The sequence below is a fragment of the Nonomuraea sediminis genome, from assembly GCF_018531495.1.
Taxonomy (GTDB): domain Bacteria; phylum Actinomycetota; class Actinomycetes; order Streptosporangiales; family Streptosporangiaceae; genus Nonomuraea; species Nonomuraea sediminis.
In genome coordinates this window covers 344,770-400,506 of the sequence record NZ_JAHDTI010000003.1, presented here as the reverse complement: position 1 = coordinate 400,506, position 55,737 = coordinate 344,770, and the positions used below count along the sequence as shown (strand labels likewise).

56 protein-coding genes (1 of these 56 only partly in view) are annotated in these 55,737 nt (G+C 69.9%); 41 read left to right on the top strand and 15 right to left on the bottom strand.

Annotation, left to right across the window (positions count from 1 at the left end):
• Positions 1-26: 26 nt before the first annotated feature.
• The 3 genes from KIK09_RS15950 to KIK09_RS15940 all read left to right on the top strand — a co-directional run bounded on the left by KIK09_RS15950 (position 27) and on the right by KIK09_RS15940 (position 3,910).
• Positions 27-281, top strand: a complete 255-nt coding sequence (locus KIK09_RS15950) for a hypothetical protein (RefSeq protein WP_214319987.1) — start codon at positions 27-29, stop codon at positions 279-281.
• A gap of 148 nt (positions 282-429) precedes the next feature.
• Positions 430-1,077 (top strand): hypothetical protein, encoded by a 648-nt coding sequence (locus tag KIK09_RS15945; RefSeq protein WP_214319986.1) that lies wholly within the window; start codon positions 430-432, stop codon positions 1,075-1,077.
• Between the two features lie 10 nt (positions 1,078-1,087).
• Entirely contained in the window at positions 1,088-3,910 is a 2,823-nt protein-coding gene (locus KIK09_RS15940; RefSeq protein WP_214319985.1) for an AAA family ATPase, read from the top strand.
• Here the strand turns inward: KIK09_RS15940 and KIK09_RS15935 are convergent.
• Entirely contained in the window at positions 3,907-5,373 is a 1,467-nt protein-coding gene (locus KIK09_RS15935) for an LLM class flavin-dependent oxidoreductase (protein WP_214319984.1), read from the bottom strand. The two genes, KIK09_RS15940 and KIK09_RS15935, sit on opposite strands and share 4 nt — an antisense overlap.
• Positions 5,374-5,416: 43 nt before the next feature.
• On the opposite strand from KIK09_RS15935, the gene KIK09_RS15930 reads away from it, so the two are divergent.
• From KIK09_RS15930 to KIK09_RS15905, 6 genes are all read left to right on the top strand, one after another.
• Positions 5,417-5,887, top strand: a complete 471-nt coding sequence (locus tag KIK09_RS15930) for a hypothetical protein (RefSeq protein ID WP_214319983.1) — start codon at positions 5,417-5,419, stop codon at positions 5,885-5,887.
• A gap of 7 nt (positions 5,888-5,894) precedes the next feature.
• Positions 5,895-6,611, top strand: coding sequence for a GntR family transcriptional regulator (locus KIK09_RS15925; RefSeq protein WP_214319982.1), 717 nt, complete (start codon positions 5,895-5,897; stop codon positions 6,609-6,611).
• A gap of 31 nt (positions 6,612-6,642) precedes the next feature.
• The gene (locus tag KIK09_RS15920) at positions 6,643-8,010 is read left to right on the top strand and encodes a cytochrome P450 (protein ID WP_214319981.1); all 1,368 of its coding nucleotides are present in this window, start codon (positions 6,643-6,645) and stop codon (positions 8,008-8,010) included.
• Between the two features lie 122 nt (positions 8,011-8,132).
• Entirely contained in the window at positions 8,133-9,143 is a 1,011-nt protein-coding gene (locus KIK09_RS15915) for an N-acetylglucosamine kinase (RefSeq protein WP_214319980.1), read from the top strand.
• A 106-nt stretch (positions 9,144-9,249) separates the two neighbouring features.
• On the top strand, positions 9,250-9,906 hold the full coding sequence (locus KIK09_RS15910) for a sugar isomerase domain-containing protein (RefSeq protein WP_214319979.1): 657 nt from the start codon (positions 9,250-9,252) through the stop codon (positions 9,904-9,906).
• Positions 9,907-9,919: 13 nt separating this feature from the next.
• Positions 9,920-11,404, top strand: a complete 1,485-nt coding sequence (locus KIK09_RS15905; protein WP_214319978.1) for a hypothetical protein — start codon at positions 9,920-9,922, stop codon at positions 11,402-11,404.
• A gap of 624 nt (positions 11,405-12,028) precedes the next feature.
• On the opposite strand, the gene KIK09_RS15900 is transcribed toward KIK09_RS15905, so the two are convergent.
• The 3 genes from KIK09_RS15900 to KIK09_RS15890 all read right to left on the bottom strand — a co-directional run bounded on the left by KIK09_RS15900 (position 12,029) and on the right by KIK09_RS15890 (position 14,261).
• A complete protein-coding gene (locus KIK09_RS15900) occupies positions 12,029-12,505 on the bottom strand; it encodes an NUDIX domain-containing protein (RefSeq protein WP_214319977.1) in 477 nt (158 codons plus the stop codon).
• Between the two features lie 9 nt (positions 12,506-12,514).
• A complete protein-coding gene (hemC, locus tag KIK09_RS15895; RefSeq protein ID WP_214319976.1) occupies positions 12,515-13,513 on the bottom strand; it encodes a hydroxymethylbilane synthase in 999 nt (332 codons plus the stop codon).
• Between the two features lie 253 nt (positions 13,514-13,766).
• The gene (locus KIK09_RS15890) at positions 13,767-14,261 is read right to left on the bottom strand and encodes an ATP-binding protein (protein ID WP_214319975.1); all 495 of its coding nucleotides are present in this window, start codon (positions 14,259-14,261) and stop codon (positions 13,767-13,769) included.
• A 242-nt stretch (positions 14,262-14,503) separates the two neighbouring features.
• Between KIK09_RS15890 and KIK09_RS15885 the strand changes: the two genes are divergently transcribed.
• From KIK09_RS15885 to KIK09_RS15860, 6 genes are all read left to right on the top strand, one after another.
• Positions 14,504-15,319 carry a helix-turn-helix domain-containing protein gene (locus KIK09_RS15885; RefSeq protein ID WP_214319974.1) on the top strand — a complete coding sequence of 272 codons (816 nt, stop codon included), beginning with the start codon at positions 14,504-14,506 and terminating at the stop codon, positions 15,317-15,319.
• The gene (locus KIK09_RS15880; protein WP_214319973.1) at positions 15,307-15,513 is read left to right on the top strand and encodes a DUF397 domain-containing protein; all 207 of its coding nucleotides are present in this window, start codon (positions 15,307-15,309) and stop codon (positions 15,511-15,513) included. Before KIK09_RS15885 ends, KIK09_RS15880 begins: the two co-directional genes overlap by 13 nt.
• Before the next feature lie 126 nt (positions 15,514-15,639).
• Positions 15,640-16,071 carry a transposase gene (locus KIK09_RS59155; protein WP_275956146.1) on the top strand — a complete coding sequence of 144 codons (432 nt, stop codon included), beginning with the start codon at positions 15,640-15,642 and terminating at the stop codon, positions 16,069-16,071.
• A gap of 196 nt (positions 16,072-16,267) precedes the next feature.
• On the top strand, positions 16,268-16,828 hold the full coding sequence (locus KIK09_RS15870) for a GNAT family N-acetyltransferase (protein WP_214319971.1): 561 nt from the start codon (positions 16,268-16,270) through the stop codon (positions 16,826-16,828).
• Between the two features lie 676 nt (positions 16,829-17,504).
• The gene (locus tag KIK09_RS15865; RefSeq protein ID WP_214319970.1) at positions 17,505-18,125 is read left to right on the top strand and encodes a hypothetical protein; all 621 of its coding nucleotides are present in this window, start codon (positions 17,505-17,507) and stop codon (positions 18,123-18,125) included.
• Positions 18,126-18,368: 243 nt separating this feature from the next.
• A complete protein-coding gene (locus KIK09_RS15860) occupies positions 18,369-19,139 on the top strand; it encodes a site-specific integrase (protein WP_214319969.1) in 771 nt (256 codons plus the stop codon).
• A 126-nt stretch (positions 19,140-19,265) separates the two neighbouring features.
• Here KIK09_RS15860 and KIK09_RS15855 read toward each other — a convergent pair whose 3' ends face one another.
• Positions 19,266-19,562 (bottom strand): putative quinol monooxygenase, encoded by a 297-nt coding sequence (locus tag KIK09_RS15855; RefSeq protein ID WP_214319968.1) that lies wholly within the window; start codon positions 19,560-19,562, stop codon positions 19,266-19,268.
• A gap of 182 nt (positions 19,563-19,744) precedes the next feature.
• Here KIK09_RS15855 and KIK09_RS15850 point away from each other — a divergent pair, with 182 nt between their 5' ends.
• The 16 genes from KIK09_RS15850 to glnII all read left to right on the top strand — a co-directional run bounded on the left by KIK09_RS15850 (position 19,745) and on the right by glnII (position 33,622).
• Positions 19,745-20,122 (top strand): DUF2089 domain-containing protein, encoded by a 378-nt coding sequence (locus tag KIK09_RS15850; RefSeq protein WP_214319967.1) that lies wholly within the window; start codon positions 19,745-19,747, stop codon positions 20,120-20,122.
• A 68-nt stretch (positions 20,123-20,190) separates the two neighbouring features.
• Entirely contained in the window at positions 20,191-20,379 is a 189-nt protein-coding gene (locus KIK09_RS15845) for a hypothetical protein (protein ID WP_214319966.1), read from the top strand.
• Between the two features lie 11 nt (positions 20,380-20,390).
• The gene (locus KIK09_RS15840; protein ID WP_214319965.1) at positions 20,391-20,813 is read left to right on the top strand and encodes an SHOCT-like domain-containing protein; all 423 of its coding nucleotides are present in this window, start codon (positions 20,391-20,393) and stop codon (positions 20,811-20,813) included.
• A 636-nt stretch (positions 20,814-21,449) separates the two neighbouring features.
• Positions 21,450-21,779 (top strand): PadR family transcriptional regulator, encoded by a 330-nt coding sequence (locus tag KIK09_RS15835; RefSeq protein WP_214319964.1) that lies wholly within the window; start codon positions 21,450-21,452, stop codon positions 21,777-21,779.
• A gap of 2 nt (positions 21,780-21,781) precedes the next feature.
• Entirely contained in the window at positions 21,782-22,174 is a 393-nt protein-coding gene (locus KIK09_RS15830; protein WP_214319963.1) for a DUF1048 domain-containing protein, read from the top strand.
• 23 nt (positions 22,175-22,197) lie between these two features.
• On the top strand, positions 22,198-23,004 hold the full coding sequence (locus KIK09_RS15825) for an ABC transporter ATP-binding protein (RefSeq protein WP_250573201.1): 807 nt from the start codon (positions 22,198-22,200) through the stop codon (positions 23,002-23,004).
• 9 nt (positions 23,005-23,013) lie between these two features.
• Positions 23,014-23,775 carry an ABC transporter permease gene (locus KIK09_RS15820; protein WP_214319962.1) on the top strand — a complete coding sequence of 254 codons (762 nt, stop codon included), beginning with the start codon at positions 23,014-23,016 and terminating at the stop codon, positions 23,773-23,775.
• A gap of 111 nt (positions 23,776-23,886) precedes the next feature.
• A complete protein-coding gene (locus KIK09_RS15815) occupies positions 23,887-25,095 on the top strand; it encodes a cytochrome P450 (protein WP_214319961.1) in 1,209 nt (402 codons plus the stop codon).
• 398 nt (positions 25,096-25,493) lie between these two features.
• Entirely contained in the window at positions 25,494-27,386 is a 1,893-nt protein-coding gene (locus KIK09_RS15810) for a CocE/NonD family hydrolase (protein WP_214319960.1), read from the top strand.
• A gap of 147 nt (positions 27,387-27,533) precedes the next feature.
• Positions 27,534-27,875: a hypothetical protein gene (locus KIK09_RS15805; RefSeq protein ID WP_214319959.1), complete on the top strand. Its 342-nt coding sequence runs from the start codon at positions 27,534-27,536 to the stop codon at positions 27,873-27,875.
• Positions 27,876-27,882: 7 nt separating this feature from the next.
• A complete protein-coding gene (locus KIK09_RS15800; protein WP_214319958.1) occupies positions 27,883-28,929 on the top strand; it encodes a helix-turn-helix domain-containing protein in 1,047 nt (348 codons plus the stop codon).
• Positions 28,930-29,183: 254 nt separating this feature from the next.
• On the top strand, positions 29,184-30,200 hold the full coding sequence (locus KIK09_RS15795; protein WP_308164118.1) for a sigma-70 family RNA polymerase sigma factor: 1,017 nt from the start codon (positions 29,184-29,186) through the stop codon (positions 30,198-30,200).
• A 6-nt stretch (positions 30,201-30,206) separates the two neighbouring features.
• Entirely contained in the window at positions 30,207-30,746 is a 540-nt protein-coding gene (locus KIK09_RS15790) for a dihydrofolate reductase family protein (RefSeq protein WP_214319956.1), read from the top strand.
• 68 nt (positions 30,747-30,814) lie between these two features.
• Positions 30,815-31,291, top strand: a complete 477-nt coding sequence (locus KIK09_RS15785) for a TetR/AcrR family transcriptional regulator (protein ID WP_214319955.1) — start codon at positions 30,815-30,817, stop codon at positions 31,289-31,291.
• 3 nt (positions 31,292-31,294) lie between these two features.
• Complete coding sequence (locus KIK09_RS15780; protein ID WP_214319954.1) at positions 31,295-32,518, top strand: FAD-dependent oxidoreductase; 1,224 nt, start codon at positions 31,295-31,297, stop codon at positions 32,516-32,518.
• An 84-nt stretch (positions 32,519-32,602) separates the two neighbouring features.
• On the top strand, positions 32,603-33,622 hold the full coding sequence (gene glnII, locus KIK09_RS15775) for a glutamine synthetase (protein WP_214319953.1): 1,020 nt from the start codon (positions 32,603-32,605) through the stop codon (positions 33,620-33,622).
• Between the two features lie 54 nt (positions 33,623-33,676).
• Here glnII and KIK09_RS15770 read toward each other — a convergent pair whose 3' ends face one another.
• Both KIK09_RS15770 and KIK09_RS15765 read right to left on the bottom strand, forming a co-directional pair.
• Complete coding sequence (locus KIK09_RS15770; RefSeq protein ID WP_214319952.1) at positions 33,677-34,963, bottom strand: CehA/McbA family metallohydrolase; 1,287 nt, start codon at positions 34,961-34,963, stop codon at positions 33,677-33,679.
• 108 nt (positions 34,964-35,071) lie between these two features.
• Entirely contained in the window at positions 35,072-36,607 is a 1,536-nt protein-coding gene (locus KIK09_RS15765; RefSeq protein ID WP_214319951.1) for an aldehyde dehydrogenase family protein, read from the bottom strand.
• A gap of 197 nt (positions 36,608-36,804) precedes the next feature.
• Between KIK09_RS15765 and KIK09_RS15760 the strand changes: the two genes are divergently transcribed.
• Positions 36,805-37,041, top strand: a complete 237-nt coding sequence (locus KIK09_RS15760; protein ID WP_214319950.1) for a hypothetical protein — start codon at positions 36,805-36,807, stop codon at positions 37,039-37,041.
• On the opposite strand, the gene KIK09_RS15755 is transcribed toward KIK09_RS15760, so the two are convergent.
• Positions 37,025-38,029 (bottom strand): hypothetical protein, encoded by a 1,005-nt coding sequence (locus tag KIK09_RS15755; protein ID WP_214319949.1) that lies wholly within the window; start codon positions 38,027-38,029, stop codon positions 37,025-37,027. The two genes, KIK09_RS15760 and KIK09_RS15755, sit on opposite strands and share 17 nt — an antisense overlap.
• A gap of 157 nt (positions 38,030-38,186) precedes the next feature.
• Between KIK09_RS15755 and KIK09_RS15750 the strand changes: the two genes are divergently transcribed.
• Positions 38,187-39,401: a right-handed parallel beta-helix repeat-containing protein gene (locus tag KIK09_RS15750; RefSeq protein WP_214319948.1), complete on the top strand. Its 1,215-nt coding sequence runs from the start codon at positions 38,187-38,189 to the stop codon at positions 39,399-39,401.
• Here KIK09_RS15750 and KIK09_RS15745 read toward each other — a convergent pair whose 3' ends face one another.
• On the bottom strand, positions 39,402-39,944 hold the full coding sequence (locus KIK09_RS15745) for an NADPH-dependent F420 reductase (protein WP_214319947.1): 543 nt from the start codon (positions 39,942-39,944) through the stop codon (positions 39,402-39,404). It lies immediately after the preceding gene.
• Positions 39,941-40,597 carry a TetR/AcrR family transcriptional regulator C-terminal domain-containing protein gene (locus KIK09_RS15740; protein WP_214319946.1) on the bottom strand — a complete coding sequence of 219 codons (657 nt, stop codon included), beginning with the start codon at positions 40,595-40,597 and terminating at the stop codon, positions 39,941-39,943. Before KIK09_RS15740 ends, KIK09_RS15745 begins: the two co-directional genes overlap by 4 nt.
• Before the next feature lie 58 nt (positions 40,598-40,655).
• On the opposite strand from KIK09_RS15740, the gene KIK09_RS15735 reads away from it, so the two are divergent.
• Positions 40,656-42,065 carry an FAD-dependent monooxygenase gene (locus KIK09_RS15735; protein WP_214319945.1) on the top strand — a complete coding sequence of 470 codons (1,410 nt, stop codon included), beginning with the start codon at positions 40,656-40,658 and terminating at the stop codon, positions 42,063-42,065.
• On the opposite strand, the gene KIK09_RS15730 is transcribed toward KIK09_RS15735, so the two are convergent.
• From KIK09_RS15730 to KIK09_RS60015, 4 genes are read right to left on the bottom strand one after another with little or no spacing between them, the layout of a single operon-like run.
• Positions 42,027-42,434, bottom strand: a complete 408-nt coding sequence (locus tag KIK09_RS15730) for a cupin domain-containing protein (protein ID WP_214319944.1) — start codon at positions 42,432-42,434, stop codon at positions 42,027-42,029. The two genes, KIK09_RS15735 and KIK09_RS15730, sit on opposite strands and share 39 nt — an antisense overlap.
• Positions 42,435-42,447: 13 nt before the next feature.
• The gene (locus KIK09_RS15725; protein ID WP_214319943.1) at positions 42,448-43,257 is read right to left on the bottom strand and encodes a carbohydrate ABC transporter permease; all 810 of its coding nucleotides are present in this window, start codon (positions 43,255-43,257) and stop codon (positions 42,448-42,450) included.
• Entirely contained in the window at positions 43,254-44,126 is an 873-nt protein-coding gene (locus tag KIK09_RS15720) for a carbohydrate ABC transporter permease (RefSeq protein WP_214319942.1), read from the bottom strand. Before KIK09_RS15720 ends, KIK09_RS15725 begins: the two co-directional genes overlap by 4 nt.
• Positions 44,123-45,421, bottom strand: a complete 1,299-nt coding sequence (locus tag KIK09_RS60015) for an ABC transporter substrate-binding protein (RefSeq protein ID WP_214319941.1) — start codon at positions 45,419-45,421, stop codon at positions 44,123-44,125. Before KIK09_RS60015 ends, KIK09_RS15720 begins: the two co-directional genes overlap by 4 nt.
• A gap of 117 nt (positions 45,422-45,538) precedes the next feature.
• Here KIK09_RS60015 and KIK09_RS60010 point away from each other — a divergent pair, with 117 nt between their 5' ends.
• The 5 genes from KIK09_RS60010 to KIK09_RS15690 are packed head-to-tail and all read left to right on the top strand — an operon-like array spanning position 45,539 to position 52,110.
• Complete coding sequence (locus tag KIK09_RS60010; protein WP_214319940.1) at positions 45,539-46,447, top strand: SWIM zinc finger family protein; 909 nt, start codon at positions 45,539-45,541, stop codon at positions 46,445-46,447.
• On the top strand, positions 46,444-47,781 hold the full coding sequence (locus KIK09_RS15705; protein ID WP_308164117.1) for a DUF5691 domain-containing protein: 1,338 nt from the start codon (positions 46,444-46,446) through the stop codon (positions 47,779-47,781). The genes KIK09_RS60010 and KIK09_RS15705 overlap by 4 nt, the downstream gene beginning before the upstream one ends.
• On the top strand, positions 47,778-48,842 hold the full coding sequence (locus KIK09_RS15700; RefSeq protein WP_214319939.1) for an ATP-binding protein: 1,065 nt from the start codon (positions 47,778-47,780) through the stop codon (positions 48,840-48,842). The genes KIK09_RS15705 and KIK09_RS15700 overlap by 4 nt, the downstream gene beginning before the upstream one ends.
• Positions 48,839-50,983, top strand: coding sequence for a DUF5682 family protein (locus KIK09_RS15695; RefSeq protein WP_214320693.1), 2,145 nt, complete (start codon positions 48,839-48,841; stop codon positions 50,981-50,983). The genes KIK09_RS15700 and KIK09_RS15695 overlap by 4 nt, the downstream gene beginning before the upstream one ends.
• Entirely contained in the window at positions 50,980-52,110 is a 1,131-nt protein-coding gene (locus KIK09_RS15690) for a VWA domain-containing protein (protein WP_308164116.1), read from the top strand. Before KIK09_RS15695 ends, KIK09_RS15690 begins: the two co-directional genes overlap by 4 nt.
• Before the next feature lie 284 nt (positions 52,111-52,394).
• On the opposite strand, the gene KIK09_RS15685 is transcribed toward KIK09_RS15690, so the two are convergent.
• Positions 52,395-53,834: an MFS transporter gene (locus tag KIK09_RS15685; RefSeq protein ID WP_214319938.1), complete on the bottom strand. Its 1,440-nt coding sequence runs from the start codon at positions 53,832-53,834 to the stop codon at positions 52,395-52,397.
• A gap of 101 nt (positions 53,835-53,935) precedes the next feature.
• Between KIK09_RS15685 and KIK09_RS15680 the strand changes: the two genes are divergently transcribed.
• Together KIK09_RS15680 and KIK09_RS15675 are read left to right on the top strand one after the other, a co-directional pair.
• Positions 53,936-54,643, top strand: coding sequence for a TetR/AcrR family transcriptional regulator C-terminal domain-containing protein (locus KIK09_RS15680; RefSeq protein ID WP_214319937.1), 708 nt, complete (start codon positions 53,936-53,938; stop codon positions 54,641-54,643).
• A gap of 63 nt (positions 54,644-54,706) precedes the next feature.
• A protein-coding gene (locus KIK09_RS15675) for an MFS transporter (protein WP_250573197.1) crosses the window boundary here: on the top strand, positions 54,707-55,737 show its 5' portion. It continues 343 nt past the right edge of the window; 1,031 of the gene's 1,374 nt are visible here — the first part of the coding sequence; the start codon lies at positions 54,707-54,709; its stop codon lies beyond the right edge, outside the window.

Below are 55,737 nucleotides of genomic sequence, written 5' to 3'. Positions count from 1 at the left end.
CGTTGTACGAGGGCGAACGTGTGGGTATGCGCGCGTTCGCGATCACCTTGGCGGCACTGCTCCTCGTGACCGCGTGCGGGGCGGACCGCGGTGAGGCTCCCGGCGCGGCGATCCCCCGCAACGAGGGCGGCAACGCCGATCTGCACGGCGTCTACATCCGCAACGCCTACGTGGCCGAAGGCGCGCTCTTCGCGGTGCTGATCAACGGCGGGCCCCAGCCCGACCAGCTTCGGCGCGACCTTGCAGATTCCGGTAAAGCCCCCGGCAAAGCTGATCTGTAACAACTAAGGCCAATGAATGGCCAAGATTTGGTCAAGATTTATCACCCGGCATCGGGCTCATTCTGCCTGAAAGCGGGCACAACAACTGCATTGGTCCGTATCGCGGAGGTAAGCCCTGGTGATAAAGACACGGGCTTGTGCTGCCGTCTTGGCGGCATTCTTTGCGCTGTCCGCATGCGGGCAGCCCAACTACACCTATGTCAAGGACAACGGCGGGACCACGTACTTCAAGGTCCCCTCCTCCTACACCCAGCTGGACGCCGATCCGCTGGAAGCCCTGCTGAGCGGCAACAACCCCGGATCCGCGGCGGCGGCGGAGCGTAAACAGCGGGTCTGGTCGACGGCGTTCGACCAGTCGACGCAGCCGCAGGTGCTGCACCTGTTCGGCTCCAACGACGCGTTCGTCTACGCGGCCGTGCACAAGCTGACGGACGAGGAGCGCGACTCCATGTCCCTCAACCAGATGCGCGACTTCATCCTGCCGGTGACGGAGCAGACGCGCTCGATGTACCTGAGCCAGTTCACCGGGACCGGGCGCCAGCCGCTGTTCACGAATTTCGAGTCCCTCGGCGACAAGGTGATCCAGCTCGACAAGGGCGCCCGGGGAGTGCGGACGCGCTTCAACTACGAGATCGGCGGTCAGGTCCAGACCTTCGACCAGACGGCCATCCTCGACGAGAAGGGCGCCACCGTCTCGATCCTGCTCTTCCGCTGCCAGTCGCAGTGCTTCCAGGCACGGGGCGGGGAGTTCGAAAAAATCATCGAATCCTTCAAGCTGCTCCGGCTGCCCGGATGAGGGGGCACCTTTGACCACCAACGTTCACCACGAGGGGCTGCGAGCCCCCGGCAGCGGGCCCTCTGATCCCGATGCCGTCACCAGGAAGAAGATGCAGCTCTGGGATCGCAGCAAGTTCCTGCTGGCGATCGTGCTGGCCTTCTTCGTGCTGACCTGGAAGGTGATGGCCGACTTCGCGGGGGTCGTCGGCTTCCCCGAGGCCATGCAGGCCATCGCGCGTGCCTACCCGTGGATCTTCTGGCTGCTCGGCGCGGAACTCGTACGGCAGTTGCACTTCTTCATCAGCGAGCGCTGGTCCGGCTACCACCGGTTCTGGAGCCAGAAGGTCTTCGGCGGGTTCGAGCGCTGGACGCACCGCAGGTTCGACGACTGGACCAGATACCGCATCTCGCGGGCCGTGAAGGTACTGTTCTTCGTCACGCTGCTGGCGCTGGTGCTGGGCGCGGTCAGCGGGGACAACCCGTTCGTGGCGCTGTTCACGGTGCCCTCGCTGGTCGTCCAGGCGCTGCCGTTCCTGGTGCAGATCGTCTTCCTGTTCTTCGTGGTCATCATCCAGTTCGTCGGCCTGTTCTGGTTCCTGTCCAGGGGCGGCGTGGAGACGTACTTCCCCGACGACATCAAGACCCGCTTCGCCGACGTGTGGGGACAGGACCACGTGGTCGAGCGCGTCAGGGAGAACATCGTCTTCCTGGAGCGGCCGGGCGAGATCGAGCAGCGCGGCGGCTACGTCCCCAGCGGCCTGCTGCTGTGGGGACCGCCCGGCACGGGCAAGACGCTGATGGCCGAGGCCGTGGCCGGTGAGACCGGCAAGCCGTACGTGTTCGTCGACCCTGGCGCGTTCACGAACATGTTCATGGGCGTCGGCATCATGAAGGTGAAGGCGCTGTTCAGGAAGCTGCGCAAGCTGGCGCTGCGCTACGGCGGCGTGATCGTCTTCTTCGACGAGGCCGACTCGCTCGGCAAGCGCGGCCGCCTGGCCCAGCAGGGCCCGCCCGGGCAGGGCGGCGGCTTCTCCGGCTGCCACGGGATGAGCTACCTGACGGAGGAGACCCGATCCCTGATCGCCTACAAGGCGCGACCACCGGTCGAGGAACCCGCCTCCAACCGGTTCTTCATGGGCGGCGGGATGAACGGCAGCGGCGACCCCGGCACGCTGCAGGCGCTGCTGACCGAGCTGTCCGGGTTGAAGAAGCCGCGCGGGTTCTTCAACCGGCTGGTGCGCAGGCTGCTCGGCATGCGGCCCAAGCCACCGCCCAAGTACCGCATCCTCGTCATGATGGCCACCAACCGGCCCGACGCGCTGGACGAGGCGCTGCTGCGGCCGGGCCGCATCGACCGCATCTACAAGGTCGGCTACCCGTCCAAGGCCGGCCGGATGCGCACCTACCAGGGCTACTTCGACAAGGTCGAGCACGAGCTGACCCTGGATCAGCTCGACCGCCTGGCCACGATCACCCCCTACGCCACGGGCGCCACGATCAAGGACCTGGTCAACGAGTCGCTGATCACCGCGATCCGCGACGGGCGCGAGGTCATCACCTGGTCCGACGTGCTGCGGGCCAAGCGGCTCAAGCAGCTGGGCCCGTCGGAGGACGTGGAGTACATCGAGCGGGAACGGCACGCGGTGGCCGTCCACGAGGCCTGCCACGCCGTGGTGGCCTACCGGACCCGCTTCCACCTGGAGATCGACATCGCCACGATCGAGAAGGGCGCCGACTACCTGGGCATGGTCGCCTCGATCAAGCCCGAGGACCAGTTCACCATGTGGAAGTCGGAGCACGAGGCCGACATCATGGTCTCGCTCGCCTCGCTGGCGGGGGAGCGGATGTTCTTCGGCGACGACAACTCCTCGGGCGTCTCCGGCGACCTGCACTCGGCCACCTACCTGACGGCCCTGATGGAGGCCTACTGGGGCATGGGCTCGGGCGTCACCTCGCTGCCCGCGCTGCAGGAGCTGGAGATCATGGGCGGCAAGTCGCTGCCCAAGCCGGGCGAGGAGCAGGGCAAGGACAAGCCGCGCGCCGGCCTGACGCCGCACGTGCTGGGCGAGCGCATCGAGTTCAACCTGGTGCGGCTGCTGGAGAAGACCGGCAAGCTGCTCGAGGAGTACCGCAGGGACGTGCTGTGCGTGGCGCACGCCCTGGAGACGCACAAGACGCTGAACGGCGACGACGTCGTGGCGATCATCGAGCAGACCCAGGGGCCCATGATCGACGGCACGGTCTACGCCTCCGAGGAGTTCTACCAGGAGCTGGAGGACTATCACACCGAGGCGGTGCGCGCGCACAACGAGCACAGCCGGGTCGAGCGCGATCTGCCCGGCGTGGTGATCGAGCCGGAGATCGTCGAGGCGGAGATCGCCGAGCCGGAGCCCAGCGTGCCCGCCGTGGTGAGCAACGGCAACGGCAGCGGCGGCAAGCCGGAGTTCGTCCCGTGGGCGCCGGAGCCGCTGTCCGTGCAGCTGCCGCCGCCGCCGCAGGCGGTCGCGCAGGAGAGGAAGAAGGGGCGCGGCGTCTGGGTGGTGCTGGGCAGCCTGCTCGGCCTGGTCGCGCTGGCCGCGGTGGCCGGGCTGTTCGTGTCCGGCATCGCCACGGTGCCGAACGTGGCCTCGCCCGGCTGGCTGCTGGTGCTGTTCGTGATCGTGGTCGCGGTGGTCGTGGGCACCGGGCTCGCGATCGTGGCCGTCAAGGGGGTCAGGGCCGCGCAGGTCAAGGCGGAACACGAACGCGACCAGGCCCACGCCCGCGCCCAGTTGCTGGCTGCGGCGATGGACCCGGACACGGCGATGCGCCTGCTCGGTTACGACGGCAACGGGAAGGACCCGAGGGCCTAGATCTCGACGTCCAACCGGCTGATCGGCTCGACGAGTTCCTCCTCCTCGTAGGCGAAGTGCGAGGACAGGGTCTCCGAGAGCCGGTCGACCTGGGCGCGGACCCGGTCGAGGTGGGCGGGGTCGCGGATCAGGTCGACGCAGGCCTCGTCCAGGCGGGTCAGCAGCTCGGCGATGACCTCGTGCTCCTGCTCCAGCTTCTTGATCACCGGCGCCAGCTCGCCGTCGCGCTGGAGCAGCGCGGGGAACATCGCCTCGTCCTCGATCGTGTGGTGCACGGTCACCAGCCGGCAGAACGTCGCGCAGAACGTGCCCAGCGTCCAGTAGTTCTGCCGCATGGTCAGCCGGTTGATCAGCGACCGCAGCGCGCTGCCGTCGAGCGCCCCGGCCGCGACCTGGTCGACCGCGTCGCGCACCTGCCGCAGCTCCTGCCGGTAGCCGTTGTGCACGTCCACCAGGTGCTGCCCGGCCTGCCGCTGCGCCGGGCTGAGCTCGGCCGGGTCGTGCTTGGGCGCGTGCGGCCGCGCGCCCTCGTCCAGATCGGTCACCCGTACGGCCGGCCGCTCGGGCCCCGCGGGCGCGGCGGTGCCACGCTCGGCCGCCACGGCCCGCCGTACCTCGGGGGCCACCTCCTCGGCGAAGACCCGCAGATCGCGCTCGGCGTCGAGGCCGGGAGCGAGGACGAAACCGCTCATGCCGACCGTGAGGACCAGCTCGGTCAGCTGCTCGGCCCACAGGCTCGGCGGCCCGTCCAGGAACCCGCCGCCGGCCAGCGGGGAGAAGCTGCCGCCGATGTTGTAGACCTTGCGGATCTCCGCGGGGTCGCGCCCGAGGTCGGCCGCGGCGGCGTCGATCACCTTGGCCTGGCGGGCGACCGCCTCGGGCGGGCTGTAGGCCGAGGAGGGCAGCCAGCCGTCGGCCATCCTGCCGGTCAGCTCCAGCATCCTGCGTTTGAGCGCGCCCACCCAGATCCCGATCCGGTGCGGCGGGAACGGCCCCGGCTGCGCGGCCTCCAGGCGGTGGTGGGTGCCGCGGAACGTCACGGGGTCACCAGGCGTCCACAGCTCGCGCAGCACCGTGATGGCCTCGGCCAGCGCGTTCACCGCCTCGCCGGGCGACAGCCGCGGCCCGCCCATCGAGGCGACCCCGTCCCAGAACGCGCCCGCGCCCACGCCGAGCTCGACCCGGCCGCCGCTGAGGATGTCCAGCGTGGCCGCGGCGCGCGCCAGCACGGCGGGCGGGCGCAGCGGCAGGTTGATCACATCGGGGACGAGCCGGATCCGCTCGGTGCGCTGCGCGATGGCCGACAGCAGCGTCCAGGTGTCCAGGAACGCCGGCTGGTAGGGGTGGTCCTGGATGCCGACCAGGTCGAGCCCGAGCTGCTCGGCCAGCGTGACGTGCCGCATCAGCCGTTCCCGGGCCGCAGCCTCGGGCGTCAGGAACGCCCCGAACCAAAGATCGTCCATTCCAGCAGGATCGCAGACAGCCTTTCGCGACGTCCAAGCAGGTATGCACCGTCTTGTGGTGATCGTCGCCCTCGCCGCCCTGCTGACCGGCTGCGCGCAGGAACGCGCGTGTACGGATATCGGCGCGTTCGCCGGTGTCGGGGTGACCCTGCAGCCCCCGCTCGCGGCCGGCGTGAGCAGGGCGGAGCTGGAGGTGTGCTGGGACGGCCGCTGCCGGCGCCCGGTGCTCGAACTCTTCCCCGCGCAGGCCGCAGGACAGCAGACCTGCACCGGCTCCGAGTGCTCGGCGAAGTCGACCCCGACCGGCGGCAAGTACGGCATGGCCGAGGTCCCCGGCCTGCCCAAGCGTCGCGTCCAGGTGACCCTGGCCCTGTTCGACGAGGCGAGCACGAAGCTGCTCGACAGGACGGTGGAGATCACGCCGGAAGGCCTCTTCCCGAACGGGCCCGAGTGCGGAGAGCTCGGGCCGCAGGGCAAGCTCGTGGTCGACGGTGTCGGGAATATCACGTCATAGTGGGTCCGTGTATGCCTCGCTGCCCGGGAAGGTGGCCGAGATCCGGGCGTTGCTGCTCAACCTGATCGACTCGCTCCCCGAGGGCGCGGCGCTGCCGTCGGAGCGGCGGCTGGCCGAGCGCTGGCACGTGGCCAGGATGACGCTGCGCAGGGCCGTCGACGAGCTCGTGCTGGAGGACCTGCTGGTGCGCAGGCGCGGCAGCGGCACCTACACCACCAGCCCGAAGCTGGCCAAGCGCCTGGCCATGGTGTCCTTCTCCGAGAGCATCCGGCGCCGCGGCATGACGCCCTCCACGCGGATGCTGGAGTTCCGCACGCTGAAGGCGGAGCGCGCGCTGGCCGGGCGGCTGCGGATCCCCGTCGGTGACCCGGTGATCTCCTTCGCACGGCTGAGGCTGGCCGACGACGAGCCGATGGTGGTCGAGCGGACCGTCGTGCCCGGCGCCTACGTGCCGGGGTTGGCGGAGGAGCACCTGGAGGGCTCGCTCTACGAGCTGCTGGCCTCCCGCTACGGCGCCGAAGTGGTCAGCGGCACCAGCAAGCTGGAGCCGGTGATGCCCGACCAGAGGACCGCCGGCTGGCTCGGCATCCCGGTCACCCAGCCCTGCATCGCCTTCAGCGGCATCAGCCTGGACCGCCGCGAACGGGTCTGCGAGTACACCACCGGCATCTACCGCGGCGACCGCTACGCCTTCACCGCCGAGCTCCGCACCGGTACTCTCTAATTAGACGTCACACCTAATAGCTGGAGCCGTCATGGTGGAGGTCGTCCGCATCAACCGCAGGCAGCGGCTGCGTGCCCTGTTCACCTCCCAGCAGGTCCTCGAACGCTTCGGCATGATCAACGACAGGTCAGCGGGGCTGGTGCGGATCGAGGCGGGCCGCATCGGCTACTACGTGGCCTGGGCGCCGGAGCACCTGGAGCGGATCCTCGTCACCCACCAGCACGTCTACGCCAAGTCCGAGCAGTACCGGCTGCTGTCGCTGGTCGTCGGCGACGGCCTGCTCACCAGCGAGGGGGAGCGGTGGGCGGCGCAGCGCCGGCTCATCCAGCCCATGTTCGCCAAGCGCCACCTGGGCCGCTTCGCCGAGCACATGACGGCCGCGATCGCCGACTTCCTCGACACGCTGCCCGCCCGCCCCGCCGAGCTCGACGCCGCGACCGCGATGAACCGCCTCACGCTCGACGTCGTCGGCCGCGCCCTGTTCGGCACCGAACTGTCCGCCGAGGCCGCCAGGCTCGGGCCCGTCCTGACGACGGGCCTGCGGGCGGGCGTCCGCGTCTCGCGGCTGCAACTGCTGTTCAACCCGCCGCCCTGGCTGCTGGACAAGGCCCCCGCACTGGTACGGCGGGCCCCGGCGTGGACCCCTGGGCTGCGCTGGATCCACGACGTGCTCGACACCACCGACGAGGTCGTGGAAGGCATCATCGACCGGCACCCCGAGGGCTCCGACGACCTGCTGGGCCTGCTGCTCGCGGTCCGCGACCCGGAGACGGGCGCGCCGATGGACCGGCGGCAGATCCGCGACGAGCTGATGACGTTCCTGCTGGCCGGGCACGAGACCACCGCCAACGGCCTGGCCTGGCTCTGGTACCTGCTCGCGCTGCACCCGCAGACGCGCGAGCGGGTGTACGCCGAGGTCGACGAGGTGCTCGGCGGCCGCACGCCCACCGCGGACGACGCGGAGAAGCTGGTGTGGACCGCCGCCGCCTTCCAGGAGGCGTTGCGGCTCTACCCGCCCGCCTGGTCGATCGTCAGGAAGACCGTCGAACCCGACATCCTGGACGGCCGCCGGATCCCGGCAGGCACCAACGTGGTCATCCCCGTCTACCTCGCCCATCGCAACCCGCGGCTGTGGCAGGACCCCGACCGGTTCGACCCCGAGCGCTTCCTGCCCGGCGCCACCCATCCGCGCTTCGCCTACCTGCCCTTCGGCGGCGGGCGGCGGATCTGCGTGGGGGCCGGGTTCGCCGTCATGGAGGCCACCCTGATCATCGCGATGATCGCTCAGCGCTTCCGGCTGGACCTGCGGCCGGGCGCGGAGGTGGTGCCCGAGGCGACCGTGACGCTGCGCCCTCGGCACGGCGTGCCGATGACCCTGATCCCGCGCGAAGTGGTCTGACCCGCTTCTCCCCCGGCACGCGGGCGAATTGGTCTAGTCAGGTTTCTTTACGGCAGGCGCCGCCGAGCCCCACAGTAGGGGCCGGCGATCCGTGAGGAGGCTGTGGTGCACGGAACGACCACGTGAACCGGCACGTCGCCGTCGATGGCGGACAGTCCGCGCTGCGGCTGCGGGTCCTGCCCGAGGGCCGCACGGGCGCCGGCCCCGGGTACGCCCACGCCGGTGGTGTGCCCGCCATCGTCGAGGCCGTACGGCAGGCCGCCCGCTCGGCCGGGCTGCGCGGCCCGGTCGGCGTGGCATGCCTCGGGTTGACCGGGTACCCCGGCACGGTCGAGGGCCTGGCGTCGCTCGCCTCCGGCGTGGCCAAGGTCCTGCGCGCAGCCGAAGTCCGGATATCTGAGGACATGGTGACCGCGCACGCGGGCGCGCTGCCCGGCGGGTCCGGCGTCGTGCTGGCGGCGGGCACCGGGGTGGTGTGCCTGGCCGTCTCCCGGTCCGGCGCCTTCATGAAGGTCGACGGCGGCGGCTACCTCTTCGGCGACGCGGGCAGCGCCTTCGCCATCGGCCGCGCCGGGCTCGCCGCCGTCCAGCGCTCCCGCGACGGCCGCGGGCCCCGGACGCTGCTCGCCGCGCCCGGGCTCGACCCCGCCGCGCTGTACGGCTCGCCCACGCTGGTGGACGACGTGGCCCGCTTCGCGCCCCGGGTGTTCGAGGCCGCAGCCGAAGGCGACCCGGTAGCGACCGGCATCGTCCGCGCCGCCGCTGCCGACCTGGCCGAGACGGTCACCACAGCCGCCCGCTGGCTCGCCACCACCACGCACACCGAGACGGCCACCACTGTGCACGCCGAGGCGGCCGCAACCGCGTATGCCAAGGCGGCCGCCACCGCCACCGCCGAGGTTGTGCCCGTCGCCCTCACCGGTGGCCTCTTCACGGCGGGCCAGGCCCTGCTCGACCCCTTCAGAGCCGCCCTGGACACTTCTGTCGAGCTGGTCGCGGCGGCCGGGAGCCCGCTGGACGGCGCGGCGCGGCTCGCCACCGGGCCGCCGGGCCCCTACGCCGACCTCATCTCCGTCCACCGCTTCCCAACCCCAGCCACCCCCCACGAAACCGGGACCGATGACCTCGCATGACCATCCCGCCAAGGCCTACCTGACCGCAGGAGCACTCCCATGACCGCCGAGGCCTACCTGACCGAGGGAGCACTCCCATGACCTGCCTGACCGCAGGGGCACTCCCGTGAGCGCCGAGGCCTACCTGACCGCCGCCACCTCGATCGCCGCCCGGGTCGTCGGCACGCAGTTGGAGGCCATCAAGGAGGCGGGCGAGCGGCTCGCCGACGCGCTGGCCTCCGGCGGGCGGCTGTGGGTGTTCGGCACCGGGCACTCGCACCTGCTGGCCGAGGAGCTGTACGCCAGGGCGGGCGGGCTCGCCGACGTGCGGGCCGTACTGGAGCCCGCGCTGATGCTGCACGAGGGCCCGCACAAGAGCTCCGCGCTCGAGCGGCTGACCGGGCTCGCCGAGATCCTGGTCGAGGATCGCGGCATCGCCGCAGGAGACGTGGTGATCGTGGCGTCCAACTCGGGCCGGAACGCCGTTCCCGTCGAGTTCGCCGCCTGCTGCGTGGCGCGGGGCGCCTACGTGATCGCGGTGACCTCGCTCGCGCACACCCGGTCCGTGCCGTCCCGCGTGCCCAGCGGGCACAAGCTCGCCGACGTGGCCTCCCTCGTGATCGACAACTGCGGCGTGCCGGGGGACGCCGTGCTGCCGGGCGACCCGCCCTACGGCGCCACCTCGACCGTCGCCGGGACGCTCATCGTGCAGGCGATCGCCTGCGAGGCCGTGTCGCGTATGCCCGCGCCGCGCGTGCTGAGGAGCTTCAACGTCGACAGCTGAAGGAGGTGCGGGCGTGCTGCTGGCCGCCGCATCGCTCGACGTCACGCCCCCTGCCGGTCACCCGCTCGACGGGTACGCCGCCCGCGAGGGCGTCGCCGACGGCGCCGCCGATCCGCTGCGTGCCACGATCGTCTGGCTGAGTACGGCCGGCGATCCCGGCGTGGCGTGGCTGTGCCTGGACGCGGTCGCCGTGTCCACGGACCTGGCGCGCCGGCTGGCCGGGGCCGTGCCGGGAGTGCCTGACGAGCGGGTGGTGGTGTGCGCCTCGCACACCCACTCGGGACCGTCGGGGTGGTCGGGGTCGATCCATCCCTTCCTGCCCGCCGTACGGTCTCCCGAACTGGTCGAGGCGCTGGTCGCGGCCGTCGAGGGCGTGGTGCTCGAGCGGCGGCGGGTGCGGGCGCTGTGGTGCTCGCCCGACGCGCCCGGCGTCGGCGCCAACCGGCACCGCCCCGACGGGCCGCACGACACCTCCGCCGGGGTGCTCGCGCTCCACGGTCCCGAGGGGGTCGAGGCGCTGCTCGTCGACTACGCCTGTCACCCCACGGTGCTCGGCCCGGACAACCTGTCCTGGTCGGCCGACTGGCCCGGCGCCGCCCGCCGCTCGCTGCCCGGCGTCGTCGCCTTCCTGCAGGGCGCCGCCGGCGACGTCAGCCCCCGTTTCGTACGGCGAGGCCGCGACACCACCGAGGCCACCCGCCTGGGCGACCTCCTGGCCACCCCCATCCTGCGAGCCCTACCCACCGCCCAACCACTCCCTGCCCCGGACCCGAGGACCAGACAGGACCCCGTGGCCCCGCCAACCGCCCGTCCGCTCTCCAATCCGGCCCCGAGGAGCAGGCAAGACACGGTGGCGTTGCCCGCCGTGCGGGCAGTCTCTGATCCGGAGCCGAGGATCGGGCAGGACTCCGGGGCGTTGCCCGCTGCGCGGCCAGTCTCTGATCCGGGTCCGGGGATCGGGCAAGGCGGGGTGGTGTTGCCCGCCGTACCGTTCTCTGATTCTGGGCCGAGGATCAGGCGGGGCACGGTGGCGTTGCCGGTGCGGGGTTTTCCCGGGCGGGGTGAGGTCGAGGTGAGGCTGGCGGAGGCGCGGGAGGCGGTGGGGCGGGATCCTTGTGACCGGGTGGCGCAGTCGGTGGTCGAGGGGGCGCGGGGGCTGGCCGCCCTGGGCGAGGCCGCGCTGCCTCCGGTGATGGAGCTGCCGATCAGCGTGGTGCGGCTGGGCGGGGTCGCGTGGGCGCACGTGCCCGTCGAGCTGTTCACGACGCTCGCCGCGCAGATCAAGGAACGCAGCCCGTTCCCCGTCACGCGGGTCGTCGGCTACACCGACGGCTACTTCGGATATGTCGCTGATGCCGCCGCGCATGCCGTGGGCGGCTACGAGGCGCTCATGAGCTACTTCGAGGCCGCCACCGGTGAGCTGCTGGTCGAGGCCGTACTCGACCTCCTGCGGAGGGAGTTCGACCTCCTCCTGAGGGAATTCGACAACGCACGGTGACTCGGCCCCGCTCGGCCACGTTCACGCAGGGGCGTTACAGCGGGGGAGCGTCATCGCCGGAGGAGCGTCTCCCTGGAAGAACATCTGTAGCTTGTGGACGAAACCTCGATGATCGTTTCATCGCTGATCGGGGGGTTGCCTCGTATCTGACCTGCGGAAATGCTGCCGGTGGCGCAGAACGATGTCTCACAGAGTCTCACTATGACTCACCATGGATCACTGTTCGCGGGCCACGTACGGGCCAAGCTAATGGGCACATATCCGCAGGTCAGAGCCTCATGTTGGCGGGGGTCTAACAACACTGAAACGGACGTGAGGGTGTTGACGGATCGTTGCGGTGGTGCTGATCTCGTGGGCAAGATCACGGTCCGGGGGCCATTACGCTGGTCCGCCAATGGAGGAGGGGCGTCGCCCCTGCCCTCAGCACTTCCCTCCTGGCCCCGGGAGCGTGATCTTGGTGGGTCTCGCGAGATTGGCTCCGAAACGATCCGACCACGCCCGTCACTAGCAGCAGGACCGCAAGGGGGCTAGGGCCACAAGCCGGTCAGCGACAGGCAGGCCCTTCACCTGCCATCGACGGGTGAAGGGCCTGTGGTCATGCCCGGACGTGCGCGGCGCGCCGGGCTAGGGGCAGCGTAGTTGTTCGAGGTAGTGTCCTGGCCCGAGCGTCGCCAGGGCGGTCAGCCGTTCGGCCAGCAGCGGATGCACCGGCAGGTCGGCGGCGGCTGGGGCGGTCAGGGACCAGGCGTCCACTTCGCTGGTTTGCAGGGTGATGGCGTCCAGGTCGGCATCGGTCAGGGTGCGAGTGGCGAACAGCAAGGCCAGGCGGTCCCGCCGGTTACCGGGGATCCAGGACGCGATCAGGAACTCGCGGGCGGGAAGGTCCAGGCCGGTCTCCTCGTGAGCCTCGCGTTCGGCCGCCTGCCGGGGGCTCTCACCGGGCCGGATTCGGCCGCCGGGCAGTTGCCAGCGGCTGTGATCGCGGGCGGTGCGCAGGATGAGCCACCGGCCGAGCTGGTGGAAGGGCAGCAAGTGCGCGGTGACAGCGCACCCAGTCGGCTGATCCGTGACCGCGAGCGGAACGGGCAAGTCAGTGCTCATCTGTGCGGCTCATTTGCGAGTGGCGATGATCAGGTGGCGGGCCCCCTGATGCAGCAGGTCGGCGGCCACCCGTGAGCCGAGAGTGGCCGGATCGGAGGCATCGCCCCAGAGATGCCCACGCACGAATTGCGAGCCGTCGCGGTTGAACACCATTCCGAACAGTGACATATGCCCATCGGGGGTGGTGGAGGCATAACCAGCGATCGGGGAGTTGCAGTGGCCGCGCAGCATATGGAGCATCGTGCGCTCGGCCAGGATGTGAGCGGCGGTCGCGGGGTGGTTGAGTTCGTCGAGCAGCCGCATGATCGGGCTGTCAGCAGTGCGGGCCTGGATACCGATCACGCCCGCGCCAACGGCGGGCACCATGGACACGATGCGGTCGCTGGCCGGATGGAACTCCAGTGGTAGCACCTCGATGTGCCGGTCTAGTGCGTCGATGCGGCCCAGTCCGGCTCGGGCCAGGATGAGCGCTGCATAGGTGGTGTCCTCGTCCAGTTTGGCGAGACGGCTGTTGACGTTGCCACGGATGCGTTCGCTGCGCAGGTCCGGCCGGTGCATGTGGAGCTGAGCGCGCCGCCGTACCGAGCTGGTGCCAATGACCGAACCGGGCGGGAGGTCGGTCAGGCGGGTGCCATCGCGGGTGACCACGACGTCATGGACGTCCTCGCGTTCGAGATAAGCGCCGAACGCGGTCCCATCCGGAAGAGGGATGTCACCGGGCACGTCTTTCATGCAGTGCACGGCGATATCGACCTGTGCCGTCATCAGGGCGCGCTCGATTTCCTTCGTGTAGTTGCCTTTGCCGCCGAGCTCGGCCAAGTCGCCGGGCCACAGGTCGGCGCTGGTGGTCATCGGCACCAGTTCGACCTCCAGGCCGGGAACGCGCTTGCGGATCCGGTCGCGCACGTCGCCTGCCTGATACAGGGCCATGGGTGAGCTGCGGGTTCCAATCCGCAGCGGCCGGTCGGCGAAGGTGTCGCTAATGAGGTCGATCAGGGCGTCACTCATGATGGGTCTTCCTGTCGGTCAAGGTCGAGAGCGAGGATGCCCGCGACGAGTTCCGTCCATGTCCGCAACGTGAGTGGATAGGGACCTCGGGCGGTCTCCTCAAAGCTGCCGTCAGCGGCGCGGCGGCGTACGAAGTACCGTCGAGTCTCGTACTGTCCAGCCTCGGAGCATAGGACGTATGCCTCGCAGCAGGATTCCTCCACTACGCACACGACTCCGCGCGGAGTGGACGGCTGCCAGTGGTCCATCGTCATCACCTTGGCTCACGAACCGCTGAGACCTGTTCCTGAACGTCGGTGGCGACGACAAGGGTGGCGTTGGCGGCGTCGGCATGTGTCAGGTCAGCCCAGACGACGCGGTGGCCGCCTGCGAGGAGCTGAGTGCCATGGCGGATCGCGAGGGCGGCCACGAGGCCCAGACCGCGTCCCGTTTGCTGCATGGAGCCCTGCGTCAGCGGCGTGAACCGGGGCTCGGGGTACGTCGTTCCTGGGTCGATCACTTCCAGCCGGACAAAGTCATCGGCCAAGCCGAGTCGGACCTTGACCCACTCGCGCTGCACCCCCGCCGGGACATGCCGCACGACGTTGGTCACCAGCTCGCTGACGACCAGCATGGCATTCGACAGCAGGACCGGGTCGGCGTCGGCCATCCATAGCCGGATCGCCTGGCGGGCATGGCGAGGCGTCTTGGCGCTGCGCCGAAGCGTCGCATCCAGCCATCTGGCGACGTCCGGCATCTGCGCGGTCACGGTCTGTACTGGCACGAAATCACCGACTTATACGAGATTGTTTTCCACGATCCCGAGACACGCACGCTGTCTTTTCTGCTGTGTCGGTTCCCCAGCATGAACACTCACGCCACCGGTCGATACGTCAATCTCGCGAAACCTGGCCGACAAAGAAATACGCCGCTGTTGTATTGATTGTCGCCATGACGTCGCAGTATGGTCGCCAGCAGTGAAGACCTCCAGTTCACGACCATGGAGACACCATGGAAACTAGCCCTGGTGATCAGACCTCCCCCCGTGCGCAATTCGCCCATGACCTGGCCGAATACCGCAAAACTGCCAAGATGACACAGGCCGCGCTAGCTGTTCGCCTGCGTTGTCACGAATCCCTCATCAGTCATATCGAGACCGGCCGACGCGCCCCCACTATCGACATCGCTGAGGAAGCCGACCGAACTTTCGGGCTAGACGGACATTTCGTCGCCCTGTTCACGAAGATCGCCCAGTCGCCCTCGCTCGGCTGGTTTGCCCGCTGGGTGGAGGAGATCGAACCTCGCGCAGTCATCCTGCAATCGTGGGACCCGCTACTGATCCCGGGCATCCTGCAAACCCCGGACTACGCCCGCGCGATCTTCGAGACGACTTCCACCCCTGGCCGCGTCGATGAGCGAGTTGAGGCCCGTACCCGCCGCATCGCGGTCTTCGACGGCCCGCATCCACCGACCTTCATAGCGCTCATCGACGAAGGCGTTCTGAATCGGCCCATCGGCAGCGTCGACATCCTGGCAGCTCAACTGCGCTACCTGCTGGAACTGGCCCAGCATCCACGCATAACTGTCCAGTGCGTACCTATCGCGGCCGGTTGCGCCCCCGGCATGATGAGCGCATTCGCATTGGCACGGTTACGCGACGGCTCCGAAGTCGTCTCCGCTGACTCGGTCCTGTCCGGCCAGGTGACTGCCGACCATGAAGCCGTCGCACGCCTCAAGCAAAGGTATGACAGCATCAGATCGGATGCCCAGCCAAAAAGCGTTACGCACCAGGCGATAGAGGATGCGATCAGGAAATGGACCAGGTAAACCTCGACGAAGCCGAGTGGCGCAAGTCCACTGCCAGCGGCGACAACGGGCAGTGCGTGGAAGTCGCCACGAACCTGCCCGGCATCGTCGCCGTCCGCGACAGCAAGAACCCCCAGGGCCCCGCACTGATCTTCACACCAGGAGAGTGGAAGGCGTTCCTCACCGGCGCGGGCAAGGGCGAGTTCGACATCTGACGATGCCGCCCACGACGGCCCCTGCCCTCCCGAGTAAGCGACACCGTTGGTGAAGTAGATCAAAAAGCAGCGGCCTCGTGATCACGTCTGTGATCATGGGGCCGCTATTGTCGTTCTTGCTCGCGGATGGAGTTGTGGGTGTCGCTGCGTTCGACTGATCCAGATCAGATCCCGGCGGCCACCCTGGCGGTGGCTCGGGCGGCATTCCCGAAGGGCAGCCTGGCGATCCGTATCCAAGATGCATTGGGTGTCCTGTTCCATGACGAGACCTTCGCCGCGGCGTTCTCCACCCGTGGCCGCCCGGCGCTGTCCCCGGCTCGGCTGGCGCTGGTGTCGATCCTGCAGTTCGGCGAGGGACTGTCCGACCGGCAGGCGGCCGAGGCCGTGCAAGGCTTTGGCCTGCGCAGATCCCGCTACCGCGGGACCGCCAAGACCCACCTCCAGCACCTCCTCATCGCCGCAGCGATGAACCTCACCAGACTCGACGCATGGCTCACCGGAACGCGGCTGGCTCCAACCCGCACTTCGCACTTCGCCGCCTTACGCCCTGCGGCGTGACCGAATGGTCGGCGCGTAGAAGAAGTGCAGCGGTTCACTCTTACGGTGAGCGCCGCAAACCAGGAGAATCGGTGCCCGGCGTGATCTTTTCAGCGGGTTGGTGCTCGTGGTGGTGGATGCCGTCGTGAGCAAGTTCGGTTGATCAATCACTCCAAACTTCGTGGACGTCTGTCGGACACTCTGCGACCATCGCACGGTGACGGACGAAGCCGATCGCCAGACGTCGTTCCCCATCAGTCCGAAGCATGTGCGCTTTGTCGAGTTGTCGAGCACCGCGATGTCCGCTCTGCTCGATGGGGATCTGCCCACAGCCAGCAACACGGCTGGGGTCGCTCTGACTGAGTACTTCGTGACAGACAGAGCACGGTGGCTGTGGCGGATTCGGATCGACCAGATGGCCGCCGACCCCCACCACGCACCGTGGATAGCGCGGCAAGCGGTAACCGGGCCCGAAGGTGTCGTCATCGGTCATGCCGGCTTTCACGGACCGCCCGATGAGGCGGGCATGGTAGAGATCGGCTACGCGGTCGCTCCTGACTTCCGTCGCCAGGGGTACGGCCGAGCCATCCTGATCGAGTTGCTGCGCCGGGCCGCGGCCGAACCGGCGGTCAAGACCGTACGGGCGACGATCAGTCCCGACAATGTGGCGTCCCTGGCCACGATCGCCGGCTTCGGCTTCGTCAAGGTCGGAGAAGACTGGGACGAAGAGGACGGTCTCGGACTCATCTTTGAAGTTCCTGCCAACCGCAGCTGCTAGATGCAAACCATCCTCGTTCCGAGCCCTGCCCTCATTCTGTTGCTTTCAGCAGTGAAGCTGGCTCGGCATACAGCTCCTAACACGGGAAAGGCCCCGTGATCACTGATGTTGATCACGGGGCCTTTCCCGTTCGATCTACTTCGCCAACAGCGTCCCCGAGTAAGCGGGGCGGGGGCCGCCGCTATGTCCGGGTATATGCGGCTCGGTGTGGCTCATCTGTGTACGGATCTCCCGGAGCTATGGCCGGTATGGGGTCGGGGAGCAGAATCCGCAAAGACGAACTTGGGCTCGCATGGGCTCGTCTGCGTGCCGATCCGTGCGCTACGGGCCGGTATGGGGTCGGGAGCGTGGGGGCCGGCGGCATGACCGAAGGTCACCCGTAGGGCGAACGAAGTGAGTGCAGCCGGCCCGCACGCGGCGGAAAGATGATCACGATCGGTTCCCGCGGCTCCGGCCGTGCGACCACTAGTGCCGGATCAGGCAACGTTTGCACTGTTGTGATGTGACGCGCCGTCCGGGTGCTGTGCCAGGCGGCTGTGACTCAACGCTTCAGTTGACGTGCCTCGCCAACTGAAGCGCTCAAGAGAAAGGCCCCGTCAGGAGCTCCATGGCGGACAGGTTCTGAACTGCCACAACTCCCTCGTGCCAGGCGAAAGGTGTGGATAGGTTGACGGGTGTGGACACCGAATGGACCTGGGCGCACTACAGTGACGACAATCCGTTCTCCGCACCGCTGAGCACCGGCGAGGACTACCCCACCGAGGCGGAGGCCAGACAGGCGCTCGCCCGCTACATCGCCGCGCTCGGCTCGCCGCACACCGAGGAGGCACTTCAGCAGCTGCGCTCTGCACCGACGGATCAAAACGCCGTCCTCGTCGTCCCGGACGCCTGGTTCACCACTCGGTTCGCCGGAATCCCTTACGACGAGGCCTCGAGGCAGAGCCCTGACGGGCAGCCCGCCGGGTCCGAAGGCTCGCCGGGGGCGGGCTTCGGCAGCCGTGGCGAGGCCGAAGCGCTCCGGCTGATCGAGTCCGGCAGGGCGCGTATCAGGCCCAAGGACGTGCCCGTACCGATGCGGGTCGAGGGCTACCTGATCGGCCTGTGCGGCGCCGCAGGTTTCCTGATGACCGGAACCGGCATCACGGCATGGGCCCAGCCGGAGAACAATGTGGCCAGCCCCATCCTCGTGTTTCCCGGCCTTGTCCTGTTCTTCGGTGCCTTCTGGTGGACGTCGAACTGGCGCCGCCGCGCCGTCGCCCACTTCGCCCGTGCGGGTCGCGCGGAGCAGCATGAGTAGGGTCGGAGGCTGGCACGGTGCACCCGCCTCGCCACCTACCGTGCTTCGTCCCGCCAGATGCCGCGTCCATTCCCCAACTGAGGCGCTCAGCACAGCGGCGCGTGACGGTCACCCTGTCCGGGTGGCGATACGAGTTCAGGTCCGTGAGATCGATGATGACGAGAGGCGAAGCTGATCACGGCCAATCCGCTGATCGGGGTCAAGAGTCAGCGCCGTCCCGCCGACGACACGGTCTCGCCGGTCGTGGTGCCCACGCTCGACCAGGCGCGGCGCATCATCTGGGCTGTGCGCGACCTGGACTACATGCCCGCCAACGCCGACCGGGGGCGCATCCTGTTCGCCTTCTTCTGCGTCATGCTCTACTGCGGGCTGCGCCCCGCAGAGGCCGTAGCGCTCAAGGTCGACAACTGCCACCTACCGGTGCGGGGCTGGGGCAAGCTCACCCTGACCAGCTCCGCCCCAGAGGTCGGCGAACTGTGGACCGACGACGGCCAGCGCTATGAGCAGCGCGGGCTCAAACACCGTGACCCCAAGGCCGTCCGGGTGGTGCCGATTCCGCCCGACCTGGTCAAAATCCTCCGCCTGCACCTGATGGACTTCGCTCCGGCTGCGGACTGGTGGTTGTTCTACGACGGACCGGATCACGCCTTCCTCAAGGGCCAGATGTACCGCCGTGTCTGGGACCGGGCCCGTAAGGCGGCCCTGAGCGGGGCCGAGTACGCCTCACCGCTGGCCCGACGCGTCTACACCCTGCGCCACTTCAACGCCTCCACACTCCTCCAGGCGGGCCTGGACACCGCAGACGTAGCCCGGCGACTCGGCCACTCCATCCAAACCTTGCTGACCATCTACGCCCACTGGATCGACACCGGCGAAGAACGCGCCAACGCGCTGATCGATGCCGTACTCGCCCGCGAGACTCGCCCGTTCAACGCTCTGACCAGCACAAACGAACCCGGATCTCGCGGGCCAGCCACGGGCCAACCCGCCGCAGAACTCCGCGCAACCGCGTGAAACCCCAGGTCAACCCCCGACCAGCCCAACACCGATGTTCTCCCTGGACAGGGCCCGGCCATGTGCGGCGGGTGGCGGTGGTGTGGCCTGCCGTACGGCCGAGCCGCCGTCACCCGCCGCGAGGGGTCACTTGCTGACGAGCAGTTCGTGGTCGATCTCCACGAACTCCACGATCAGCTCCGCGAACCTGCCCGCGATCAGCTCCTGGTAGGCCGGGGAGCCGGTGTGCGCGTCGTAGGCCGCCTGATCGGCGAAGTGCTCGACGAACAGCAGGTAGTCCGGGTTCGCGGGATCCCGGTAGACCCGGAACGACAGCGTGCCCGGCTCCTGCTCGGGCCCCTTCGGCGCGAACTCCTCGACCACGGCCTCCGCCTCGGCCTGCTTGCCGGGCTTGAGCTTGATGGGAAACACCTTGGCGAGCATGCGTACTCCTTCTCGAACGTGTTTTCTCGCTTCGCGACACCAAACCTTCCCCGCCCGCCCACCCCGCTGTCTCGCCACATCCGGACAACCGCGGACCAGTAAGGAGCCGAACGAAGTGCGAATTTAGGAAAATCAAGATCGACATCTTGAAAGTTAAGGATTGGCCGGGTACAACTTTAGATATGACAGAGCAGGCGATGGACTGGCAGGAACTCACGAACCTGACCCGGGGCCAGCCGTTCGTCGTCGAGCGGGTGCGCCTGGCAGGCAACGGCGTCGCGATCGAGGGCGAGTTCGAGCTGCCGCAACTGGCTCAGCTCAGCGTCGAGGACCAGGTCTTCGTCACGGCGTTCGTACGTTGCCACGGTTCCATCAAGCAGATGGAACGGATCTTCGGGGTGAGCTACCCGACGATCAAAGCACGGCTGAACCGGGTAGCGCAGATGCTCGACTTCGTCGAGACCGATCCGGCGCCGTCGCGGGCCGACATCGTCGATCGGTTGCGCCGCGGCGAGATCACCGCGCAGCAGGCCTTGTCCGAACTGGAGGGCCGCACATGATGCCGCAGTTGGTGACCGTCGGGGTCACACGCCCGGACCGTCGTCGCATCCGGGTCTGGGTCCCGGTAGTGCCAGTCGTCCTGGTGCTGTCACCGGTGGTGGTCCTGGCCGTCCTGGGGGCGGTCGTGGCCTGCCACCTGTACCGCATCGACGTGGTGCGGGCACTGGGCACCGGCTGGCGCATCGTCTGCGCGTTGCCCGGCACCCGAGTCGACATGGAGTACAGCCGTACGGCCGTGCTCGTCGCCATCCGATAGGAGAGGCCGCGATGAACGAACAGCGCAAGGACATCCTCGACCTGCTGGCCGAGGGCAGGATCACCGCGGAGGAGGCGGAGCAGCTCCTCACCGCACTCGAACGGAACCAGCCACCGGCGGCGGCCAGCCCCGCTGCCCGGCCGAAGGGCAAAGCGAAGTACCTGCGGGTGGTGATGGAGTTCCTCGAGGAGGGCGAGTCGCAGCGGCTCAACGTGCGCGTGCCGCTGCAGCTGCTGCGGGCCGGTGTACAGCTGGCGGCCCTGATCCCGCCGCAGGCGCTGGAGCGGGCCAACGCCGAGCTGAGCAGGTCGGGCGTGCCGTTCGACCTGACGCAGCTCAAGCCCGAACACCTCGAGCCGCTGGTGGAGCATCTCGACGAGACGGTCGTGGAGCTCGAGCAGACCGACGGCTACTTGCGGGTCTTCTGCGAGTAGGCGCCGTCCAGTTGGACGGCGCTGGAACATTCTCTCGAGTTCGCGCCCGCTGGAGCGGAGCGCGGCGAGCGGAACCCCGATCCGCGAAGTCGTCGGGGAGGACCCTGCGGAGTTTCTTCGGAACTACCCGGAGGGTCAGTGGATCAGCCGGGAGCGGGAACGGCTGACCAACACCATTGATCACGTCACGAGCGACAACCGTGACGAAAGAGAACGGCCTATCCGGTCCAGGGGCCCGCCATCCACGTGTGCTCGCGACCGTACGCATGACGTTCCGGGCGCCCTTGGCGGGGGCTGACACGGAAGAACCGGTGCGAACTGTAGCGGCGAGCAGCAGCAGGTCAGAGACGGGTTCGCTGGATTTTCGCGGCTACTAGGCCCCCTGAGGCGGTGTCGTGTCAGCACGGCAACGGCCCGATGTCAGCGCGGTCGGTGATGGTGGGCGCCATGGGGTGTTCAGCGATTGTGGTCGCCGGTGCTCCCGCCGCGTCGGCGATGGCGAAGCCGGAGGTCGAGATCTCCGGCGGGCTGCGGCCTTGGTTTGCGCCTTTGGTATTCAGTGTTGCTATATACCAGTAGTCGGTGTTACTTTGTACTGGTAGTCAGCAACAATGAGTAGCTGAAAGGGGGTGCGCCATGGGCAAGCAGGCGACGGAGATGCTCAAGGGCGTGTTGGAGGGCATCGTTCTGGCGATCCTGTCCGGCCGGCCCGCGTACGGCTACGAGATCACGGCGTGGCTGCGGGACCAGGGCTTCTCCGACATCGCCGAGGGCACCATCTACGCGCTGCTGGTCAGGATCGAGCAGCGCGGCTTCGTCGACGTGGAGAAGGTCCCGTCGGAGAAGGGGCCGCCGCGCAAGGTGTACTCCCTGAACGCTCAGGGACGGGTGTATCTCGACGAGTTCTGGAGGACCTGGAGCTTCCTCACGGAACGGCTCGCACAGCTCCGCGAAGGAGGTAAGTAGCCATGGCCACAGAGCCGAACGAGCCGAAGAGCCGCTACCGGCAGTACCTGGAGATGGTCACCGGGCCGCTCGAGGACAAGAAGCGCTACCGGCAGTACAAGGCGCGCAAGCAGCAGCTTCCCGCGAACTATCACGCGGCGATCGACGCGCTGGACCACTACATGCAGTACTTCGGGCCGGCGGACGCAGAAAGCCTGCTGGCGATGCTGGACGACCTCGCCGACCTGTTCGAGCAGAGCGCGGCGGACGGAACCCCGATCCGCGAAGTCGTCGGCGAAGACCCGGTGGAGTTCGCCGAGGCGTTCCTTCGGAACTACCCAGGGGGTTCGTGGATCGGCCGGGAGCGGGAGCGGCTGACCAAGGCCATCGATCGGGTCGCGGGCGACGAGTCGTGACCAAACAGAGAACGGATATCCGGATGACAGTTCATCAGATCCAGGGGCCCGCGATCCGCGTGCAGGGCCTGGAGAAGTCGTACAAGGAACTGCACGTGCTGCGGGGCGTGGACTTCGAGGTGGCGCGGGGCAGCATCTTCGCCCTGCTCGGCTCCAACGGGGCGGGCAAGACCACAGCGGTGAAGATCCTGTCCACGCTGCTCAAGGCCGACGCGGGTACGGCCAGCGTCCACGGCTTCGACGTCGCCAAGCAGGCGGCGGACGTGCGCGAGTCCATCAGCCTCACCGGGCAGTTCGCGGCCGTCGACGAGATCCTTACCGGGCGGGAGAACCTCGTGCTGGTCGCCCGGTTGCGGCACCTCAAGGATCCGGGGAAGATCGCCGATGGCCTGCTCGCCCGTTTCTCGCTGACCGACGCGGGCGCGCGGAAGGTGTCGACGTATTCGGGCGGCATGCGCCGCCGCCTCGACATCGCGATGAGCCTCATCGGGAATCCGCCGGTCATCTTCCTCGACGAGCCGACCACCGGGCTCGACCCCCAGGCGCGCATCGAGGTGTGGCAGGCCGTCAAGGAACTCGCCGCACAGGGCACGACGGTGCTGCTCACCACGCAGTATCTGGACGAGGCCGAACACCTCGCCGACCGGATCGCGATCCTGCACGAGGGCCGGATCCTCGTGAACGGCACCCTGGCCGAGCTCAAGCAGCTGCTCCCGCCCGTCAAGGTCGAATACATCGAAAAGCAGCCGACCCTCGAGGACGTCTTCCTCACGCTCGTCGGTGACAACGGCAAGAACGGCCATGACCGCAACGTCGCAACGGACGCATAAGGAACAACGATGAGCAAGCATTTCTTCGGCGACACCACCGTCCTGCTGGGACGCTCTCTGCGCCACATCACGCGCAGCATGGACACCATCGTCACGACCGCGATCATGCCGATCGCCATGATGCTGATGTTCGTCTACGTGTTCGGCGGCGCGATCAAGACAGGGTCGGCGTCGTATGTGAACTACATGCTGCCCGGCATCCTGCTCATCACGGTCGCCTCCGGCGTCGCCTACACCGCCTTCCGGCTCTTCACCGACATGAAGAGCGGCATCTTCGAGCGATTCCAGTCCATGCCGACCGCGCGCTCGTCCGTGCTGTGGGCACACGTGCTCACCTCGCTGGTCGCCAACCTGATCTCGCTCGTGGTCGTCCTGCTCGTCGCCCTGCTCATGGGCTTCCGCTCGAGCGCGGGAGTGCAGGCGTGGCTCGCGGTCGCCGGCATCCTGATCCTGTTCACCCTGGCGCTGACCTGGATCGCCGTCATCCCCGGCCTCACCGCCAAGACCGTCGACGGCGCGAGCGCGTTCTCCTTCCCGCTCATCTTCCTGCCGTTCCTCAGCTCGGCCTTCGTGCCCACCAACACCATGCCCGGCCCGGTGCGCTTCTTCGCCGAGCACCAGCCGGTGACCTCCATCGTCAACGCCATCCGCGACCTGTTCACCCAGCAGCCGGTCGGCACCGACATCTGGATCGCCCTGGCCTGGTGCGTCGGCATCCTCATCGTGGCCTACGCCTTCGCCATGAACACCTACCGCCGCAAGATCTCCTAGCGCTGCGGAAGCCGGACAAGCTCGACGCCCGTCCGCGGGTGCCCCTTCGGTACGGCGCCGCACCCACACCGCAGCCTCGTATTCGAGCCGTACAAGAGACGAGGAATGGCCATGACTGATTCCCTCCACACCCTCACGTCGATGCCGACGGCGCGTCAGGCCGGTTGCCCCTTCGACCCGCCCAAGGAGCTGATCGAGGCCCGCCGGCACGGCCCCATCAGCCGCTTCACCTTCCCCGACGGGCACCAGGGCTGGCTGGTCACCGGCTACGACCTGCTCCGCTCGATCCTGGCCGACTCGCGCTTCAGCTCGCGCAAGGAGCTCATGCGCCACCACCCGCTGATCGACTACGGTGACATCGAGGTCCCCCCGGCGCCGCCCGGCGAGTTCCTGCTGACAGACGAGCCCCAGCACAGCCGCTACCGCAAGCCGCTGGTGGGCAAGTTCACCGTACGGCGGATGCGGCTGCTCACCGAGCGCGTCGAGCAGATCACCGCCGAGCACCTGGACGCCATGGAGAAGGCCGGGCCGCCGACGGACCTGGTGACCGCGTTCGCCAAGCCCATCCCCGCCATCATCATCTGCGAGCTGCTGGGCGTGCCGTACGAGGACCGGGGCTCTTTCCAGGACAACATCGACAAGTTCCTCGGCGGGGAGGTCAGCGACGAGGAACTTGTCGAGGCCTACATCGCGACCCAGCAGTACCTCGCGGTGCTGGTGGCGGCCAAGCGCGCCAACCCCACCGACGACGTGCTCAGCGACCTCCTCGACAGCGATCTGACCGATGAGGAGCTGCGGGGCATGGCCCTGATCCTGCTGTCGGCCGGGTTCGACACCACGGCGAACATGCTGGCGCTCGGCACCTTCGCACTGCTGCAGAACCGCGCGCAGCTGGCCGCGCTGCGCGCCGATCCCGCGCTCACCGACGGGGCCGTGGAGGAGCTGCTGCGGTATCTGAGCGTCGCCAAGCAGTTCGCCCGGGTCGCGCTGGAAGACGTCGAGCTGGGCGGCCAGACCATCAAGGCCGGTACGACGGTCATCGTGTCGTACGCCACCGCCAACCGCGACCCCGCGCGCTTCACCGACCCCCACGTGCTCGACCTGCGCAGGCAGGATGGCGGGCACCTGGCCTTCAGCCACGGCATCCACCAGTGCCTGGGCCAGCAGCTGGCCCGCGTCGAGCTGCGCGTCGCGCTTCCCGCGCTGCTCAACCGCTTCCCCACCCTGCGCCTGGCCGTACCGTCTGAAGAAGTCGCCCTGCGCCCGGAGACCGCCGACATCTACGGGGTCAAGAGCCTCCCGGTCACCTGGGACGCCTGACCGCGAGCCACTGACCGGGCGAAGCGAACCGGTCCACACCGGGCAGACGAGCAGGAACCCGTATGGCGCTTGCCACGCCGCGAGCGCCACGACGGGGCGATGATGACTTGGCCGTAGACGCCGCTGACAGCACCGTGACCCGCCCGGTTGGGCACCAGGTCCCCGTCCGGCCGAAACCTGCAGCGCGAGGCGTTCCGCGCCTGCTGCCCGCACCATTCGCGCGCACCACGACGAGCTTGCCGCTGCCCATTGGCCGGCACGCCGTCACCTCCGCGTGCTCGGCCGGCCGCCGCCGATCTGCCCGGCACGCCCCGCGCTGACAACACCAAAGCTCGGTGCCACCACCGCGCCACAAATACCGACCCACCTGGCAACAGCCGACCCCGAAGGGGATTCGCATGTCCAACACGCGTCGGCGAGGGTTCCTCGCCGCAGTCCCACTCGCGACCGCGCTCGTGGTTTCCGTCGCTCCCGCCGCGTCCGCGACGGCGGAGCCGAAGATTGACATCTCCGGCGGGCTGACGCAGCCCGTCTTCTCCTACAAGGACGCCATCCGTGAGCACGTCCGGGTGGAGTCGTCGGTCGACAGTGATGGCGACGGCAAGAAGGACCTGGTCCGGGTGGACATCATCCGGCCGAAGGAGAGCGGATCCGGGCTCAAGGTCCCGGTGATCATGCACGAAAGCCCAGATTTCGACAACCCTGGCGCCGGCTACGAGAACGACCACAAGAAATACGACGCGAACGGAAACGCGACCAAGTTCCCGCTGTATTACGACAACTACTTCGTGCCGCGCGGGTACGCGTTCGTGTCGGTCGACATGATCGGCACCAGGTTGTCCGACGGCTGCCCGACCTCCTACGGCGCCTCCGACGTGCTGGGCGGCAAGGCGGTCGTCGACTGGCTGAACGGCCGGGCGACCGCCTACGACGACAAGGGCGACCCGGTCAAAGCCTCCTGGACCACCGGCCGCACCGGGATGATCGGCCACTCGTATGAGGGAGCGCTCGGCGTCGGCGTCGCCGGCACCGGCGTGCAGGGGCTGGAGACGATCGTCAACATCGCGGGGTACACCAGCGGATACGAGTCGTGGCGCAACAACGGCGTCCTCACCTGGTTCAAGGGCGGGGCGGCCTGGCAGTCCAAGGTGTTCGACAAGGATCCGGACGAGAAATGCGCGGCGGTGCGCCAGCAGTTGCTCGAAGACTCCGACGACGCCACCGGCAACTACAACGCCTACTGGGACGAACGCAATTACCGGACCGGGCCGATCTCGAAGGCGCGCAACGTCCGCGCCAGCGTCTTCGAGGTGATGGGGATGCAGGACCGGAACGTGGTGGGCAGCCAGTTCTCCCAGTGGTGGGCCATGCTGCCCCGCGCCGTGCAGCGCAAGGTGTGGGTGACGCAGTACGGGCACCTGGACCCGTTCTGGGCCCGCCGCGAGGTGTGGCTCAACACCCTGCACCAGTGGTTCGACCACGAGCTGATGGGCGTCGCCAACGACATCCTGCGCCAGCCGCGCGTCGATGTGCAGCTCGGCCCGGACCGGTGGATCACCCAGGCTGACTGGCCGGCGCGAACGCGGACGGTGACCCTGCGGCCGCGGCAGGACGGCTCCCTGGGTCGGACGCCTTCGACCGGAACCGGCAGCTACCTCGACACCGCCCAGACCGAGATCGCGATGGCCGCCGACCCTGCCACCCCCAACCCGAACCGGCTGGCCTTCCTGACCTCACCGCTGAAGAACGCGATGCGGCTGTCCGGGACGCCGTCGGTGAGCCTGCGCCTCACGCTGGACAAGCCGACCGCCAACCTGGGTGTCCTGCTTGTCGACTACGGCCAGGACACCCGCATCAACTACCGCGAACGCACTGCGACGTCCGCGGAAGGGCTCAAGTTCATCGGCGGCGAAGACTGCGTCGGCCAGGGCACTCCCGATGACGACGGCTGCTATCACAGGGCCGGCGACAACACGGCGACCTCCGGCTTCAACGTGGTCACCCGCGGAATCCTGGACGCGCAGAACCACAAGTCGCTCAGCCGCTCGACACCGCTGACGCCTGGCAAGCCGTACCAGATCACCTGGAAGATGCTGCCGCAGGACTACGAGTTCAAGGCCGGGCACCGGCTGGGCCTGGTGCTGACCGGAACCAACGACGACTTCAACCTCGACGAGACCGGCAACGGCTCCGGGACGGACGTCGAACCCGGCACGGGCGCCAAGGTCACCATCGACCTGGCCGGCACGTCGATCTCGCTGCCGCTGGTCACCGGCACCTCCGACAAGTAACTGCCGTACGGTCGCGGCGGCCGTCGGCCGCGACCGTACACGTGGGGCCAGGTCGCCGTGTCCGGAATCCCGTTCTCCCAGGAGCGGTCGATGCCTACTGTCCCTTCGACACGGGTTCGCGCGCTTGCCCCCAACCTGGTGCGCGCGATGTTCGTGTTCCTGTTCGGCTACCGGCTGTGCCTCTTCCACCTGGTCACCTTCCTCGCGCCGGCCGTCGTCGGCAGGCTCCCGATGGCGCTGATCGCGGTCGGCGCGTGGACGCCCGGCTCGACCTTCACGCTGGATCTGGCCGATGGCATGGGCGCCGCCGCCGTCGCACTCGCCATCGGCGTGGGGGGCTGGCTGCTCTCGATCGTGCTGGCCGGCTGGATGCGCCGGGTCGGCCACCGGGGCCCTCGAGATCGCCTTGCGTCGGCTGTCCCGTTGATCTGCATGGTCACCAACGGGTGTCCGGATGTGGCGAGAAAGGGTCGGAGGGCTTTTCTATAAAGGGGGGATGACGATGTTTTCGGCCGTGGTGACCACCGGGATCTACTGCAGGCCCGGGTGCGGGGCGCGGCCGTTGGCCGAGAACGTGCGGACGTTCGAGATGGCGGCCGCCGCGGAGGCCGCGGGGTTCCGGGCTTGCCTGCGTTGCCGGCCGTACCGGGTGGCCAGTCCGGTGGGGGCCGATGCGCCGGAGCTCGTGTGCCAGGCCGTACAGCTGATCATCCGCGGAGTGCTCGACGAGGGCAACGAGGCGGCGCTGGGGGAGCGGCTGGCCGTGTCGCCGCGGCACCTGCGGCGGTTGTTCCGCGATCATCTGGGTGTGACGCCCGACCAGCTGGCGCGCTCGCGCAGGGCGCACTTCGCGCGGCGGATGCTGGACGACACCGAGCTGAGCGTGGCGGACGTGGCGTTCGCGTCGGGGTTCGGGAGCCTGCGGCAGTTCAACAGGGAGATGCGCGAGGTGTTCCGCGCCTCGCCGCGGGAGCTGCGCGGACGCAGGCGGCGGTCCGATCGGCTGGCGGCCGACGGCGGGCTGGCGATGCGGCTGCCCGTCCAGCAGCCCTTCGACTGGGACAAGGTCGTCGCGGGGCTGGCCGAGGGGGCCGTGCCCGGGGTGGAGTCGGTCGAGGGGCGCGTCTACCGGCGCACGATCGGGCTCGACGGCGGGCCAGGGATGCTCGAGGTCCACCCCGGCAGCGAGGACCACCTGGTGCTCAGGGCGCACCTGCCGTACTGGGAGGGGCTGATCCACGTGGTCGAGCGCGTCGGGCTGATGCTGGGAGTCGACGGTCAGGGTGGGCCGGACAGCTGGGGTCCGTTCGAGGGGACCGTACGGGCCGTTCTCTCCACTGACGGGGGCTCGACGTGGGCGCGAGAGCAGCTGGGAGCCATAGCCCGAAATTTCGGGCAGCCGGTGCCCGGGCTGACGCACGGCCTCACCCACCTGTTCCCGTCGGCCGAAGTGCTGGCCTCGGCCGACCTCGTCGCGGCCGGACTCCCCGAGCCGACCGCCGACACCATCCGCACCTGCGCCGCCACCGGCCGCTGGACATGACCCACCCTCGGCTCCCGACCCCTCACAAGAGGTACGGCATGCCAGGAAGGCAGCTCAGGTCTGCCCCGCCGAAGGGCGGGAAGGGCGCGAAAAGCGGAAGAGACTGGCGGGCCAGGAGGATGGGGGCGGCGTCCGCGACGTGGGGAAGGTCCGGCCGGGAGGATGGGTGGTGTCCGAGGGCTGACGCGCCCGGGTTGAGGTCGCATGACGGAGGGTGGGGAGGGGACAGGTCGGTCGAGGTGACGGGCAGGGGCGTGGAGAGAGTGCCGGGTGGGGAGGACGGGCTGGTCGCGCAGGCTCGGGGTGGGGACGAGGGGGCGTTCGCGGAGCTGGTGGAGCGGCACCGGGGTGAGCTGCGCGTCCACTGCTACCGGATGCTGGGGTCGTTCGAGGAGGCCGAGGATCTGGTGCAGGAGACCCTGCTGCGCGCCTGGAAGGGACTGCCCGCCTTCGAGGGCCGCTCGTCGCTGCGGTCCTGGCTCTACCGGATCGCCACCAACGCCTGCCTCGACGCCCTGGAGGCCCGCGAGCGGCGCGTGCTCCCGTACGAGCTGGGCCCGCCGGAGACGGACGGCCCGCGGATGGACATCCCGTGGCTGCAGCCGTACCCGACGGGGAACGACCCGGCGACCGCGGCGGTGAGCAGAGAGACGATCGAGCTGGCGTTCCTGGCCGCGATCCAGCACCTGCCGCCCCGCCAGCGCGCCGTGCTCATCCTGCGTGACGTGCTCGGCTGGCCGTCCAGGCAGACCGCGGCGCTGCTCGACGGCACGCAAGCGTCGGTGAACAGCGCGCTGCAGCGGGCCAGGGCCACGCTCAGGCAGCGCCTGCCCGGCCACCGCCTGGACTGGGCGGCCCGCAGCCACCCGACCGACGAGGAGCGCGCCGTGCTGCGCCGCTACATGGACGCGGTCGAGCGCGCCGACCTGGCCGCCATGGCGGACCTGCTCGCCGAAGAGGTCCGCGCGACGATGCCGCCCTACCCGACCTGGTTCCTGGGCAGGCAAGCGGTCCTGGGAAGCCTCAGGGCGAGCTGGGACCCGGCGCACCCCATCGGCCGCTTCACGATGCTTCCCCTGGAGGCCAACCGGCAGCCGGCCGCGGCGGCCTACCTCGACGGGCGCGCGTTCGCGATAGCCGTACTGGGCGTCGAGGGCGGGCGCATCACCGAGCTGACCGCCTTCCACGACGTCCGGGTGTTCGAGGCGTTCGGCCTGCCGATGACTTTTCCGCCGGACGCCCGTCTTGAAGGAGGTCGACCAAGGAGGTAGATCATCATGGCCAAGCTGCTGTATTCGGCCACCATGTCGCTGGACGGCTTCATCGCGGGCCCCGGCGGGGACATGTCCTGGCTGACCGAGCACCTCGGTCCCAACCCGCTCGTGGACGAGCTGGTCCCGCGCATCGGCGCGCTGCTCGTGGGCAGCCGCACCTTCCGCGGTGACGACCCGTACAAGGGCGTCCCCGACAAGGAGGGCAAGGCGTTCGGCGGCGGGTGGAGCGGGCCGCAGATCGTCCTGACCCACCGGCCCGGTGCCCCTGCCGCGGACCTCACCTACGCGGGGGACCTCGAGACCGCCGTCGCCCTGGCCAAGGCCGCCGCGGGCGAGAAGTACGTGAACGTGCTCGGCGCCGACGTCGCCCGCCAGTGCCTCGAGGCGGGCCTGCTCGACGAGGTCCTCGTGATCGTCGCCCCCGTCATGCTCGGCGACGGCACCCGCCTGCTCGACCGGCCGGGCGGCACCGACGTCAAGCTCGAACGTCTCGCCCACGGCGCCGTCCCGCACGCCACCAACCTCTGGTTCCGCGTCCTGTGATGGGTTGACGGGCGCGAGCGGGTCGTGATTACCTCTCCACCAACTGGTTGGTGGAGAGGTGAAAGATCGTGGGAGATCGACGGCAGGAGCTGATCGAGGCGGCGTTCCGCTGCCTGGCGGCCAAGGGGTTCGAAGGCCTGCGCCTGAGAGAGGTGGCGCGCGAGGTGGGCATCGACCACTCCACGCTGCACCACCACTTCCCCACCAAGAACGACCTCATCGCCGCGGTCGTGCAGTACACCACCCGGCAGCTGCACGCGCCCGGCACGACCCTGGGCGACTACCTGGACATGCTGGCGGTCGCGATGCGCGAGCAGCCCGAGCTGTTCGTGGTGCTGCGCGAGATCGACCTGCGCTCGCTGCGCGACCCGGAGATCCGCGCCACCATCGAGCGGGTGGAGGAGGGCTGGCGCGGGGCGCTGGCCATGCGCATCGCACCGGAGCACGTCGCGCTGGTCATCGCCGCGGCCAAGGGCCTGACGCTCATCCCCGACGACCCCGCGGTCGTGCTCGCCCACCTCCGTGAACTCATCGAAGGAGCCTGAACCATGCACGTGATCGTGATAGGCGGCGGCATCGGTGGACTCTGCCTGGCCAACGGGCTCAAACGGGCCGGCGTGAGCGTGGCGGTCTACGAGCGGGACGTCACCCCGACCAACCGCAACCAGGGCTACCGCATCCACATCAACACCGAGGGCAGCAGGGCCCTGCACGCCTGCCTGAGCCCCGAGATCTGGGAGCGGTTCGTGGCCACGGCCGGCGACCCGGGGGCCGGGATGGCGTTCATGACCCACCGGCTGGACCAGCTCGCGCTGATAGAGGAGGACCTGTTCACCGGCGGGCGCACTGCGCCGGAGGAGAGTCACCACGCGGTCAGCCGCGTCACGCTGCGCAACCTGCTCCTGGCCGACATCTCCGAGATCGTGAACTTCGACAGGAAGTTCACCGGCTACGAGACGAAGGACGGGCGCATCCTGGCGCGGTTCGCCGACGGATCGACGGCCACGGGCGACGTGCTGATCGGCGCCGACGGGAGCAACTCCCGGGTCAGGGCACAGTTGCTCCCAGACGCGGGCTACCTGGACAGCGGCGCCCTGGCGGTGGGCGGCAAGCTCTACCTCACCCCCGAGACCAAGGCCTGGCTCCCCGAGCGGATCCCGGCCGGGATGAACGTCATCTTCGGCCGGCCGGGCCGCTCCATGTTCACCGCCGTCTTCAAGCGCAGGACCTACGACGCCGGCGAGGGCGACTACGTGCTGTGGGCGCTGGTCGCCCGCCGCGACGCGTATCCGGACAAGCGCGACGACCTGCGCGAGACGGTCACCCAGCTGATCGAGGGCTGGCATCCCGCTCTGGTCCGCATGGTGGCCGAATCCGATCCTGTCAGCGTCGAGATGTTCGACTTCCGCACTTCCGCCCCCGTCAAGCCGTGGCCCACGGGGCCGGTCACGCTGCTCGGCGACGCGATCCACGCGATGCTGCCCACCGGCGGCGAGGGCGGCAACACCGCGCTGCGCGACGCCCAGCTCCTCACGGCCAAGCTCGCCGCCGTCGGCAGGGGCCAGGCCGAACTGGTGACCGCGCTGGGGGAGTACGAACGCGCCATGATCGAGTACGGCTTCGCCGCCTCGAAGCGGGCGCTGTCCAACGCCAGGATGGGGATTTCGGCCAGCCGGATCAACCGAGCCTTCGCCCGCGCCTTCTTCCGTACGTGCCAGGCGGTACCCCCGTTGAAGAGGCGTGTCTTCGGTGAACGATGGTCCTCGGATTAACACGCCGGTTACATACGGGCAAAAACCGGGAAACGGCCGTCTGGTTTTCTCGGCGTGGCTGGAGAGAACCGCGAAAGGATCGTTGTGAGCTACAAGGCTGAGTACATCTGGATCGACGGCACCGAGCCCACGGCTCTGCTGCGCGCCAAGACGAAGATCCTGGCCGACGGCGCAGAGCCGCCGGTGTGGGGCTTCGACGGATCCAGCACCAACCAGGCCGAGGGCCACTCCTCCGACCGCGTGCTCCGCCCGGTCTTCACCTGCCCCGACCCGATCCGCGGCGGCGCCAACATCCTGGTCCTGTGCGAGGTCGAGGAGATCGACGGCGAGCCGCACAAGAGCAACACCCGCGCGCTGCTGCGCCCGATCGCCGAGCAGTTCGCCGACCAGGACTCCTGGTTCGGCATCGAGCAGGAATACACCTTCTTCAAGGGCAGCCGCCCGCTCGGCTTCCCCGAGGGCGGCTTCCCCGCTCCGCAGGGCCACTACTACTGCGGCGTGGGCGCCGAGGCCGTCTTCGGCCGCGAGATCGTCGAGCTCCACCTCGACCGCTGCCTGGCCGCCGGCCTGGCGATCTCCGGCATCAACGCCGAGGTCATGCCCGGCCAGTGGGAGTTCCAGATCGGCCCGGCCGGGCCCGTCGAGGTCTCCGACCACATGTGGGTGGCCCGCTACCTGCTCTACCGGACGGCCGAGGAGTTCGGCGTGGAGGCCACGCTCGACGCCAAGCCCGCCCGCGGCGACTGGAACGGCGCCGGCGCGCACACCAACTTCTCCACCAAGGCGATGCGCGAGGGCTACGACGCCATCATCACCGCCTGCGAGGCGCTCGGTGAGGGCGACAAGCCGATGGAGCACGTCAAGCAGTACGGCGCCGACATCGAGTCCCGCCTGACCGGCGCGCACGAGACCGCCCCGTGGAACAGGTACTCCTACGGCGTCTCCGACCGCGGCGCCTCGGTGCGCATCCCGTGGCAGGTCGAGGTGGACCGCAAGGGCTACATCGAGGACCGCCGCCCCAACGCCAACGTCGACCCGTACGTGGTGACCAGGCTGCTGGTCAACACCTGCTGCTCCGCTCTGGAGAAGGCCGGCCAGGTCTGATCGACATTCCGGGAGAACGCGGGCACCCCCGATGGGGCCCGCGTTCTCCCACGTTCAGGTCAGGCGCGCCTGGTAGACCCGGCGCGCCTCCTCGACCACGGCCAGGTAGTCCGCGCTGACCCGGTCGCGGATGAGATCCTCGAGTAACTCCAGCCAGCGCAGGCAGAACGTCACGTCCTCCTCGCGGGCCACCCTGCGCCGCTCCACGTCCAGATAGACCGGGCTGGTGTGGGCCCGCACCTGGCCGCCGCCCTCGGCCACGGCCACGACGTACGTCGGCCAGTTGACCGCCAGGTCAGCCGCCACTTCCCCGGGCGGGCCCGAGGCCAGCTCGCCGTCCGCCGTCAGCAGACGTACGGTCTCCACGCCGGGACCGATCACCCGGCCCACCACGCTCACCCGGTTGCCCGCCACCTGGTCCAGCGTGGCTCCGGGGCCCTCCCCGTCGACCGCGAGTTCCAGGAACGGGCCCGTGGTGGCGAATGTGCGGCCCCGCCGTACCGCCTCGGCGTAGGACTCCGCGGTCAGCGGGCCGCGCACGTGCGCGTAGGTGCGCTCGCGGCCGATCGGGCCCAGCCGCTGCGGGGTGCCGGCGACGGCCGCGATCCTGTTGCCCGCGCCGATGAGGCGCCGGTAGGCGCGCGCCGACTCGATCGCCGAGGAGAAGGTGTCGACCAGCCCCAGCGCGGCGTCCACCACCGACAGCCGCGCGTCGAAGCCGGGATCGCCCACCCCGACCAGCTGTTCCGGCGTCTCGACCGGCCCGCGGAAGGCGTTGGCGTAGCCGATCAGGGCGCCCCGCTCGCGCAGCTTGCTCAGCGTGTCGCTCTCCGGGCCGAGCGCCTGGTGGGCCAGGCCGACCCTGGCCACGTGCGTCTCGTCGGACCACGGCAGGTCGCGTCCCGACCAGGTCTCCCCGGCCTCGCCGTCGCCGGGCAGCAGGTTGACCACGTGCAGGTCCTCGCCGAGCTGGGAGTCGGCCACCCACCGGGTGGGGCGGTTGAAGCGGACGTGCAGGTCGCCGCCGTACCAGCCGCGGGCGGCGGCGTCGTAGATGCGCGGCGGCGCCAGCTCGACGAGCGTCTCGCCGGAGCCGGGCGTCAGCGTCGTCTCGGCCGAGCCGTACTCCATGCCCCTGGTCACCCTGACCGTCAGCTGCTCGCGCGGAACGTGGACGACCAGGTCGTCGCCGTGGAAGTACGGCAGGCCGTCCAGGTCGCGGGCAGGTGAGGTGTCCTGCGGGAACCAGCCCCGGCCGTCGGCGCTCACCACGCTCCACCGGCACGGGAACCCCGCGCGGAGCCGGATCGCCACCGTCACCAGTTTCAGATCGTCACGCATCGGCTTCTCCCCGTAATCGAAGGCGCCGTTATCGTGGCACGACCCTCACCCGCCGGGAAGCCCCATGCTTCCCGGCGGAGTGGCTTTCTTACTCCCAGGTGGAAGGATCTAGAGTCGGAAATCCATATCTGGAGTGATGTCGGCGACGTCCATCTGGGCCTTCTGCAGGCGACCCGAGTGGTCCCAGTTCATCGCCTGCCAGCGGGTGAACTGGTCGAGCACCCACATGCCTGACTGGCGGCTGCCGTTGCCCGACTTGCCGTTGCCGCCGAAGGGCAGGTGCGCCTCGGCGCCGGAGGTGGAGTTGTTGACGCTGACCATCCCGGCCGAGATGCCCTCGCGGAAGCGGAAGGCGTTCTTGGGGTCGGTGGTGTAGATCGAGCTGGACAGGCCGTAGCCGGGCCGGTTGGCCAGCTCGATGGCCTCGTCCAGGGTCTGGAAGGAGGCGATGCCCACGATGGGGCCGAACGTCTCCTCCAGGAACAGCTGGTCGTCCGGCTTGACCCCGTCCACGACCACCGGGTGGTAGTAGAGCCCGCCCTCGCCGGTGAAGTCGTGGTGCGGGTTGTTCGCGGTGATCCTCCCGGTCTCTCCTGACACGACCTCGTGGTGAGGCTGGATCCAGGCCAGGAACTCCTCGTAGCGGTCGGCGAACTTCTGGTCGAGCAGCGGGCCCGCCAGCACGTCCTGCTCCGGGTCTCCGATCTTGGCGTTGCGCACGGCCCTGGCGAAGCGCTCGACGAACTCGTCGTGGATCGACTCGTGCACGATGACCGTGCCCAGGCTCGTGCAGCGCTGGCCCGCCGTACCGAAGCCGGAGAACAGCGCGCCCTCGACGGCCAGGTCCAGGTCGGCGTCCGGCATGATCACCATCGGGTTCTTGCCGCCCAGCTCCAGGCAGGCCGCCTGCAGGTGGCGGCCGGTCAGCTCGCCGATCTTGCGGCCGACCGCGCTCGAGCCGGTGAACCCGACCTTCTGCACCGTGCCCTCCTCCAGGGCCTTGTCCAGCCCGGCGAAGGTGCCGGCGCCGTCGGCGAAGACGATGTTGAGCACCCCGTCGGGCAGCCCGGCGGCCACGAACAGCTGGTACATCGCGTGCGCGGAGGCGGCGGCGTACTCGGCGGGCTTCCACACCACGGCGTTGCCGCACAGCAGCGCGGGCACCAGGTACCAGGACGGCACGGCCACCGGGAAGTTGCCCGCGGTGATCACGGCCGCCACGCCGACCGGGTTGCGGAAGGTGAACAGGTTCTTGTCCGGCATCTCCGACGGCACGGTCTGGCCGTAGAGCCTGCGCCCCTCGCCCAGGAAGAAGTCGCAGGTGTCGACGATCTCCCTGACCTCGCCGAGCGACTCCTTGAACGGCTTGCCGATCTCCTCCGTCACCAGGTGCGCCAGCTTCTCGGCGTTCGCCTCGACCAGGCGCCCGATCGACGCGATCACCCTGCCGCGGACCGGCGCGGGCACCCTGGCCCACTCGCGCTGCGCCTCCTTGGCGGTACGGCAGGCCGCTGCGAACGTGTCGGCGTCCGCGAGTCCGACCTGGGCGACCACCTCGCCGGTGCGCGCAGGGTTGACCGACTCGTACGTGCTCGCGGCGGCGGCGTCCTTGCCGCCAATGACCGAAACGATGTGACGCGTCACCGGTGACCTCCTCGTAGTTCCTTCGCCCACACAATCATCCCGCCGCAAGATCTGGAAACCCAGCCCCATCCCCAATCACAACGATCACCCCCACCCGGAGAAAGGGACAACGCGCGCACCATTTACGGCCCGCCCTTGTGATCGCTCCGAGATCGCCTCCTGCGAAGCTTGCGCTCGCCGCCGCTGATCCCAGGCTCATGGGCAAGGACGCCGCCGAGTGCGCCGACTGGAATGTCACCTGGCGCATGTGGCTCGGCAAGGACCAACTGGTCCGCCGCATCTGGGCCTCGTACGAGGTATGCGGACTGGACGCGAAGGTCGGTGACAGGCGCTACCACATGATCGACGACATCCGCCTGTCCGGCTGGGGCATGAAGGTGACGATCAAGGCCCCTCCCGCGGATCAGACCAAGATGCTCACCCTCCCGAAGTAGCGCCCAGCACGGTGTCGAGGCGCTCCAGAAGCGCCCGGCCCGGGACCAACGGGGCGGAGCCGCCGTACAGGACCGCGAGGCAAGGTGCCCGCCACACCCGGATCTCGGCGGTCGCGCCGGTCGCGTCCGTCACCCAGATCGTGTCGAGGGCGGTGGGCGACGACCCGTCCATCGAGCACCGGGTGCCGTTGAGCAAGGATTTCGTGTCGCCCGGGGAGGACGGCGTCTCGACCGTGATGAGCGTGCGGAGCGGTTCGAGGTCCCCGGTGATCGTCCGCTGTCTGGTGAGGCGGCCGTCGGGGCCGTAGCGACAGGCGGTTGCCGCGGCGAGCGGGCTCGGCAGGAAGGTCCTCGACGTCCCCCGGTTGCGGGCGATGTCGTCGCGCGGCGTCGAGCCCGCCGGGCCGGCGCGGGACGGGCAGGCCGGGGCCGGGACGGCGGGGTGGGCGCGGGCCAGTTGCCGGCGGTAGAGGTCGAGGAAGGTGTCGACGGGGGCGTTGCCCAGGAAGCGGGTCCTGCCGTCGTAGTAGGCCGTGCCGCAGTTGGGGTCGAGGAGGATGACGGCCGACGAGCCGTCCTCGTACCGTACGACGAAGGAGCCTCTCCGGTCGTAGGCGATCAGCGGGCAGATCTCGCCCAGGTGGAGTTCTCCGGTGATGGGCCGCCCTGCCGCGCTCTCCTGCGCCCTGATGCGGGCCTCCAACTCCTCCCTGGTGGGCATCGCGTTGAGCAGCGCCGCCACCTCGGCGGCCCCGGTCGTCAGCACGCGTGCCTCGCCCTGGTGGGGTCCGGGCTCGAGGATGAGCTCGCAGTACGTCACGGACGTGACAGGACCCGAGGGGAGGAAGTCGCCGGGCCTGTCGCGGATCCCCCAGTCCGGGACCCAGGCGCCGGGGCATCCTCCGCGATGGATCTCGGGGCGGGACGCGGGGCTCGCCAGCAGGCATACGGCGGTCAGGGCTGTCAGGAAGAGGCGGGCAGCCGTCATGGTGAGAACGTACGGCTTCTATATCGGGATAAATCGGGAACTGTGCGGCTTCGGTCTGGGGATTTACGGCAGGATGATCAATAGCCGGTCCAGGGGGGATCGGTGCGTCGGGGGACGGGGGAAGCGTCTCCTGCTGTGTCAGGAAGGAAACGGGGAAATGCGGAAGTTATCTGCTGTTGGGTTGGCGGGGGCGGCTGTGGTGGCTGCCACCGGGCTGACCGTCACCGCTGTGGCTGCTCCTGCCTCGGCGAGCCGGGTGGACGCGACCTGCGCGAACACCGTCGATGATGCCAAGAACCTGCAGGCCGCGATCGACTCCGCCAAGGACGGGGACGAGGTCGTCATCAAGGGGCCGTGTCTGATCAATGCCACGATCAGCCTGCCGCCGCGCCGTACCTATCGAGGGGACGGGAAGGCGGGCACGGTGATCAAGCAGGCCGATGGGGCGAACCTGCCCGCGATGCTGGCCTCCGAGGGGTGGGTCAAGAACGCCGAGACGAGCGACGACACGATCAGGATCGAGCGGCTGACGCTGGACGGCAACCGCGACGCCAACAAGGGCACCGTGGGGCTGATGCTGCGGGCGTGGAACGCGCGCGTCTACGACGTCGACATCTACGGGGCGCCGTCGGACGGGATCCGGATCAGCAACCCGTCGCAGAACGGGACGATGCTTCGCAACACGATGGTGAACAGCATCATCAGCGACGTCGACATCGAGGGCTCGGCGGAGGCGGGCATCCGCGTCGTCGACCCGGGCAACTCGGTCACCGACTGGACGCTGCAGCGCGCCTGGATCGGGTTCAACGGCACCAACGCCATCCAGATGGACAACGCGGCCGGCTGGACGCTGAGCGAGCTGCACCTGTACGCCACGCCGAAGAACGCGATCGACGCCCACCGCTGCTTCGGCACCTCGATCTCCAACAACTACATCGAGGACTTCGGCGCCGAGAGCACCAAGGGCCAGACCTACTACGGCATCCGCTGCGATCTGCAGGGTGACGCGGCGACCACGATCACCGGCAACCGCATCCACAAGTTCCTGCCGCCCCCGGACGGCTTCGCCGCGCTGAAGCGGGCCTTCCGGGAGCGCAGGGCGCCCGACGAGCGCAAGCTGACCGCCACCGGCGCACTGCCGCCCGAGGTGAACTTCGTCTACCTGGCTCTGGACGCGGTGAACTACGGCACGGGGCACGCCGCGATCTCCGGCAACACGATCGTCGGCCACGGCACCAAGCTCGAGACCGGCATCCAGCTCAAGAAGGGCGAGGGCGACCAGCTGTCGGTGGCCTCGGGCGTCAACCTCGTCGACGGGGCGGGCGTGCCGATCTCGATCGGCCCGGGCGTGCGTTACACCCGCGGTTACTGATCACAGCACCCGGAACGCCAGGTGCCGTCCTCGGCCCTGACCCACGGCGAGCGCGAACCAGAGGCGGAGCACACCGTCGAGCGCGTCGTACTGGTCGGGGCCGAGGTACACCGGGCGCAGGCCGACGGCGTCGACGAGCTGCTCGACGGCGTCCTTGTCGGCCTCGGCCGAGGAGTAGAACAGGTCGCCGACCTGGCCGTCGAAGGTCGGGTCGGCGAAGTTCTCCCAGCCGTAGGAGTTGAAGGCGCGGGCGTAGCGCGCCCCCGGCGCCTTGGCGGCGACGTCCGCCGCGCTGTGCAGCTTGTCCTCGCCCATCCGGTTGACCGCGTCCACCACGAGCTTCCCGTCGAGCTCGGGCCCGTACTCCTCGAGGAAGCCCGCGACGGCCGTGCCGGGCAGCGCCAGGACGACGGTCTCCGCACCCGCGAGCGCGTCGGGGATCGGCGTGCTCCGTGAGCCGTGGGTGACCTCGTGCCCGGCGGCGGCGAAGGCCTGCCCCAGCGTGCCGCCGACGTTTCCCTTGCCGATGACTGCGATCTTCATGCGCCGTCCAACCGCCCCGCGGCATCGGCTATTCCCGTGATCAACATGTCGAGGGCGGCGGTGAAGTCGGCCTCGGCGTCGATGTCGGGCAGGACGCCGAGCAGCCGGGTGAAGTGGGGCAGCCGCTCGGCGTCGACGCCCTGGCGGAAGTGGTCGAGCTGCTCCGCGCCCCGGCTCGCGTAGAAGTCGCCGGTAAACCCGGCGGTCGACAGCAGTAGCGAACCCATGATCAGCCCGTTGATCGCGCTCAGCGCCCGCCGTACCTGCGTGTCGTCGAACCCGGCCGCGTAGAGCGCCTCGAGCAGATCCTCCAGGGACCGCAGCGCCCGCTCCGAGGTCGGGTTGGCCTGGTCGGTCACCAGCGCGAGCGGCACCACCGGATACCGGCTGAGCGCCCGGTACATGCCGAGCGCCGTCGTGCGTACCCGCTCCTGCCAGGGCAGCGCGGGATCGGGGCGCGCCACGTCGCCGTAGACCCGTTCGGCCAGGCCGTCCAGGATGTCGGCCTTGTTGGCGAAGTGGTTGTACAGCGACATCGCCTCGATGCCGAGCCGTTTGGCCAGCTTCCGCATCGACAGCCCCGCCAGGCCCTCCTCCTGAGCCAGGAGCAGGGCGGCGTCGAGGACCGCCTCGCGGTTGATTCCCTTACCCACGTTGACAAACTTACACCGTAAGCGCTGTACTTACGCCGTAAGTCTCGAAGGAGGGCACATGACAGACGTGATCATCGTCGGCGGCGGGCCCGTCGGCCTGCTGCTGGCCGCCGAGCTGACGCTGGGCGGCGTGGAGACACTGGTTCTGGAGGCGGCCGAGAGTCCGGTCCGCAGGGAACGCAGCCTCGGCCTGCGCTCGCTCAACGTGCGCAGCACCCAGACGCTGGCCCTGCGCGGGCTGGCCGAGCCGGTGATCGAGGAGCAGTGGAAGTACCTCGAAGGAGTCGCGCACGACGGCGCCGACGCGGTGTCGTTCCTGATCCAGCTGCTCAAGGAGGGCAAGACCCGGGGCCACTTCGGCGGCCTGCCGCTGCTGCAGGACGAGCCGGGACCAGCCGAGTACGTGATGCTCAAGCAGCACCTGCTCGAGCGCGTGATCGCCGCCAGGGCCGAGGAGCTGGGCGTGCGGATCCTGGCCGGCTGCGAGGTCGTCGACATCGAAGGAGCGACCGCGATCCTGCGTGACGGCCGCCGCTTCGAGGGCGCCTACCTGGTCGGCTGCGACGGCGGCCGCAGCGTGGTGCGCAAGCGCTCGGGCATCCCCTTCCCCGGCACGGACGCCACGTTGACGGGCCGCACCGCCGTCGCCGAGGTGGCCGACCCCACGGCGCTCGTCTCGTCGCTGCGCAGCCCCGGCGGCCTGGTCAACCTGTCGCTGGTGCCGGGGGAGATCGCCACGATCGAGTTCGACGGCGGCCCCGGCGAGCGCGACGCCCCGATGACGGCCGAGGAACTGCAGGCCAGCCTGCGCCGCGCGAGCGGCGTCGACACCGTGCGGGTCACCTCGCTCGAGGCGGGCATCCGCTACAGCGACAACACCCGCCTGGCCGAGACCTACCGCCGCGACAGGATCCTGCTGGCGGGCGACGCCGCCCACGTCCACTCGCCGATCGGCGGCCAGGGGCTCAACATGGGCCTGCAGGACGCGGCCAACCTCGGCTGGAAGCTCGCCCTGGTGGTGCGCGGCAAGGCCCCGGAGTCGCTGCTGGACACCTACACGGCCGAGCGCCGCCCGGTCGCCGACCGCGTGCTGCGCAACACCCGCGCCCAGGTCGCCCTCATGCGCCCGGGCCCGCAGGTCGACGCCCTGCGCGCGGTGCTGGAGGAGACGCTGCGGCTCCCGCAGGCGCTTGAGCACTTCACCGCGATGGCCAACGGCACCGACATCGACCACGCCCCCGCCGCGTCCGACCCCCGCGTCGGCCGCTTCGTGGCGGCGCCGTACCGCGACCTGCTGCGCGAGGGCAAGGGCCTGCTGGTACGGCAGGCCGGCGCGGACCCCGAGCTGCTGGTCCGCCCCGACGGCTACGTGGCCTGGGCCGCAGGAGAGCCGGAACCCGTCGCGGAGGCGCTCACCCGGTGGTTCGGCTCAGCGCATCTCGAAGTCCGCGAAGTCGAACCCCGGTGAGACCACGCAGCTGACCAGCACTTCCTCATCGCCCGCGGGCCGCGCCGACTGCCAGACACCGCCCGGCACCACGGCCTGCGGCACCTGCCCCTTCTCCACCAGCGGCCCGAGGACGACGGTCTCGTCGCCGATCACGAGCTCCAGCGGCCCGCCCCGGTGCCACAGCCACACCTCGTCGGAGCGGACGACGTGCGGCCGCGACTCCTCGCCCGGGCAGAGCAGGAAGTAGATCCCGGTGGCCGACGACCTGGCCCCGCCGTACCCCGGAGGTTCGAAGGTGACGGCGGTGCGCCAGGTCTCCTTGAACCAGCCGCCCTCGGGATGCGGTGACATGTCGAGCAATTCCGCGATGACCGGACGTGTACTCATGTCACCCATGGTGTCAGGCCTTCACCGCACCCCCGAGCAACCCCGACACGAACTGGCGCTGGAACACCAGGAAGACCAGCATCAGCGGCAGCGTGGCGAGGAAGGCGCCGAGCATCAGCCCGGCGTAGTCCACGTGCGACAGCCCGATCAGGTGGTTCAGTGCCACCGGCACGGTGTAGCGCTCCTCGGAGTTCAGCATCAGCAGCGGCCAGATGAAGGCGTTCCACTGCGACATGAACGTGAAGATCACCAGCGCGCCCAGCTGGGGCCGCACGCACGGCAGCACGATCCGGTAGAAGATCCGCAGATCGCCCGCACCGTCGAGCCGCCCGCTCTCCAGGAGTTCGTCCGGGAAGTCCAGGAACGCCTGCCGCATCAGGAAGATGCCGAAGGAGTTCGCCAGGAACGGGATGATGATCGACTGGTAGGTGTCGACCCAGCCGATGCTGGCCATCATCTGGAACAGCGGCACGAGCAGCACCTGGAACGGGATCATCATGGTGGCCAGCACCACCCCGAGCAGCAGGCCGCGCCCGCGGAAGCGGTACTTGGCCAGCCCGTAGCCGCACATCGCCGACACCAGCCCGCTCAGCGCCGTGTAGACCAGCGCCGTCCACACGCTGGTGGCCATCACCCTGGCGAAGTGGACCGACTCCTCAAGGCCGCGCAGGTTGGCCATCAGGTCGCCGCCGGGCAGGAACGGCGGGGGAGAGTCGAACAGCTCCGACCCGTCGTGCGTGGCGGCCACGATCATCCAGTAGAAGGGCACCACGCTGACCACCGCGCCGGCCACGGCCAGTACCCACAGCACGAGCCGCCTCACCCGCGCCCCTTTCCGAAGTAGCGGAACTGCAGCCAGGAGAGCCCGCCGATCAGCAGGACCACCACCCACGCGATCGCCGCCGCGTAGCCGAAGTCGAACTGCTTGAAGCCCACCTGGTACAGGTAGAGGATCGGCGTCAGCGTGGCGTCGCCGGGCCCGCCGCCGGTCAGCACCAGCGGCTCGTCGAACAGTTGCAGCGTGCCGATCGTCGAGGTGATCGAGCAGAACAGCAGGACGGGCCTGAGCTGCGGCAGGATCACCTTGGTGAACGTGGTCAGCGACCCCGCGCCGTCGATGGCGGCCGCCTCGTACTGCTCACGCCCGATCGCCTGCAGCCCGGCGAGCAGGATGATCGCGTTGTAGCCCACCCAGCGCCAGGTGATCGAGGCGATCAGCGCGACCCGCGCCCACAGCGGGTCGTTCAGCCAGTCAACCTGCAGGCCGAGCACCTGGTTGACCGCGCCGCCCTCGGTGCGCAGCAGCACGCGGAACACCACCGCGTAGGCCACCAGCGTGGTCACCGCGGGCAGGAAGTAGGCCGCCCGCAGCGTCGCGCGGAAGCGCAGCCACGACTGGTTGAGCACGTACGCGAGCACGGTTGCCAGCGCGATCATGATGGGCACCTGGACGACCAGGATGAGCGCCACGTTCACCAGCGACTGCAGGAACGAGGGGTCGCTCGTCAGCCGCGTGTAGTTGCCCGCGCCGTCGTCCAGGCTCTGCAGCAGCGAGGCGGCCAGCGGGTAGGCGAAGAACAGCCCGAACAGCGCCGCCGCCGGCCCGACGAAGATCCACGGCACGGTACGGCGGCGCCAGCGCCTGGGCTGCGGCGCCAGGAGCAGGCGGCCCGCCGTACTCGTGGCGGTCATGACGCCAGACCCCGCTTGGTGGCGGTGGCCAGCTGCTCGGCGGCCGTGTCGAGCACCGCCTTGGGGTCCTTGCCGTTGAGCAGCGCGTCGGAGACCGCCTTCTTCAGCAGCTCCTCGGCCTCCTTGTCGTCACCGGTCAGCTCGATCGGCGGGATGTTCCTGACCTGGTCGGCGAACAGGCGGTTGATCTTCTGCCCGGCGAAGTAGGGCTGCGGCTCGTCGAAGAACGGGTCGGACAGCGCGGGCAGGTAGGCGGGGAAGAGCGCCTCGGTCTTCATCATCGACACCTGCTGGTCCTTGTTCGCCAGCAGCCACTCGACGAACGCCCACGCGGTGTCCTGGTTCTTGGTCTGCGAGGTGATCGCCAGCGCCGACCCGCCGTTGGCCGAGGTACGGCTGCCGCCCTGGTCGAAGGCGGGCAGCGGGATGACCCCGAACTTGCCCGACAGCTCGGCCATCTCGCCGGTGAGCGTGCCGGTCCACCAGGCGGCGGTGGGCTGGGTGGCGGCCTTGCCCTGCTTGGTGGCGGTGACGCGGCCGTCCCAGCCCTTCTCGTTCTGCAGCAGATCCTTGTCCTTGAGCGTCTTGAGCAGCGTGAGCGCGCGGACGGCGGCCGGGGTGTTCACGGCGACCTTGCCGTCCTTGAAGTAGCCCTGCCCGAGCTGCTGCAGCAGCGTGGTGAACCCGGCGGCGCTGGTCAGGTCGGAGACGAACAGGCGCTTGCCGGTGGCCTGCTTGATCTTCTCGCCCGCCTTGACCAGGTCGTCCCAGGTCTGGACGGCCTCGGGGTCCACCCCGGCCTGCTTGAAGTAGTCGCGGCGGTAGAACAGGCCGACGGGCGCCGAGTCCCACGGCATCGCGTACAGGCCCTTGCCGGAGGTGGCGGCCTTCCACTTGGCCGGGTCGAAGTCGCTCTGGTACTTGGCGGCCACCGGGCTCAGGTCCACCAGGCCGTTGGGGAAGTGCTCGGCGTACCCGGCGATGTAGGTGTCCTCGAGCGTGATGACGTCGGGCAGGCCGGCGCCTGACTTCAGGCCGACGGTGATCTTGTCGTAGGCGTTGTCATAGCCGATGTCCTCGATCTCCACCTTGACGCCGGGGTGTGACTTCTCGAACTCCGGCGCCAGCCGCTGCAGCGCCTTGGCGGCCACGTCCCAGGACCAGACCTTGATGGAGCCCGAGACCTTGGCCGACTGCGCGAGCTTCGGGGCCTGCTTGGCCGGGGCACCGCCGGTGGCGCAGGAGCTCAGCGCGACGACGGCCGCCAATCCCGCTATGACATGGATCTTCTTCACGATGACGTCCTGTGGTATGTCATGCTCTGCATACTGAGTTTTGAATACAATAGGCGTCTCTCGCCGGATGCACCAGAGCGCTGTGAAATGTCGGTCGAGGTGGCTACTGTGCGGCACGTGACCGAACAGAGCGGCTCCCCGGATCAGCGACCTGGGGAAACGGCACGTCACGCGCGCGTGGCCGCGGGCCTGGCCGAGCTCGAGCGCTGGCTCGGCGACCAGGTACGGCACGGCATCGCGGGAGCCGACCGCCGCGCCTGGGAGGAACTGGCCAAGCGACTCGTCGACGCGCAGGCCTCCGGGGTCGCCGGGGTGGTGTCGCGGCTGGAGCGGATGCGCTCGCTCGACGGCTGGCCCGAGCGCCTGCTGGCGGAGTACGCGCTGCTCAACCTGCTCGCCGTGGCCTTCCGCCGCCGGGCGGAGCTGCCCGAGCCGCTGGCGCGGACCGTGCTGAGCCGGGTGGGCTTCCCCACCTCGCGCGAGGAGGTGCTGGCCGGGCCCGCGGTGCGCGACCACTGGCACGTCCTGGCCCGCCGCGACGAGGACCAGGACCCGCTCGTCGTGCGCCGCGTCTGGTTGCACGGCCACGACACTGGCCGACCTGCCCTGATCCTGACGTTCACCCCGCCCGGCCAGCGGCCCGACGACTCCTTGGCCCCCGGCACGGTCATCGACGCCGCCCTCGCCTTCTACCCCGGTGCCGCCCCGCTGCGGGCCCTGGTGACCGAGGCGGAGCCGGCCGACCGCCCGGCGCCCACGGGGGTGAGCGTGGCGGAGGGCCTGCGGGAGGTGGGCAGGATGCTGGCGGCCGATCCGTGGGTCGAGTCGTGGCCGCTGGTGCTGCGCGACGTGGTGCCCGGCGCCGAGACGCTCGGCGGGCTGCCGCTGCATCCCCGCGACAGGGACCCGTGGCGGCTCATCGCGGTCGCGGGCGGGCGGCCCGTGACGGTGGCCGTCGAGTGGACCCCCGCAGGCGTGCGCCCGCTGGCCACCTGGGCCGACGACGGCACGGCGGTGCCGCTGTGAGCTGGGAGGACCTGGTCTCCACCGCGCTGGTCGGCACCGACCGCCGGCCGTACGGCGCCGACCTGCTGGCCGACGCGGCCGTCGAGGTCGTCCGCCGCAGGGCAGGGCGGCGACCGGCCGCGCCGGGACACGAGGCGGACGTGGCGCCGGAGGAGGAACGCGAGGCCGTCGGGCGGGCGGCGGCCCGGCGGCTGGTCAGGATCCTGGCCGGTCAGTACATCAGGGTGCTGCCCGAGTGGCTGGCCGCGGCCGCCGCGTCAGGGCGGCGCGCCCCCTCCTACGCGCTGCCCGACCTGCTCGAGCGCGGCAGGCGCGACCGTTCCATGCGGGCGCACCTCGGCGTGCTGGCGGGTGAGCGCGGCAGGTGGCTGGCCCGGCGCAACCCTGACTGGGCCTACCTGCTCGAGGAGCCGACGGGCGAGCCCGGCGGGCAGGTCTGGGAGCTGGGCAAGGCCGGCGACCGGCGGGCCCACCTGGCGCTCCTGCGCGCCACCGACCCGGCCAGGGCCAGGCGCCTGCTGCAGGAGACCTGGGAGGTGGAGACGCCCGACGACCGCGCCGACTTCGTCGGGGTGCTGGCCGACGGGCTCACCATGGACGACGAGCCCTTCCTCGAGGCCGCGCTCGACGACCGCAGGCGCGAGGTGCGGCAGCAGGCCGCCAACCTGCTGACCCGCCTGCCCGGATCCCGCCTGGCCCGGCGCATGGCCGAGCGCCTTTCCCGCGTCATCGGCACCGACCAGGTGAACCCGCCGGAAGAGTGCGACAAGTCGATGGAGCGCGACGGCATCAGGGCCAAACCGCCGCGCGGCATCGGTGAGAAGGCCTGGTGGCTCCAGCAGGTGATCGCCAGGGCGCCGCTGGCCAGGTGGGGCGACCCCGACGACGTGGTCCGCAGGCGGATCCCCGACTGGGAGGACGAGGTGCGGGCCGGCTGGGTCAGGGGCGCGGTCCTGCAACAGGATGCCGCCTGGGCGCGCGCCATGTTCGCCTGGGACCCGATCGCCGACCTGCTGGCCGTCCTGCCGCCGGGGGAGCGGCAGCACCTCGCCGCCGATTTCGTGAAGAATCGGGAGATGGACAGCCAGCTCATCATGGTCCTCGGCGGGGTTCCCGCGCCGTGGCACGACACGCTGGCGGCAGCCGTACTCCGTAAGATCGTGCAGGTGGCGGCCACCCAGCCGTGGAACCTCGGCGAGCTGGGCAGGCTGGCCGCCGAGCGGATCGACCCCGCGCTGTGCGACCTGCCCGTGCTGGCCAGGCCCGACCCGAACGTCCAGGAGGTCGCCGCCCTGCTGCGCTTCCGTGCCGACATGCTGGAGGAGCTCGAATGACGGTATTGCGCCCACACGCGGAGGACCAGTACGCGGAGGAGCTCGCCCTGCTGGCCAAGGACGACGACAGGCCCCGCCCGCCAGGCTGGCGGCTGTCGCCGTGGGCGGTCACCACCTACGTCCTGGGCGACGGCGACCGGATCACGCCCAAGTACGTCGGCGCCCGCAGGATCGTCGAGGTGGCGATCGCCACCCTGGCCACCGACCGCGCGCTGCTGCTGCTCGGCGTGCCGGGCACGGCCAAGACCTGGCTGTCGGAGCACCTGGCGGCCGCCGTCAGCGGCGACTCCACGCTGCTCGTGCAGGGCACGGCGGGCACCGCGGAGGAGGCCATCCGCTACGGCTGGAACTACGCCCGCCTGCTGGCCGAGGGCCCGTCGATGGACGCGCTGACCCCGTCGCCGGTGATGCGAGCCATGGCCGAGGGCCGCGTCGCCCGGGTCGAGGAGCTGACCAGGATGCCGTCCGACGTGCAGGACGCGCTGATCACCGTGCTGTCGGAGAAGACGCTGCCCATCCCCGAGCTCAACACGGAGATCCAGGCCGAGCGCGGTTTCAACCTGATCGCCACCGCCAACGACCGCGACAGGGGCGTCAACGAGCTGTCCAGCGCGCTGCGCCGCCGCTTCAACACGGTCGTGCTGCCCGTGCCCGCCACCGCCGAGGAGGAGGTGGAGATCGTGGCGCGCCGCGTGGCCGAGCTTGGCCGCTCGCTGGCGCTGCCCGAGATCACGACCGGGCTGGCGGAGATCCGCCGGGTCGTGACCGTCTTCCGCGAGCTGCGCGACGGCGTGACCGAGGACGGCCGCACCAAGGTGAAGTCGCCCAGCGGCACCCTGTCCACCGCCGAGGCGATCTCGGTGCTGACCAGCGGCATCGCGCTGGCCGCGCACTTCGGCGACGGCGTGCTGCGTCCCGCCGACGTGGCCGCGGGCCTGGTGGGCGCGATCGTGCGCGAGCCGGTGTCCGACCGGGTGGTGTGGCGCGAATACCTGGAGACCGTGGTCAAGGAGCGCTCCGGGTGGAGCGACTTCTACCGGGCCTGCCGCGAGGTCTCATGAGGGTGCTCGGCGTCCGCCACCACGGTCCCGGCTCGGCGCGAGCCGTACGCGCCGAGCTGGAGCGGCTGCGCCCCGACGTGATCCTCATCGAGGGGCCGCCCGAGGCCGACGGCCTGGTCGCGCACGCGCCCGGCTGCGAGCCGCCGGTCGCCCTGCTGGCCCACGTGCCCGGAGACACCTCCCGCGCGGCTTTCTGGCCGTTCGCGGTGTTCTCGCCGGAATGGCAGGCGATCCTGTACGGTACGCGTTCCGGCACCCCGGTCCAGTTCTGCGACCTGCCCGCCTCCCACAGCCTGGCCATGAACGGCAGGGAGGGCTTCTCCCGCGACCCGATCGGCGAGCTGGCCGCCGTGGCCGGCTACGACGACCCGGAACGCTGGTGGGAGGACGTCGTCGAACACCGCGGGGATACCCCGTTCGACGTGATCGCCGAGGCGATGACCGCGCTGCGCGAGGGATACCGGCCGGACGAGCGGGAGGCCCGCCGCGAGGCCCACATGCGCAGGACCATCCGCGCCGCCAGGAAGGCCGGACACGAGCGGATCGCGGTGGTGTGCGGCGCCTGGCACGTGCCCGCGCTCACCGAGCCGTTCCCCACCGCGGCCTCCGACGACGCCCTGCTGCGCAGGCTGCCAAGGGTCAAGGCCGAACTGACCTGGGTGCCGTGGACCTACGGGCGGCTGGCCGCCTGGTCGGGCTACGGCGCGGGGATCGCCTCGCCCGGCTGGTACCACCACCTGTTCACCGTCGCCGACCGCCCCGTCGAGCGCTGGCTGGCCGAGGCCGCCGCCGTCCTGCGCGCCGAGGGGCTCGTCGTCTCCTCCGCGCACGTCATCGAGGCGGTACGGCTGGCCGAGGCGCTGGCCGCGCTGCGCGGGCGGCCGCTGGCCGGGCTCGGCGAGGTGACGGAGGCGGCCAGGGCGGTGCTGTGCGAGGGCGACGAGCTGCCGGTCGGGCTGATCCAGCGGCGCATGGTCGTCGGCGACCGGCTCGGGCAGGTCGCCGAGGGCACGCCGATGGTGCCGCTGCAGCGGGACCTGCGCGACCACCAGCGGCGGCTGCGGCTCAAGCCTGACGCCCTCAGGCGGGAGCTCGACCTGGACCTGCGCAAGCCGCTCGACCTGGAGCGCAGCCACCTGCTGCACCGGCTGCGGCTGCTCGGCGTGGAGTGGGGCGCCGCCGAGGAGGCGCGGGGGAAGGGCACGTTCAGGGAGACGTGGACGCTGGAGTGGCGGCCCGAGTACGACCTGGCGCTCATCGAGTCGGCCGCGCTCGGCACCACGGTCCGCGCGGCCGCCGCCCAGCGCGCCCGCGACAGGTGCGCGGCCGCGGTGTCGCTGGCGGAGCTGACCGAGCTGGTGGAGCGGTGCCTGCTCGCCGGGCTGCCGGAGGCGATGCCAGAGGTGCTGGCCGCGCTGTCGGCCCGGGCGGCGCTGGACGCCGACGTCACCCACCTGATGGCGGCGCTGCCCGCGATGGTGCGGGCGCACCGCTACGGCGACGTGCGCGGCACGCCGGCCGAGGGGCTGGCCACGATCGCGCACTCCATGCTGGAGCGGATCAGGGTCGGGCTCCCTGTCGCGGTGTCCGGCGTCGACGAGGGCGCGGCGGCCGGGCTGCTCGAGCACATCGACGCGGTCCATTCGGCGGTCGCCCTCCTCAGCGAGGAGCCCTCGTCCGACGAACGCGACCGATGGCTGGAGACCCTGCGCGGGATCTGCGACAGGGGCGAGCCGCACGGGCTGATCGAGGGGCGGCTGACCAGGATCCTGCTGGACGCGGGATCGCTGGGGGACGCGCCTGAGCGCATGTCCAGGGCCATGTCCAGGGGGAACACCCCGGCTCGGGCGGCGGCCTGGGTGGAGGGGTTCCTGGCGGGCGGCGGGCTGCTGCTTGTGCACGATCCGCGGTTGCTCGAGCTGGTCGACTCGTGGCTGGCGCACCTGACCGGGGACCAGTTCACCGAGGTGCTGCCCCTGCTGCGGCGGACGTTCTCGGAGTTCGCCGCGCCCGAACGGCGCGCGATCGGCGACCGCCTCAAGGCGGGGGCCCGCACGGTGTCGGCCGGGGAACAGGTGGACGAGGAACGCGCGGCGCCCGCCGTACGGACCGTGCTGACGATCCTGGGGAGGGGCACGTGAGCGGCCAGGACGAGCGGCTGCGGCGGTGGCGGCTGGTGCTGGGCGGCGGCGAGGCCGACGGGATCGGGATGGCGCTCGACGCGGCCGACGCGCGGATGGACGGCGCGCTCGGCGCCGTCTACGAGGACGCCGCAGGGCTGGGGGCCTCGGCGCCCAAGGTGGCCAGGTGGCTGGGCGACATCCGGGCCTACTTCCCCTCCACGGTCGTCCAGGTGATGCAGAAGGACGCCATCGAACGCCTCGACCTGACCAGGCTGCTGCTCGAACCCGAGCTGCTCGAGGCCGTCGAGCCCGACGTCCACCTGGTCGGCACGCTGCTCGCGCTCAACAAGGTGATGCCCGACGCAGCCCGCGAGTCGGCCCGCAGGGTCGTCCGCCACGTCGTCGACGACCTGGAGCGCAGGCTCGCCCAGAAGGCCCGCGCCGCCGTCGCGGGCGCGCTCGACCGCTCCGCCCGCACCCACCGCCCGCGCACGGTCGCCGACATCGACTTCGCCAGGACGATCCGCGCCAACCTGAAGAACTACCTGCCCGAGCGGAACACCGTCGTCCCCTCCCGCCTGATCGGCTACGCCCGCAGGCAGCGGGCGCTGCGGCGGGAGGTCGTGCTGTGCGTCGACCAGAGCGGCTCGATGGCCGACTCGGTCGTCTACGCCGGGGTGCTGGCGGCCGTGCTGGCCTCGACGGGCTCGCTCAAGACGTCGCTGGTCGCCTTCGACACCTCGGTCGCGGACCTCACGGACCTGCTGCACGATCCTGTCGAGGTGCTCTTCGGCACCCAGCTGGGCGGCGGCACCGACATCAACCGCGCCCTCGCCTACGCCCACGGCCTGGTCACCCGGCCGAGCGAGACGATCCTGGTGCTGGTCAGCGACCTGTTCGAGGGCGGGCTGCGCGACCAGATGCTGCGCAGGGTGGCGGCCATGACCGAGCAGGGCATCCAGGTGATCGTCCTGCTCGCGCTGTCGGACGAGGGCGCGCCGGCCTACGACCACGACAACGCCGCGGCGCTCGCCGCGCTCGGCGTCCCCGCCTTCGCCTGCACGCCCGACGCCTTCCCCGACCTCATGGCCGCTGCCCTAGACCGCCGCGACCTCACTCATTGGTCCGAAACCCACACCCCATAGCCCCATTTTTCCCGTACGGCGAGTTTCTTTCCTGTACGGCGAGCCGCCGCCGCCACCGGCCGCCCGCCGCACTCCGGCTGAGGGCCCGTGAGGCTTTTCTTGTACGGCAGGCCCCCGCCACCGGCCGCCCGCCGCACGTCGGCCGAGGGCCCGCGAGCGGCGCTTCCGGCGAGTCGGTGAGGGTTGCTCGCCGCCACGGCGATTCGTCATCCAGGCACCGCGGCTCCTCCTGGCCCGCCGTACGAACGAAAGCCCCGCACATGGCGAGGCTTTCGAACGGACGGTCAATGGGAAGAGACGGTCGCCTTGCGGGGGAGGAGGAAGGAGAGGACGAAGGTGGCGGCCAGGAGGCCGATCTCCACCCAGACCGTCAGCTGCATCGCCGAGCCGAACGACCACTGGCTCTTGAGCAGGTTGAAGAAGAGCGTCCCCAGGACGGCGGTGCCGAGCGCCGCGCCGAGCTGCTGGATCGCGGTGAGCGAGCCCGAGGCGGAGCCCGACTCGTGCGGCTCGACCCCGGACAGGACGATGTCGAAGAAGGGCGCCATCGTCAGGCCCATCCCGATACCGACCAGCGCGAGCCCGGGGGCGAGCTGCCACGGCCCGACGGACACGCCGGACAGGTGGATCGTCAGGCCGAGTACCCCGGCGCCGGCGGCCATCACGGTGACGCCGATCTGGAGCAGGCCGCGGCCCAGCTTCTCCTGCAGGCCCGACATCGCCAGGCCGAAGCCGATGACGCCGCCGATGGCCTGCGGCAGGCCGGTGAGGCCCGCCTTGAGCGGGCTGAAGCCGAGCCCGACCTGGGTGTAGAGGGTGAAGACCAGCGACAGGCCGATCATGCCGGAGAAGAAGGCCAGCCCGGCGACCAGGCCGCCGGTGAAGGCGCGCTTGCGGAACAGGCTCGGCGTGACCAGCGGGTCCTTGCCGGAGCGGGAGCGGCGCGACTCGTAGCGGCCGAACACGGCGAACATCACGATCGAGCCGGCCATCGAGACCCAGGTCCAGACGGGCCAGCCGAGCTCGCGGCCCTGGATGAGCGGGAAGATCAGCAGGAAGGCGGCGACCGACACGATGACGACGCCGATGATGTCGAGCTTGGTGGCGTTGGCCAGGCGGAACTCGGGCAGGACCTTCAGCCCGGCGACCAGCGCGGCCAGCCCGAGCGGCAGGTTCACCAGGAAGATCATGCGCCAGCCGGTGCCGAACAGGTCGGCGTCGACCAGCCAGCCGCCAAGCACGGGGCCGCCCACCGACGAGATGGTCATGACGGGACCGAACATGCCGAACGCCTTGCCCATCTCCTCGGGCGGGAACATCTCCTTGATCAAGCCCAGGCCCTGCGGCAGCATCACGGCGCCGAACAGTCCCTGCAGCACGCGGCCCCCGATCAGCATCTCGGGGTTCATGGCAATCCCGCACACGAGCGACATCGCGGTGAAGCCGGCGGCGCCGATGAGGAACATCCGCTTGCGGCCGTACAGGTCGCCGAGGCGGCCACCGGTGATCAGGCCGACGGCCATGGCCAGGGTGTAGCCGGCGCCCAGCCACTGGACCAGGCTCGCGGTGCCGCCCAGCTCCTTCTGGATGGTGGGGGCGGCGATGGTGGTGATCAGCGCGTCGAGGAGGTCCATCACCTCGGCGGCCAGGATGACGAAGAGCGCGGCCCAGCGCCAGCGGTAACGCTGGGCCTCGGTGGCTGCCGCGGGAGCGGTGACGGTCATCGGGAACTCCTTGGGGGGAACGGTGTTCTTAGGACGAACGTTGTTCGTTACGAACACTGTTTTAGTGGCGAACGTCGTTCGTGTCAAGTACAGTGTTCGTTATGACGAACGTGCCAACACCGCCCTGGCGGAAGCAGCGCCGCCAGATCAAGCCGCAGCTGAGCCAGGAGCTCATCGTCGAGACCGGATTGCGCATCGTGGACGCCGAGGGCATCGACGCGCTGAGCATGCGGCGGATCGCCCAGGAGCTCGACACCGGTCCTGCGTCGCTGTACGCGCACGTGTCGAACAAGGAAGAGCTGGTCGAGCTGATCTACGACCTGGTGCTGAGCGAGATCCGGCTGCCGGAGAAGGTCGACAGCTGGCAGGAGGGTCTGCGCGACTACGCGCTCGAGGCGCACAGGGTGCTGACCGCGCACGCCGATCTGGCCAAGGCGGCGCTGGCCAACATCCCGACGGGGCCGAACGCGCTGCGCGTCGGTGAGGCCATGCTCGGATTGATGATCGAGGCGGGGCTGTCGCCGCGGGACGCCGCGCTGGCGCTCGACAGGATCTCCCTGTACATCTCCAGCGACGCCTACGAGGAGTCGCTGCACTACGCCAGGATGCGGGCCTCGGGGCACGAGGACCCGGTCGAGTACATCGTCTCGTTCATCGACCAGATCACCGTCTACTACAAGTCGTTGCCCTCCGACCAGTTCCCGTACACGAGCAAGTACGCGAACGTGCTCACCGCCGACGACGGCGCCGTCCGCTTCCTGTACGGACTGGACCTCATGATCGCCGGGCTTGAGGCCCGCATGCCTTAGGCCTAATTGCCTAGGCCCGCCGCCCGATGTGCTGACCTGGGGTGTCGCCATAACTTGCCGGGTATGACAACGACTGTTGAAGCACCCCCGGCCGGAGTGGTCTCCTCGGCCTACCGGACGTTGAGCGTCGGACTGGTGGCCCTCGTCGTCCTGGTGGCCTTTGAGGCGATGGCGGTGGCCACGGCCATGCCGGTGGTGGCCCGCGATCTGGGTGGCATGCACCTGTACAACCTGGCCTTCAGTGCCACGCTCGCGGCCCAGGTCATCGCCACCGTGCTGGGCGGGCGTTGGAGCGACGTGCGCGGGCCGCTGCAGCCGATCGCGGTGGGTGTGGCCGGGTTCGTGGCGGGTTTGCTGGTGGCCGGTTTCGCCCCGACGATGGAGGTGTTCGTCGCGGGCCGGTTCATCCAGGGCCTGGGCGGCGGGCTGATCCAGGTCTCGCTGTACGTGCTGGTCGCCCGTGCCTACCCGCCTGCCATGCATCCCAAGGTGTTCGCCCTGTTCTCCGCGGCCTGGGTGGTGCCCTCGATGGTCGGCCCGGCGATCGCCGGTTTCGTGGTGGAGAACGTCGACTGGCGGTGGGTCTTCCTCGGCGTCGCGCTGATCGTGATCCCCTCGGCGTTGCTGCTGTGGCGCGGCACCGCGGGCAACGCGCTGTCGGAGGGCATCGCCGAGCCCGCTCCCGGCCTGGGCCGCAAGCTCGTGTGGGCCACCGTGACCGCCGTCGCCGCCGCCCTCATCCAGTACGGCAGCGCCCAGGCGCTGGCCGGTCTGCCCCTGCTGCTCGCCGGCGTGGTCCTGCTGGCCATCGCCCTGCCCAAGTTGCTGCTGCGCGGATCCCTGCGGGCCGCCCGCGGGCTGCCCAGCGCCCCCGTCCTGCGCGGCCTGGCCTTCGGCGCGCTGACCGCCGCCCAGGTCCTCATCCCGCTGATGCTGATCAACGTCCGCCACATGACCCCGATCAGCGCCGGCCTGGTGCTCACCATCGGCGCGCTCGGCTGGTCCACCGGCTCCTGGATCAAGGGGCGCGGCACGATCGGCCACCTGACCGCCATGCGCGGCGGCGCCCTCATGATCGCCACGGGCATCGCCCT

Excerpts from the sequence above, each read along its gene's own strand:
- KIK09_RS15800 (WP_214319958.1), top strand. The coding sequence starts at position 27,883 with ATGACGATGTTTTCGGCCGTGGTGACCACCGGGATCTACTGCAGGCCC.
- KIK09_RS15855 (WP_214319968.1), bottom strand. The coding sequence starts at position 19,562 with ATGCTCGCCAAGGTGTTTCCCATCAAGCTCAAGCCCGGCAAGCAGGCC.
- KIK09_RS15685 (WP_214319938.1), bottom strand. The coding sequence starts at position 53,834 with ATGACCGTCACCGCTCCCGCGGCAGCCACCGAGGCCCAGCGTTACCGC.
- KIK09_RS15760 (WP_214319950.1), top strand. The coding sequence starts at position 36,805 with ATGGGCAAGGACGCCGCCGAGTGCGCCGACTGGAATGTCACCTGGCGC.
- KIK09_RS15835 (WP_214319964.1), top strand. The coding sequence starts at position 21,450 with ATGGGCAAGCAGGCGACGGAGATGCTCAAGGGCGTGTTGGAGGGCATC.
- KIK09_RS15885 (WP_214319974.1), top strand. The coding sequence starts at position 14,504 with ATGGAAACTAGCCCTGGTGATCAGACCTCCCCCCGTGCGCAATTCGCC.
- KIK09_RS15850 (WP_214319967.1), top strand. The coding sequence starts at position 19,745 with ATGACAGAGCAGGCGATGGACTGGCAGGAACTCACGAACCTGACCCGG.
- hemC (WP_214319976.1), bottom strand. The coding sequence starts at position 13,513 with ATGAGTGACGCCCTGATCGACCTCATTAGCGACACCTTCGCCGACCGG.
- KIK09_RS15805 (WP_214319959.1), top strand. The coding sequence starts at position 27,534 with ATGTTCGTGTTCCTGTTCGGCTACCGGCTGTGCCTCTTCCACCTGGTC.
- KIK09_RS15780 (WP_214319954.1), top strand. The coding sequence starts at position 31,295 with ATGCACGTGATCGTGATAGGCGGCGGCATCGGTGGACTCTGCCTGGCC.
- KIK09_RS15735 (WP_214319945.1), top strand. The coding sequence starts at position 40,656 with ATGACAGACGTGATCATCGTCGGCGGCGGGCCCGTCGGCCTGCTGCTG.
- KIK09_RS15825 (WP_250573201.1), top strand. The coding sequence starts at position 22,198 with ATGACAGTTCATCAGATCCAGGGGCCCGCGATCCGCGTGCAGGGCCTG.
- KIK09_RS15820 (WP_214319962.1), top strand. The coding sequence starts at position 23,014 with ATGAGCAAGCATTTCTTCGGCGACACCACCGTCCTGCTGGGACGCTCT.
- KIK09_RS15700 (WP_214319939.1), top strand. The coding sequence starts at position 47,778 with ATGACGGTATTGCGCCCACACGCGGAGGACCAGTACGCGGAGGAGCTC.
- KIK09_RS15930 (WP_214319983.1), top strand. The coding sequence starts at position 5,417 with ATGCACCGTCTTGTGGTGATCGTCGCCCTCGCCGCCCTGCTGACCGGC.
- KIK09_RS15745 (WP_214319947.1), bottom strand. The coding sequence starts at position 39,944 with ATGAAGATCGCAGTCATCGGCAAGGGAAACGTCGGCGGCACGCTGGGG.
- KIK09_RS15695 (WP_214320693.1), top strand. The coding sequence starts at position 48,839 with ATGAGGGTGCTCGGCGTCCGCCACCACGGTCCCGGCTCGGCGCGAGCC.
- KIK09_RS15920 (WP_214319981.1), top strand. The coding sequence starts at position 6,643 with ATGGTGGAGGTCGTCCGCATCAACCGCAGGCAGCGGCTGCGTGCCCTG.
- KIK09_RS15730 (WP_214319944.1), bottom strand. The coding sequence starts at position 42,434 with ATGAGTACACGTCCGGTCATCGCGGAATTGCTCGACATGTCACCGCAT.
- KIK09_RS15810 (WP_214319960.1), top strand. The coding sequence starts at position 25,494 with ATGTCCAACACGCGTCGGCGAGGGTTCCTCGCCGCAGTCCCACTCGCG.
- KIK09_RS15680 (WP_214319937.1), top strand. The coding sequence starts at position 53,936 with ATGACGAACGTGCCAACACCGCCCTGGCGGAAGCAGCGCCGCCAGATC.
- KIK09_RS15815 (WP_214319961.1), top strand. The coding sequence starts at position 23,887 with ATGACTGATTCCCTCCACACCCTCACGTCGATGCCGACGGCGCGTCAG.
- KIK09_RS15790 (WP_214319956.1), top strand. The coding sequence starts at position 30,207 with ATGGCCAAGCTGCTGTATTCGGCCACCATGTCGCTGGACGGCTTCATC.
- KIK09_RS15880 (WP_214319973.1), top strand. The coding sequence starts at position 15,307 with ATGGACCAGGTAAACCTCGACGAAGCCGAGTGGCGCAAGTCCACTGCC.
- KIK09_RS15770 (WP_214319952.1), bottom strand. The coding sequence starts at position 34,963 with ATGCGTGACGATCTGAAACTGGTGACGGTGGCGATCCGGCTCCGCGCG.
- KIK09_RS15720 (WP_214319942.1), bottom strand. The coding sequence starts at position 44,126 with ATGACCGCCACGAGTACGGCGGGCCGCCTGCTCCTGGCGCCGCAGCCC.
- KIK09_RS15950 (WP_214319987.1), top strand. The coding sequence starts at position 27 with ATGCGCGCGTTCGCGATCACCTTGGCGGCACTGCTCCTCGTGACCGCG.
- KIK09_RS15750 (WP_214319948.1), top strand. The coding sequence starts at position 38,187 with ATGCGGAAGTTATCTGCTGTTGGGTTGGCGGGGGCGGCTGTGGTGGCT.
- KIK09_RS59155 (WP_275956146.1), top strand. The coding sequence starts at position 15,640 with ATGGAGTTGTGGGTGTCGCTGCGTTCGACTGATCCAGATCAGATCCCG.
- KIK09_RS15755 (WP_214319949.1), bottom strand. The coding sequence starts at position 38,029 with ATGACGGCTGCCCGCCTCTTCCTGACAGCCCTGACCGCCGTATGCCTG.
- KIK09_RS15830 (WP_214319963.1), top strand. The coding sequence starts at position 21,782 with ATGGCCACAGAGCCGAACGAGCCGAAGAGCCGCTACCGGCAGTACCTG.
- KIK09_RS15900 (WP_214319977.1), bottom strand. The coding sequence starts at position 12,505 with ATGAGCACTGACTTGCCCGTTCCGCTCGCGGTCACGGATCAGCCGACT.
- KIK09_RS15840 (WP_214319965.1), top strand. The coding sequence starts at position 20,391 with ATGAACGAACAGCGCAAGGACATCCTCGACCTGCTGGCCGAGGGCAGG.
- KIK09_RS15935 (WP_214319984.1), bottom strand. The coding sequence starts at position 5,373 with ATGGACGATCTTTGGTTCGGGGCGTTCCTGACGCCCGAGGCTGCGGCC.